This is a genomic window from Streptomyces sp. NPDC057617 (genome assembly GCF_042800555.1).
Taxonomy (GTDB): Bacteria; Actinomycetota; Actinomycetes; order Streptomycetales; family Streptomycetaceae; genus Streptomyces.
Genome location: NZ_JBHVGV010000004.1, coordinates 261,231 through 317,858 on the forward strand (window position 1 = coordinate 261,231; position 56,628 = coordinate 317,858).

Here is a 56,628-nt window from a genome sequence, read left to right on the forward strand (position 1 = left end):
CGCTGACTCTGGGCGGGCAGCCGGTCGCGGCGGGCGATCCCGTACTCGTCGTACTCGCGGCGGGGAGACCCGACCCCCCCCCGTTCGCCACACCCCACCCCCCCCCTTTCCCCCCCTTTTCCCCCCCCCCCCCCCCGGTGCGGTGTTTCGAGAGCGGGCGTTGCGGAGGTTTACAGGAGGTACGGGGTGTACGGGGGGGTACGGGGTACGACGTGCGGGCCGTGACGCGAGGCGGAGGCGCGCCGCCCAACCCTGGCAGCGCGCCGCCACCGTCACGTACGTACAGCTTGGTGCCGATCGGGTCGGCCCCTGGGCCCCGTCCGGCCGGTCTTCGCAGGCGGATAGGGCCTAGTTGCCGTCCGCGGGCGCGCCGGTGCCGCCGGCGTTCGCCGCCGGGGTCTTCTGGCAGCCGGACTGCTTCGCCATCGCCTCGCCGACAGCGCCGGACTGGAGCCGCCGGAGCGCCTGGTCACCGCTCTTGCTGAGCTTGTCCAGCTCGTCCGCGACGTCCTTGAGGCCGTCGGCGAAGTCCGCCTGGTCCTTCGTGTCCAGCTCGTCGACCTTCTTCTGGAGGCTCGCGTACGCCGCGGAGGTGGCGTTGAGTTCCTTGACGGCCTCCTGCTGAGTCTTCTCGCCGTCGGCGACGGGCGGGGCGCCCGCGCTGTTCACGGCGGAACCCAGCGCCTTGTAGGCGCCGGAGATGGACTGGAAGGCCGCGGAGTCGGTCTTCTGGACGTCAGCGGGCTTGGTGCTGTCCGAGGTCGCCTGCTGGATGGAGGTGTTGGCGGCCCCGATCTTGCCCAGCTCGGGCTGAACCTGGTCGCAGACCTTCTTGGCCCAGTCGTTCACCTTGCTCTCACTGTCGTCACTGCAACCGGACAGCGCCATGAGCAGTACCGCACCGCCGGACAGCGCGGCCACAAGCTTCTTGTTCACCGGATGGTCCCTTCCAAGGCTCTCGGCCCCGGAACATACACGCCATGTGGGCGACAACCGCGCCCCGGTCGCCCAGTCTGTGTGCTATTGCAGCCATTTGCACCAAGGGAGAGACACCTCACGCTCACCACGCGTTCCCGGTGGTGCCCACGGGCGGGGGGCGCGTCCCTCCGCGCCGCCCGCCCACTGCCGCTCCGGTACGGTCATGAACCGACCGGTACGGTCACGGGCCCCGGTCGCACCTCCGGCCGGCCATCAGGAAGCCACCGCCGGGTCGGGCGACTTCTCGCTCCCGCCGCCGGATCCCTCTCCGTCGCTGCCGTCCCCGTCGCCCACCGCCACGGAACGCCGCTTGGAGACGTACACGGCCCCGACGATGACGGCGATGGCGAGGACCGCCACCACGGCGCGGATCCCCGCGTTGGCGTCGCTGCCGTAGCTGAACTGCACGACCGCCGGCGCGATGAGCAACGCCACCAGGTTCATCACCTTCAGCAGCGGGTTGATCGCGGGACCCGCGGTGTCCTTGAACGGGTCCCCGACGGTGTCGCCGATCACCGTCGCGGCATGGGCGTCGCTGCCCTTGCCGCCGTAGTGGCCGTCCTCGACGAGTTTCTTGGCGTTGTCCCAGGCGCCGCCCGAGTTGGCCAGGAAGACGGCCATGAGGGTGCCGGTGCCGATCGCGCCGGCCAGGAAGGAGCCGAGCGCCCCGACCCCGAGCGAGAAGCCGACCGCGATCGGGGTGAGGACGGCGAGCAGCCCGGGGGTGGCCAGCTCGCGCAGCGCGTCCTTCGTACAGATGTCGACGACGCGTCCGTACTCCGGTTTCTCGGTGTAGTCCATGATCCCGGGATGCTCGCGGAACTGCCGCCGCACCTCGTACACGACCGAACCGGCCGACCGCGACACCGCGTTGATCGCCAGTCCTGAGAAGAGGAAGACGACCGCGGCGCCGAGGATCAGGCCCACCAGATTGTTGGGCTGGGAGATGTCCAGGCTGAGGGTCAGCCCGCCCGCCGTGGCGCCCACGTCCGCGACGGCCGTGGCGATGGCGTCGCGGTACGAGCCGAAGAGCGCCGCCGCGGCGAGTACGGCCGTGGCGATGGCGATGCCCTTCGTGATCGCTTTCGTGGTGTTGCCGACGGCGTCGAGGTCGGTGAGCACCTGTGCGCCCGCGCCCTCGACATCGCCGGACATCTCGGCGATGCCCTGGGCGTTGTCGGAGACCGGGCCGAAGGTGTCCATGGCGACGATGACGCCGACGGTGGTGAGCAGTCCGGTGCCGGCCAGCGCCACCGCGAAGAGAGCGAGCATGATCGACGTACCGCCGAGCAGGAACGCCCCGTACACCGCGAGACCGATCAGCAGCGCTGTGTAGACGGCGGACTCCAGGCCGATGGCGATCCCCGCGAGCACCACGGTGGCGGGGCCGGTCAGCGAGGACTTGCCGATGTCCCTGACCGGACGCCTGGTGGTCTCGGTGAAATAGCCGGTGAGCTGCTGGATCAGGGCGGCGAGCACGATCCCGATGGCGACCGCGACCAGGGCGAGCACGCGCGGGTCGCCGGAGTGCGCCAGGATCGCCTGGTCGTCCACGCCGTCCAGCCCGGCGTACGAGGACGGCAGGTAGACGAAGACCGCGACGGCCACCAGGGCGAGCGAGATCACCGCGGAGATGAAGAAACCGCGGTTGATGGCGCTCATCCCGCTGCGGTCGGAGCGGCGCGGGGCGACCGCGAAGATGCCGATCATCGCCGTGATCACGCCGATCGCGGGCACGATCAGCGGAAAGGCGAGCCCGAAGTCACCGAACGCCGCCTTGCCGAGGATCAGCGCGGCCACGAGCGTCACGGCGTACGACTCGAAGAGGTCCGCGGCCATGCCCGCGCAGTCCCCGACGTTGTCGCCCACGTTGTCGGCGATGGTCGCGGCATTGCGCGGATCGTCCTCGGGGATGCCCTGCTCGACCTTGCCGACCAGGTCGGCGCCGACATCGGCGGCCTTGGTGAAGATGCCGCCGCCGACTCGCATGAACATGGCGATCAGCGCGGCGCCGAGCCCGAAGCCCTCCAGGACCTTGGGCGCGTCGGCGGCGTAGACGAGGACCACGCAGGAGGCACCGAGCAGGCCGAGGCCCACCGTGAACATGCCGACCACACCGCCCGTACGGAATGCGATCTTCATGGCCTTGTGCGAAACGGCCGTGAGATCTTTTTGCGGCTCGCCCTCCGCCGGGGTCGCCTCGCGCGCGGCGGCGGCGACCCGCACATTGCTGCGTACGGCCAGCCGCATGCCGATGTAACCGGTGGCCGCCGAGAAAAGCGCACCCACCAGGAAGAACAGCGAACGTCCCGCGCGCTGCGACCAGTTGTCGGCCGGAAGCAGCATCAGCAGGAAGAACACCACGACGGCGAAGACGCCGAGGGTGCGCAACTGCCGGGCCAGATAGGCATTTGCGCCTTCCTGTACGGCCGCCGCGATCTCTTTCATCGAATCGGTGCCCTCGCCGGCCGCCAGGACCTGCCGGACCAGTAGCTGGGCGACAAACAGCGCCGCCAGCGCGACCACCGCGATGACGATCACGATGAGCCGGTTGTCGTCCGTGAGTATCGCGGCCGCGAGAGATGTGGGGTGTTCGGACAGTTGTGGATGGAAGTGCCCCGCCATTCGTCCTCCTTGACGCTCAGCGTTCAAGATGGACGGATTGTAGGGAGCGGAACCTGATCAAAACAGAGCACGCCACATGTAATTGACCTTGACTTATCCGTAAGCAAATGATCGCACTGAAAATAAGTAATGGGATAAACACATTGATGAAATGATCGACGATCTTCCGGGAAATAGGAAAGGCCCTGCTCAGCAGGGCCTTTCGAGGCAGGACGGCGGGGCCGTTCGATCAAGACATCGCGGCTCGGAGCACCACGGCTCAGGGCAACGCGACGGCGGCTCAGGGCAACGCGACGGCCGGAGTCGTCGGCCAGCTCATCCGGATGACGCCACCGTCGTCTCCGGAGGTGACTTCCACATCGTCGACGAGCCCGCTGATCACCGCGAGACCCATCTCGTCCTCGCCCTCGGCGTCGCCGTCATGGAGATCACCGGAGGACGCCCCCTCGGGCGTGCCCGAGTCCGCGCCTCCGGCACCGCCACCGGTGCCGGTGACGCCGTCGCCGACCTCGATGGAGAAGTTCTTCTCCTCCTCGGTCAGCACGACCCTCACCGGGGCGGTGATGCCATGGCTGCGGTGCAGCCCGACCGCCCGGCTGCATGCTTCACCGACCGCGAGTCTGACCTCGTCCAGGACTGCTTCGTCGACACCGGCCCGGCGCGCCACGGCGGCCGCCACCAGGCGGGCCGTCCTGACATGTTCGGGCTGGGCGCTGAAACGCAGTTCAACGGTGGCCATGCGATCCCCCTCGAACGTACGAGCGTGCGAACTCACGAGCGAGGGCATCCGGGCGGAACGCCCGGTGCCTCTGCCCTCTTCCGGAAGCTGCGGCCGGCCTCAGTCGGTGGCCGCCACGGCCTCGTCGACCGTGGTGTGGATCGGGAACACCTTGGTGAGACCGGTGATCCGGAAGATCTTGAGAATGCGCTCCTGGTTGCACACGAGACGCAGCGAGCCCTCATGGGCACGCACACGCTTGAGGCCACCCACGAGCACGCCGAGACCGGTCGAGTCCAGGAAGTCCACGCCCTCCATGTCGACAACCAGGTGGTAGCTGCCGTCGTTCACCAACTCGACCAACTGCTCGCGCAGCTTGGGCGCGGTATACACATCAATCTCGCCACCGACCTCGACGACCGTACGGTCGCCACCAGGGCCGGACACATTGCGAGTCGACAGGGACAGGTCCACGGATCCTCCAGCACCTTGCTATCGAGCGGTCGCCCCTCGGGTCTCCCCGACGGAGCCAGGGGACGTATCGCCAGCCGCGATGGCATTCAATCACTTACCGGCAGTCGCGCACGACGCCTTCAGCCCATTGTCCGTCACACCAGTGACACACTCGATCCCGATGGCCAGGAATCTCCACCCCAGTGGGCCCCCAGCGAGCGGGGGCGACCGGCCCTCCCCGGCCACGGTCCTCGACCGGCTCGCCGCGGGGGCGGACCGTGCTACGCGCATCACCCATACGGAGCACCTGCCCCCGCGCCCGGGCCGTCATGCGGTCTGGCCCGACCGCGTCAGACCCGAAGTGATCAACGCCATTCTGCGGGCCGGGATCGACCACCCGTGGGCCCACCAGGCGGCCGCCGCCGAGCACGCCCTGGACGGCGAGTCCGTCGTCATCGCCACCGGCACCGCCTCGGGCAAGTCGCTCGCGTATCTTGCGCCCGTGCTGACCACGCTCCTCGACGGAGCCGAGGCCGCCAACGGCCGGGGCACCACCGCGCTCTATCTCGCCCCGACCAAGGCGCTCGCCGCCGACCAGCGCCGGGCCGTACGGGCGCTCGCGGCCCCGCTCGGCAACCGTGTGCGCCCCGCCGTCTACGACGGCGACACCCCCGTCGAAGAGCGCGAATGGGTCCGCCAGTACGCCAACTACGTGCTCACCAACCCGGACATGCTGCACCGGGGCATACTCCCGTCCCACCCCCGCTGGTCCTCCTTCCTGCGCTCCCTGCGCTATGTCGTCATCGACGAGTGCCACATCTACCGGGGCGTCTTCGGCTCGCATGTGGCCCAGGTGCTGCGCCGGCTCCGCCGCGTATGCGCCCGCTACGGTGCGAATCCGGTCTTCCTGCTCGCCTCGGCCACCGCTGCGGAACCCGCCGTGGCCGCCGGGCGGCTCACCGGCCTCGCCGTACGAGAGGTCGCCGACGACGCCTCGCCACGGGGCGAACTGGTCTTCGCCCTCTGGGAGCCCCCGCTCACCGATCTGCACGGCGAGAAGGGGGCTCCCGTCCGCCGTACCGCCACCGCCGAGACCGCCGACCTCCTCACCGACCTGACCGTCCAGGGCGCCCGTACGGTGGCCTTCGTACGGTCCCGTCGCGGCGCCGAACTCATCGCCGTGATCGCCCAGGAACGCCTCGCCGAGGTGGACCGCTCCCTGGCCCGCCGGGTCGCCGCCTACCGGGGTGGTTATCTGCCCGAGGAGCGCCGCGCCCTGGAGAACGCCCTGCACTCCGGCGAGCTTCTCGGCCTCGCCGCCACCACCGCCCTGGAACTCGGCATCGATGTCTCAGGACTGGACGCCGTCGTCATCGCCGGTTACCCGGGCACCCGCGCCTCGCTGTGGCAGCAGGCGGGCCGAGCCGGTCGGTCCGGCGAAGGGGCGCTGGCCATCCTGGTCGCCCGGGACGACCCGCTGGACACCTTCCTCGTCCACCACCCCGAGGCGCTGTTCCAGCAGCCCGTCGAGTCCACCGTCCTCGACCCCGACAACCCGTATGTGCTCGCCCCCCATCTGTGTGCCGCGGCGGCGGAACTTCCGCTCACCGACGACGATCTGACGCTCTTCGGCCCGGCCGCCCCGGGTCTGCTCCCGCAACTGGAGACCGCGGGCCTGCTGCGCCGCCGCGCCTCGGGCTGGTACTGGACCCGCCGCGAGCGGGCCGCCGACCTCGCCGACATCCGGGGCGAGGGCGGCCGTCCCGTCCAGATCGTCGAGGCGGCGTCCGGCCGGCTGCTGGGCACCGTCGACGAGGCGGCCGCCCACACCTCCGTCCACGACGGCGCCGTCCACCTCCACCAGGGCCGTACGTACCTGGTGAAGCAGCTCGATCTCGCGGACTCGGTCGCCCTGGTCGAGGAGGCCTCCCCGCCGTACTCCACCACCGCCCGCGACACCACCGCCATCTCCGTGCTCGAAACCGACACCGAGGTGCCGTGGGGCGACGGACGCCTCTGCTACGGCTCCGTCGAGGTCACCAATCAGGTCGTCTCCTTCCTGCGCCGCAGGCTCATCACCGGCGAGGTCCTCGGCGAGAGCAAGCTCGATCTCCCGCCACGGACGCTGCGGACCCGGGCCGTGTGGTGGACGGTGACCGAGGACCAGCTCGACCGGGCCCGGGTCAATCCGGAGCAGCTCGGCGGCGCGCTGCACGCCGCCGAACACGCCTCCATCGGGATGCTCCCGCTCTTCGCCACCTGCGACCGCTGGGACATCGGCGGGGTCTCCATACCGCTCCACCCGGACACCCTGCTGCCGACGGTCTTCGTGTACGACGGCCATCCCGGCGGCGCGGGATTCGCGGAACGGGCCTTCCGGACGGCCCGGGAGTGGCTCGCGGCCACCCGCGAGGCCATCGCCTCCTGCGAGTGCGACGCCGGCTGCCCGTCCTGCATCCAGTCCCCCAAGTGCGGCAACGGCAACGACCCCCTCCACAAGCGAGGCGCCGTACGCCTCCTCACAGAACTGCTGAGATCGGCTCCGGACCCGGCCGCCGTGGAAACTCCGGAGGCCGAACCGGTCGGGCCGGTCGTGGAGTAGTGCCGCCGAGTAGCGCCGCGCCGTCATCTCATGGCACGGCCTCCCCGCCTCCGGGCGGCAGCGTCGCCAGCGGCGGGCCGGCGCGGGCCCTGACCGTCGGGGCGTACGGTCCGAAGGCGGCCCGGGCCGTCACATCCGCGATGCCCCCGCTGAGCGCGCACCTCACCACCTCCGCCCCCTGCGCCGACGCCACATCGGCCGCCCTGCGGCAGGCGTCCGCCGGCCCCAGGAGCGCGTGGTCGGCCGCGGCGAGTGCCGCCAGATCGGCCGCCGCTGCCGCCCGGTGCCGGGCGACGACCGCCTGCCCCATGGCGAGCACCGCCGCGAACACCACGCATATCGCTGTGGCCGCCATCGCCACCCACAGACTCGCCGACCCCCGGTCCCTGGTCATGACGCCACCTCCGCCGCTGCCGGGCCTCCCATGCCGTCCCCAGCGGCCTCCACGGCGTCCTCAGCCGACGCGGCGGCCTCGGCCGTGAGCGTCAGGCCCAGCGCGCCCGGCCCCGGCGTCGGAGCCTCCACGCGCGCCCGCCAGAGATCGCCCGTACGCCCCAGCGTGACCTTCGCGCCCTCCGGGGCGGCCGAACGCGCGGCCTCCAGTGCCACGGCCCGTGGCTCGGACCTGGCGGCGGCCCGCGCCGCCGCCCGTGCCGCGTCCACGCACTGGATCTGGGCGGAGGCCGCCATCAGGGCCCAGACGAGGGCCGTCGCGAAGACCACCAGCGCCGGAACCGCCACGGCCGCCTCCGCCGTCACCGACCCTCGCTCGGAACGGACGGCCTCAGATCTGCGCATTGAGGGCCTTCCCGATCACCGACTGCAGCGCGGCCGAGACCGTCGCGCTCGTGACCACCTTGTAGAGCACCGCCGCGAGCGCGCAGGCCGCGATGGTCGCCACGGCGTACTCGGAAGTGGCCATCCCGCTGTCGGTACGGAGCCGACGCGGCCACAGCCACCTCGCCCGCCCCGCACGAACCATCCGTCGCATGGTCAACCACATGTCTGCCTCCCCGTAGGAATCACTGATTGAAAACTGAAGAGAAATCCGGGCCGCAGAGCCGGGCCGAAGAGCTCAGTTGCCCTTCAGCAGCCCGGTCGCGAGACCGATGACAACCGGGGCCACGCCCACCGCCAGAAAGGCGGGCAGGAAGCAGAGCCCCACCGGAGCGGTGATCAGCACCTGGGCCCGCTGGGCCCTGGCCAGGGCGGTACGCGACCGCTCCGCCCTGAGGCCGTCGGCCAGCCGGGACACCGGCTCCGCCGCCGGGGCACCCGTGGCCCCCGCCCGCTCCAGGCAGCGGGCCAGTCCCGCCGCGCCCGGTATTTCACCGAACCGCCCCCACGCCTCGGCGGGTTCACCGCCGAGCCGCAGCTCCGCCGCCGTGCGCGCCAACCGGTCGCCCACAGGTCCGCCCAGCGACTCGCCGACCGCCTCCGCCGCCTCACGCGGCCCCGCTCCGGACGCGACACAGGCGGCCAGCAGATCGGCGGCGAGCGGAAGCTGACGGACCGCCTCATCGGTCCGTGGGCGGTCGTCCGGCTTCCTGTTACGCAGCCATCTCCGCACCCCGTACGCCCCTGCCAGCCCCACCAGCCAGCCGGTCACCCCGCCGACCAGGACCCAGCCGGTGATCACCGCACAGAGCGGTGATCCCCAGCGCCGCGCCCATGCCGCCATCTCCGGTCTGGGCCGCCGCCGTCGGTCCTCGACCGCCAGCAGGGCCATGAGCCGCCCCCGCACCCGCCGTTCGCGCCGTACGGCCGCCACCGCCAGAGCCGCGCACCCGAGGGCGGCGAGCACCGGGAGTGTCCCCCACAGCCTGTGGACGAAGTCCTGGCTCATGGTGCCTCCCCGGCCCGTACGATCCGGCCGGCCCACCACAGGCCCACGCTCTCCAGCGCTCCGCCCACCAGGAGCAGGCCCCAGCCTGCCGGAGTGTGCAGCAGCACCCGGAGCGGATCCGCGCCCAGTGCCGAGCCCAGCAGCAGACCCGCCACCGGAAGCAGCGCGAGCAGGACGACCGTCGACCAGGCGCCCGCCAACTGCGCGCGCAGCGCCTCCCGTTGCTCCCGCTCGGCCCGCAACGCGGCCTCCAGCCGGTCCAGGCCCGCCGCGAGCCCCGCCCCGCCGTCGACGGCCACCCGCCAGCATGCGGCGAGCCCCACAAGGCCGTCCGCGCCCGGCTCACGCGCCGCCTGCCGCAGGGCCCGCGGTACGTCCCCGCCGAAGCGCGCAGCGGCCAGTACGGCGGCCTCCGCGCCCGCCAGCCCGCCCGTGGCCGCCGAGGCGGCCAGCAGGGCCTGTACGGGCTGGAGGCCGGCCCTCAGCTCGCCCGCCGTGGTGCCGCACAGCGCGACGATCCCGTCGGCCCGGCGCTCCCGCCCCCGCTTCCGCTCCCTGGCCCGCAGCCTCCGCCTCACCAGCGGCACCGCCAGCGCGCCCACGATCAGCGGCAGCACCGACTCCCCCAGCACGGCGAGGGCCACCGCCGGCGGCACACAGAGCCACTCCCGGCCCAGCCGTCCCGCCCGTGCACGCGCCGCCGCCGTCCAGCGCCCCCACAAGGGCCCGGCCGGGGCCTCGTCCAGCGCGCCTGCGTCCGCGAACAGCAGCCTCGCCCGGCGCAGCCCGCGCCCGTAGCCAACCGTCAGCCGGAGCACGGCTCCTGCGCACAGCGCCGCCGCGCATACGCAGGCGAGCATCCACAGGCCCGTCACAGCGCGCCCCCGATCAGCTCCCGCAGCCGTGGCCAGCCCCGCTCGTACGCGAACCCCTGGGCTTCCCAGCTCAGTGCGGGCACCGGCACCACCAGCCCGGCGGCGTCCCGCTCCAGCACATGCACCTCGGCGATCCTGCGGTGCCCGTCGCGGTCCCGCACGAGATGGATCACGGCCGAGAGCGCGGCCGCCAACTGGCTGTGCAGCGCCGCCCGGTCAAGGCCCGCGGCCGTCCCCAGGGCCTCCAGCCGGGCGGGAACGTCCGCAGCCGCATTGGCGTGCACAGTCCCGCAGCCGCCCTCGTGGCCGGTGTTCAAAGCGGCCAGCAGTTCGGTGACTTCATGGCCTCTCACCTCGCCGACGACCAACCGGTCGGGCCGCATCCGCAGCGCCTGCCGGACGAGGTCACGCAGTTCGACCAGTCCCGCGCCCTCCTGGTTGGCGGGTCGGCCCTCCAGCCGCACCACATGCGGATGGTCGGGCCTCAACTCGGCCGAATCCTCGGCCAGTACGATCCGCTCCCGCGCTCCGACCAGGCCCAGCAGAGTCGAGAGCAGCGTTGTCTTTCCCGTACCCGTGCCACCGCTGATCAGGAACGACAGCCGGGCCTCGATCAGAGCCCGCAGCACGCGCTCGCCGCCCGGCGGCACCGTCCCCGCCTCGGTCAACTCCCCCAGGGAGAACGCCTTGGGCCGCACCACCCGCAGCGACAGACACGTCGAGCCGACCGCCACGGGCGGCAGCACCGCGTGCATCCTGGTTCCGTCGGGCAGCCGGGCGTCCACCCAGGGTCTGGCGTCGTCCAGCCGGCGCCCCGCCACCGCGGCGAGCCGCTGCGCCAGCCTCCGTACGGAAGTGGCGTCGGCGAACGACACGGCGGTCAGTTCAAGACCGCCGCCCCGGTCCACCCACACCCGGTCGGGCGCGGAGACCAGCACATCGGTCACCGACGGATCGGCGAGCAGCGGCTCCAGCGGCCCGGTACCGACCAGTTCGCACCGCAACTCCTCGGCGGCGCCCAGCACTTCCGTATCGCCCAGCAACCGTCCCTGCGCGCGTAACGCGGCAGCCACCCGTGCCGGCGTCGGATCCGCCCCGCTCTGCGCGAGCCGCTGCCGTACGGCGTCCAGCAGCCCTCCGGAAGCCGTCCCGGCGGTCATGACGCCACGCTCCCGTCCCCGGCCAGCGCGCGCTCCCAGAAGGCCGTACAGAACGCGGCCAGCGGTCCGCGCGCCCGGGACCCCGGCGGCACTCCGCCGTCCTGAGCCTGTGGCAGGCCCGGCTCCAGGGGAACTTCGCCCGCGAGCGGGAGCCGGAGCGCGTCGGCGATCCACTGCTCGTCCAGTCCGGCCGCGTACGGACCACGGACCACCGCCCGAAGGTCCGGGAGCACCATGCTCACCACCGAGGCCACCCGACGGGCCGCCGCGACGGCCCGCAGCTCGGCGGGGACGACCAGCAGCCCGAGATCGAGCTGGGCCAGCGCCTCCGCCACTGCCTCGTCGACACGGCGCGGCAGATCCACGACCACAACCCCGCCGCGTCTGCGGGCGGCGGCGAGCACCGACCGCATCGCCTCCGGCTGGATCACCACCGAGTCTCCCCGGTCCCAGCTCAGCACCCGCAGCGCGTGGAGACGGGGCAGCGACTCCTCCAGCGCCCCGCCCGCGACCCGTCCCTTGGAAGCCGCGAAATCCGGCCAACGTCTGCCTTCCGCCTGCTCCCCGCCGAGCAGCACATCGAGGCCGCCGCCGAGCGGATCGGCGTCGATCAGCATCGTGCGACGCCCGGCCCGCGCCGCCGTGACGGCCAGGGCGCAGGCGAGCGTCGAGGCCCCGGCACCGCCCCGCCCGCCGATGACTCCGACCGTCAGCGCCTGCCTGCCCACTCCCTCGACGGCGTCCGCGATCCGGTCGACCAGCCAGCTCTCCGCGTCGGGGAGCCGCAGCACGCACTCGGCGCCGATCTCCACCGCCCGCCGCCACACATCGGGGTCGTCCTGATCCCGTCCGACGAGCATCACGCCCCGCCTGCGGGTGGCGCCTCGGCAACGTGCCGCCGCATCGTCCCCGACGAGCACCATCGGGGCCTCTTCCCAGATCTCCTTGCGCTCCGGCACCGCGTGGTGCACCTGCGGCTCGGCGCCCGCCGCGGCGCACAGCCGCAGCAGATCGTCGAGCAGCCCCATGTCCTCGGTGACGATCAGCGGTCCCGCCCCGCGTCCTTCGGCCACCTCTGACCGATCGGATGTCATGGATCCAGCCACGATCTCCGCCCCCTATCTATCTCTGTCCCGATCCGGATCTGCGAACGCTCTCTCGCGATCTCGTACTCATCCGGTATCGGTGATTCCGGCTTCCGCGAACTTCGCGACAGGAATCACCGTGCAGCGGAACGGAAAAACGTGTGGATCTTGCTCGAAAACTGTGGACAACTCACCAGTTGTGAATATCCCGCTCGCTCATACCGGTGACTTCCGGAGAGCAGCGCATCGACTACGCACCGTGACGCGTATACATGGAGAGAGGCCGCCGCACACAGCCACCGAGGAGAGGGGGACGGCGTGATGGAGAGCCCAAAACGCGTCCGGACATGCGACGACCCCCGCCGGGGGGGAGAGCGGGGGTCGTCCCCACGGCCGACTCGGGGGGGGGAGGAGCCGGACCGGGTTAGCACGGTCGCGAACGATCCGTGACTTCCATGGTGTACCCGAGAGCCTTCTCAGGCAAACCCACGCGCCCGAGCTTACGCCGAATGGTGGGCGCATATGCTCATGCTCGTGGAAAACCACTCCTTGCCGCGCACAGCAGCCTTCTTTGACCTGGACAAGACGGTCATTGCGAAGTCATCGACGCTGACCTTCAGCAAGTCCTTCTACCAAGGCGGTCTGATCAACCGCCGCGCCGTACTGCGTACCGCATACGCGCAGTTCGTCTTCCTCGCCGGAGGAGCCGATCACGACCAGATGGAGCGGATGCGGGAGTACCTCTCCGCGCTCTGCAAGGGCTGGAACGTCCAGCAGGTCAAAGAGATCGTCGCCGAGACACTGCACGATCTCATCGACCCGATCATCTACGACGAGGCCGCATCCCTCATCGAGGACCACCACACCGCCGGCCGCGACGTGGTGATCGTCTCCACCTCCGGCGCGGAGGTCGTCGAGCCCATCGGCGAGCTGCTCGGAGCAGACCGGGTCGTGGCCACCCGTATGGTCGTCGGCGCCGACGGCTGCTTCACGGGCGAGGTGGAGTACTACGCGTACGGACCCACCAAGGCCGAGGCGATCGAGGCGCTCGCCGAGTCCGAGGGGTACGACCTGTCCCGCTGTTACGCCTACAGCGATTCCTTCACCGACGTACCCATGCTCCAGTCGGTCGGCCACCCGTACGCCGTCAATCCGGACCGCGCGCTCCGCCGTGAGGCGCTGGCGCGAGATTGGCCGATTCTGGTCTTCAACCGGCCCGTTCGGCTCAAGCAGCGACTGCCCGCGTTCTCCATGCCGCCCCGCCCGGCACTGGTCGCGGCAGCAGCCGTGGGCGCCGCCGCGGCGACGGCCGGACTGGTCTGGTACGCGAGCCGACGACGACAGTCCACACCCGTCTGACCGGAAATCGTCACAGCCGACCGAAAGCCGTCAACACATGACCGTTTCGCCCTTATTTGAAGCTAAAAGTAAAGAAGTGCGGGTAAGGGTTCCGCATTACCGCAGGCTGGAGTACAAAGGAGTCAACGGCCCGCGAGACCAAGGACATCCGAGAGGATCACCAGTTAACGCATAAGGCCCCACGGACCGAAGTATGAAAACGGAGTACCCACGCGACGTCGACCCGTCGATTACGGGCCAGCCGCACCAGGCGACGGGCAAAGCACCCGACCTGATGGGCAACTTATCGAGGACGCCTGGTAACTCCGCGGACATGCAGGCGGCGGCGCCAACTGGGTGCCGCCGCAATCCCGTTCGGGCAGGGCCGGTCAGGCCGCACCCCGCTGAAGCGCCTCGCAGACGGCGATCGATTCCCTGACACCCAGCTCCACCGCGCGCCCGCAGTGGGTGATCCACGCCGCCATGCCGCCGGGAGTCCCCGAGAGATAGCCCTCGAAGGCGGCGGCGTACGCCGCGCGCCCCAGCTCCGCGTGGCCGACCTCCGCCGGGCAGACCGACTTGGGGTCGAGACCGCTGCCGACCAGCACGACCCGCTCGGCCGCCCGCGCCACCAGGCCGTTGTACGAGCCGAAGGGACGCAGCGCGAGCAGTTCGCCGTGCACCACCGAGGCCGTCACCAGAGCGGGGGCGGGGCTCGCGGCCACGATCAGCTCCGACAGTCCTTCCAGTCGTCCCGCGACCTCGTCGGCGGCAGGCAGCGGAGCCTCGGTCAGCGGCCCGCCCGTCCCGGGCGCCTCGCTCCCGGGCACCTCGACCACCGGCTCGCCCGCCAGCCGGGGCCGGCCCACCGTACGGTCGGCGACGCCCGCGCCACCCGCGGCCACCAGATGCAGCCGGGCCAGGACACGCAGCGGCGACTGCGCCCAGATGGAAAGGAGTTGACCGGCCTCCACGTTGAGCCGCAGGGCCGCGCCGACCGTACGGGCATCGGCGCCCGAGCCGAAGTCACTGCGCCGGCGCACCTCTTCGAGCGCCCAGTCGGCGCCGGACAGCGCCGCGGAGCCGCGTGCGGCGCGCAGGGCCGCCTCCGAGGTGACTTCATTGCTGCGGCGCCGCATCACGCGGTGGCTGTAGACGCGGTCGACCGCCGCGCGTACGGATTCCACCGCGCCGGGGACCCCCGGGAGGGCGGCCAGCGCGGCCAGGGGATCTTCAGGCCGCGGCGCGAAGGCGTCAGAGGCTGTCGTACTCATAAGTAGGGAGGCTACGCGCCCATGGCGCGCGCCCCACCTTGGAGTGGTCTTCGTCACGCCGAATGGTCACCTTGAGCGAGATCACCACTACCCTATGTGAACATGAAGATCGCTTTCGTGGGCAAGGGCGGCAGCGGCAAGACGACGCTGTCCTCGCTCTTCATCCGCCATCTCACCGCCAACGAGGCCCCCGTCATCGCGGTGGACGCCGATATCAACCAGCATCTCGGGGCCGCGCTCGGCCTCCACGAGACAGAGGCCGCCGCGCTGCCCGCGATGGGGGCGCACCTTCCGCTGATCAAGGAGTATCTGCGCGGCAGCAATCCGCGGATCGCCTCCGCCGAGGCAATGATCAAGACCACACCGCCGGGCGAGGGATCTCGACTGCTGCGGGTGTGCGAGAACAACCCGGTGTACGACGCCTGCGCCCGGCCCGTCCCGCTCGACGGCGGCGAGATCCGGCTGATGGCCACGGGCCCGTTCACGGAGTCCGATCTGGGGGTGGCCTGCTACCACTCCAAGGTCGGCGCGGTGGAGCTGTGCCTCAACCATCTGATCGACGGCCCCGAGGAGTATGTGGTCGTCGATATGACGGCCGGTTCGGACTCGTTCGCCTCCGGGATGTTCACCCGGTTCGACATGACGTTCCTGGTGGCCGAGCCGACCTGCAAGGGGGTGTCCGTCTACCGCCAGTACAAGGAGTACGCGCGGGACTTCGGGGTCTCGCTGGCGGTCGTCGGCAACAAGGTGCAGGGCGAGGACGACCTGGACTTCCTGCGTACGGAGGTGGGTGACGACCTGCTGATCACGGTGGGGCACTCGGACTGGGTCCGGGCGATGGAGAAGCGCAGGCCAGCCCCGTTCGACCTGCTGGAGGCGGACAACCGCTGTGCGCTCCAGACGCTCCAGGACGCGGCGGAGGATTCGTACGAGCGCCGCGACTGGGAGCGGTACACACAGCAGATGGTCCACTTCCACCTCAAGAACGCCAAGAGCTGGGGCAACGCGAAGACGGGTATCGACCTGGCCGCCCAGGTCGACCCCGCCTTCGTGCTCAGCGAGACCCTCGCCGTGCCTCAGCCGTCGTAGTACGGCTCCGGCCGCCGCGGGGAGCGGCCCCGGTCCTTGCGGCCGGGGCCACCGCGGGGAGCGGGCCGTCAGTGCTTCTCGCCGTGGGCGGACGGCTGGGACGACGGACTGGCGCTGCCCTTCGGGCCCGCGGCCGCCGTGGCCAGGAAGGACTCCCACCCGCCCTTGGGGGCCTGGCCGACGCGGAGCGTGCGCAGCTTGGCCAGGTGCGCCGGGTCCTGTACGTCCAGCCAGTCGGCGAGCTGACGGAAGGACACGCACCGTACGTCCTTCTGCACACAGACCTGCTTGATCGTCTGCTCGACGGCGCGCATGTACGTACCGCCGTTCCAGGATTCGAAGTGGTTGCCGATGATCAGCGGGGCCCGGTTGCCCTTGTAGGCGCGGTCGAAGGCCTGGAGCAGGCCGTCCCGCATCTGGTTGCCCCAGTAGGTGTGCTGCGACGGGTCGCCATGGACCGTACCCGACTGGTTCCACATGAAGTTGTAGTCCATCGAGAGGGTCTCGAAGTCGCGGCCCGGTACGGGTACGAGCTGGAGCGGGACGTCCCACATGCCCTCGGTCTTCTTGGGCCAGACCTGGTTGCTGATCCCGCTGGAGTCGTAGCGGAAGCCCATCGTCCGCGCCGCCTTCATCATGTTCTTCTGCCCTTCGAGGCAGGGCGTGCGGCCGCCGACCATCTCCTTGTCGTAGTCGAACGGCAGCGGGGCCTCGGTCTTCAGCCCGGCATTGGTCTTCCAGTTCTTCACAAAGGACATGGCCTGCTTGATCTCGCTCTTCCACTCCTCGACGGACCAGGTGCCGACGCCGCCGTCGTCGCCGCAGAAGTGGCCGTTGAAGTGAGTGCCGATCTCGTTGCCGTCGTTCCAGGCGGCGCGCAGTTCGCGCAGGGTGGCCTTGATCCCCTTGATGTCGTTGAAGCCGATGTCCGAACTGCCGGGCGAGTGCTGGGGCGGCTTGTACTGCTCCGCCTTCTCCTCCGGCAGCAGATAGACGCCGCTCAGGAAGTACGTCATGGTCACGTTGTGCTTCTTGGCCAGCTCGCGGAAGTGGGAGAAGAGCTTCTGGCTGTCCTCGCCGGCGCCGTCCCACGAGAACACCACGAACTGCGGAGGCTTCTCCCCCGGTTCGAGCCGCTCGGGCTTGGCCAGCTTGGGCTGGGCGCCGGTGAACGCGGTCGAGCCGTCACCGATGAGCTTGACGATCGCCTTGGGGGCGCCGGGCCCCTTCTTGGCTGCGGGGGCGCCTTTCCGGGCTTCCTCCGCCTCCGGTCCGGAGCATCCGGCCACGCCCACGACAAACGCCGTGACGGCGGCGCCGAAGGCGGTTCTCCTAGTGGCGGCCAGCATCCGTCCACCCTCTTCCTTCAGGTTTCAGTACCGAAGTGCCGAGCGGCGACTGCCGGCACGGCGCCGAGCGCGGACACCGTCGCATCAAGACCAAAGACATGAAGGAACGACAAGCCGTACAAAATCACTAATCACCCGCACCGGTGAATGATTGCCCTATTTGCGCGGAAAATCCTGCCGTAATCTTTACTCTCCATTACGATCCGTTTACCAAGAGTTGAGCTGCGCATTCCGCTGCTGCACGCCGTGCCTCACGGCCGCGCCCCATGCCCGCGACCGCGCCGCCACCCGGAGGAGACGGAGAACATGTCCAGTTGCGTCAGCACCCGTACCGACCAGGCCTCGCAGACGAGCCGCACCACAGCCAGATCCCGGTTCCGCCGGATCTCACGCTTCGGGAGACCCCACAGCCCGCCTCCGGGCGGGCGCCGCTTCCGGATCGCCGGGGCGGATGTGTCCGCCTCGATCTCCGTCTTTCTGATCGCGCTGCCGCTCTCCCTGGGCATCGCGCTCGCCACCGGCGCGCCGCTCCAGGCGGGTCTGGTCGCCGCCGCGGTCGGCGGGCTGGTCGTCGGCCGGCTGGGCGGCGCACCGCTCCAGGTCAGCGGGCCCGCGGCCGGGCTCACCGTCGTCACGGCCGATCTGATCCAGCGGTACGGCTGGCGCACCACCTGCGCCATCACCATCGGCGCCGGGCTCGCGCAGCTCGTCCTCGCGGCGCTGCGGGTGGCCCGGTCGGCGCTGGCCGTCAGCCCGGCGATCGTGCACGGCATGCTCGCGGGCATCGGCGTCACCATCGCCCTCGCCCAGCTCCATATCGTGCTCGGCGGTTCGCCCCAGAGTTCGGCCGTCGCCAATGTGCTGGGGCTGCCCGCCCAGTTGGCCGATCTGCATCTGGGCGCGGTGTCGGTGAGCGTCCTGACCATCGCGGTGCTGCTCGTGTGGCCGCGGATTCCGGGCCGCGCGGGCCGGATCGTACGGAAGGTTCCGGCCGCGCTCGCCACAGTGGCCGTGGCGACGACCGTGGCCGCCCTGGCCGGGATCAGTCTGGAGCGCGTCGATCTGCCCTCCTGGCGGAGCCATGCCATGCCCGAACTGCCCGAGGGGCCGGTGCTGGGGCTGCTCGCCGCCGTACTCACCGTCACGATCGTCGGAAGCGTGGAGTCGCTGCTCTCCGCGGTCGCCGTGGACAAGCTGGTGGCCCGCCGCAAGGAGCCGCGCGTTCAGATCCCGTCGGCCCGTCTTGACCGGGAGCTGGCCGGGCAGGGCGCGGGCAATGTCGTATCGGGCGCGCTCGGCGGACTGCCCATCACCGGTGTCGCCGTGCGCAGCGCCGCCAATGTGGCAGCCGGGGGCGTCAGCAGGAATTCGACCATGCTGCACGGCCTGTGGATCGCGGTCGCGGCCCTGCTGCTGGTGCCCGTACTCGATCTGATCCCGCTGGCGGCCCTGGCGGCGCTGGTGATGTTCGTCGGAATCCAGATGGTGAACCTCACGCATATGCGGAACGTGCGGCGGAACCGCGAACTGCTGGTGTACGTGGCGACGCTGGCCGCGGTCGTGTTCACCGGTGTGCTGGAAGGCGTGGTCATCGGGATCGCGGTGGCGGTCGCGCTGTCACTGCACCGCCTGACCAGGACGCGGATCACCACGGAGGAGCGCAGCGGTGTGCACCGTATCCAGGCGCGCGGGCAGTTGACGTTCCTCGCCGTGCCGAGGCTCAGCCGGATGCTGCAACAGGTGCCGGACGGCGCGGACTGTGTCGTCGAGCTGGACGGGTCCTTCATGGACCACGCCGCGCATGAGGCGCTGTACGACTGGCGGGCCGCGCATATCGCGCGGGGCGGTACGGCCGAGTTCACCGGCAGCGCGGGGGCGCGGCTGGAGCCCGCCGCCGAGTTCCATGCCTGCTGCCGGCCGTGGACGTCCTGGCGCAACCACCATTGCGGCCGGCATCCCACAGAGGAGCAAGCAGTGGCGGAGCAGACGGCCGCCGCGAGAGACAAGGAGCCCGCCTACGCCGGCGCGGGGGCGGCGGAGACGGAGCGCCCGGCCGACGGCCGGACCGGCGGTGGAGCTTCGGCCGACTTCTGGCCGCGCCGCGACCAGCCCGACGGCGCCAAGACGGACGCCACCGAGGTCAATGGCTCTGTCGACGGCGCTCGGTCCGGCGATCAGTGGGACGAGACCCACCGGTCCGGCCGGGCCCAGTCGGACGGGCAGGAGGGAGCTGAGGGCCTTGGTCGTACTCCGGGCATCCGTCAACTGGCCAGCGGGCTCAGCTCGTTCCAGCGCAATACGGCCCCCCTGATGCGCGACGAGCTGGCGCGGCTGGCGCGGGAGGGCCAGCACCCGTCGCAGCTCTTCCTCACCTGCGCCGACTCCCGGCTGGTCACCAGCATGATCACATCAAGCGGCCCTGGCGACCTCTTCACCGTACGGAACGTCGGCAATCTGGTGCCGCTGCCCGGGACGGACGGCGGGGGTACGGACGATTCGGTGGCGGCGGCGATCGAGTACGCGGTCGATGTCCTGCGGGTGGAGTCCATCACCATCTGCGGGCACTCGGGGTGCGGGGCGATGCAGGCCCTGCTCAACGCGCCCGACCACGCGGACGACGAGCCTCCGACACCCCTGCGGCGCTGGCTGCGCCATGGACTGCCCAGTCTGGAGCGGATGAGAAGCCCGCAGCACGCCTGGGCCCGGATCGCCGGACGGCTGCCGGCCGACGCGGTCGAGCAGCTCTGTCTCACCAATGTGGTCCAGCAGTTGGAGCATCTGCGGGCCCAGGAATCGGTGGCCCGGAGGCTGGCCGAGGGCACCTTGGAGCTGCATGGGATGTACTTCCATGTCGGCGAGGCCCAGGCCTATCTCCTGGCCGACGGCACCGGGGCCGGACTCGGCGGCGGAGCCGGCGAAGAGGTGTTCAACCGGGTGACCCCGACCACGCTGGAGGAGTCGCGCGCCTGAACCCGGCCCCTGCCCCATCCGTGAGAGTGTGTGGCCCCCCTTCCTCATTTGCCCCGGGAGGGAGGGCCGCCCACCACCGTACGGAACGCCGCAGCGGGGCAGACGCCACATAGGTCTAAACCAATTTCCGGAACACCCTTGTCACCCGGGCATCCGCCTGATGAGCTAGGCCCGGGACACATAGGACGCCCTGGGAAAGGGAGATGTCGTGAGCAACGAAAGCCTGGCCAATCTGCTCAAGGAGGAGCGGCGGTTCGCGCCGCCGGCCGAGCTGGCCGCGCACGCCAATGTGACGGCGGAGGCGTACGAGCGGGCCGAGGCGGACAGGCTTGGCTTCTGGGCCGAGCAGGCGAGGCGGCTCACCTGGGTCACCGAGCCGACCGAGACGCTGGACTGGTCGAACCCACCGTTCGCGAAGTGGTTCGCGGACGGCGAGCTGAATGTCGCGTACAACTGCGTCGACCGCCATGTGGAGGCCGGCCACGGCGACCGGGTCGCGATCCATTTCGAGGGCGAGCCGGGCGACAGCCGCGCGATCACCTACGCGGAGCTGAAGGACGAGGTGTCCCGCGCCGCCAACGCGCTCACCGAGCTGGGGGTGCGGAAGGGCGACCGGGTCGCGGTCTATCTGCCGATGATCCCCGAGGCCGCCGTCGCGATGCTGGCCTGCGCGCGGATCGGAGCCGCGCACTCCGTGGTCTTCGGCGGCTTCTCCGCCGAAGCGGTCGCCTCCCGTATCCAGGACGCCGACGCCAAGCTGGTGATCACCGCCGACGGCGGCTACCGCCGGGGCAAGCCGAGCGCGCTCAAGCCCGCCATCGACGAGGCCGTGACCAGGTGTCCGCAGGTCGAGCATGTGCTGGTGGTACGGCGTACGGGCCAGGACACCGCCTTTGACGACAGCCGCGACGTGTGGTGGCACGACATTGTGGGCCGCCAGTCCGCGGAGCACACCCCGGAGGCGTTCGGCGCGGAGCACCCGCTGTTCATCCTCTACACCTCGGGTACGACGGGAAAGCCGAAGGGCATCCTGCACACCTCGGGCGGCTATCTCACCCAGGCGTCCTACACCCACCACGCCGTCTTCGACCTCAAGCCCGAGTCGGACGTGTACTGGTGCACCGCCGACATCGGCTGGGTGACCGGCCACTCGTACATCGTCTACGGACCGCTCGCCAACGGCGCCACCCAGGTCATGTACGAGGGCACGCCCGACACCCCGCACCAGGGCCGCTTCTGGGAGATCATCCAGAAGTACGGGGTCACAATCCTCTACACGGCGCCGACGGCGATCCGTACGTTCATGAAGTGGGGCGACGACATCCCCGCCAAGTTCGATCTGACCTCGTTGCGCGTCCTGGGTTCGGTCGGCGAGCCGATCAACCCCGAGGCCTGGATCTGGTACCGGGAGAACATCGGCGCGGGCAAGACCCCGATCGTGGACACCTGGTGGCAGACCGAGACCGGCGCCATGATGATCTCCCCGCTCCCCGGGGTCACCGAGACCAAGCCCGGTTCGGCGCAGCGGGCCCTTCCCGGTATCTCCGCGACCGTCGTCGACGACGAGGCCAATGAGGTGCCCGACGGAGGCGGCGGCTATCTGGTCCTGACCGAGCCGTGGCCCTCCATGCTCCGTACGATCTGGGGCGACGACCAGCGGTTCATCGACACCTACTGGTCGCGCTTCGAGGGCAAGTACTTCGCCGGGGACGGCGCCAAGAAGGACGACGACGGCGACATCTGGCTGCTGGGCCGGGTCGATGACGTCATGCTGGTCTCCGGCCACAACATCTCCACCACCGAGGTCGAGTCCGCGCTGGTCTCCCACCCCAAGGTCGCCGAGGCCGCCGTGGTCGGCGCGGCCGACGAGACCACCGGTCAGGCCATCGTGGCGTTCGTCATTCTGCGCGGCAGCGCGACCGTCGACGACGGTCTGGTCGCCGAACTGCGCAACCATGTCAGCACCACGCTCGGCCCGATCGCCAAGCCGAAGCGGATCCTTCCGGTCGCGGAGCTGCCCAAGACCCGCTCCGGCAAGATCATGCGACGGCTGCTGCGCGATATCGCCGAGAACCGTCAGCTCGGGGATGTCACCACGCTCACCGACTCCTCCGTCATGGAGCTGATCCAGCGGCAGTTGCCCACCGCGGCAAGCGAGGACTGAGCGGCAGCGGTACGAAGTACGGGGCGTCCGGCACGATGAATGTGCCGGGCGCCCCGCTCTGTTCCGTACCGCTCCGCGTGAAGCTGTTCGGTACCGCTCCGTATGAAGATCATCCGGTACATCACCCGTGCACCCCGGGTAAGGTGGGCAGCGCGTCAACGACACAATAAAATTCTGGGTGCGCCGGGAAGTCTGGTCGGCATGTGATCCGTCATGTCCGCCGATCGCACAGAACCGACCCGGAGGTCGAGACCCGTGTCAGCGCCCACGCCCCCCGCCCGCAAGTTCCTCGGACGTCTGTCGCTGCCCGAGCGGAACTATCTCGCGGACGCGCTGCGCGCCGAGACCGTCGGCGGCGTGATTCTGCTGGTCGCCGCCATCGTCGCTCTCATCTGGGCGAACACCCCACTGAGCGACAGCTATGTATCCGTGAGCGCGTTCCACTTCGGGCCCAGCGCGCTCGGCCTCGACCTCTCCGTACAGCACTGGGCCGCGGACGGCCTGCTCGCCGTCTTCTTCTTCGTCGCCGGCATCGAGCTGAAACGCGAGCTGGTCGCGGGCGAACTGCGCGATCCCAAGGCCGCCGTGCTCCCCGTGATAGCGGCGCTCTCCGGCATGGCCGTACCCGCGCTGGTGTACGTACTGGTCAACGTGGTCGGCGGCGGAAACCTGGACGGCTGGGCCGTGCCCGTGGCCACCGATATCGCCTTCGCGCTGGCCGTTCTCGCGGTCATCGGCACCTCGCTCCCGTCCGCGCTGCGCGCCTTCCTCCTCACCCTCGCGGTCGTCGACGACCTCTTCGCGATCCTGATCATCGCGGTCTTCTTCACCAGCGATCTGAACTTCGCGGCGCTCGGCGGCGCCGTCGCCGGCCTCGCCGTCTTCTGGCTGCTGCTGAGAAAGGGGGTGCGCGGCTGGTACGTGTATGTCCCGCTGGCGCTGGTCATCTGGGGCCTGATGTACAACAGCGGCGTCCACGCCACCATCGCGGGCGTCGCGATGGGCCTGATGCTGCGCTGCCACCGGAGGGAGGACGAGGAGCAGTCGCCCGGCGAGCGGATCGAGCATCTCGTACGACCGGTCTCGGCAGGTCTGGCCGTACCGCTGTTCGCTCTCTTCTCTGCGGGCGTCCCGCTCTCCGGAGGCGCGTTCGGCAGAGTCTTCACCCAGCCGGAGACTCTCGGCGTCGTCCTGGGACTGGTCGTCGGCAAGGCGGTCGGGATCTTCGGGGGCACCTGGCTGGCCGCCCGTTTCACCAGGGCCGAGCTGAACGACGACCTGGCCTGGCCCGATGTCTTCGCCCTCGCCTCGCTCGCCGGGATCGGTTTCACGGTCTCGCTGCTCATCGGCGAGCTGGCCTTCGCCACCGATCCGGTCCTCACCAGCGAGGTGAAGACGGCCGTCCTGACCGGTTCGCTGATCGCCGCCGTCATATCCGGTGCTCTGCTCAAGATGCGGGTCCGCACCTACCGTGTGCTGTGCGAGGAGGAGGAACGGGACGAGGACCTCGACGGCATACCCGACGTCTACGAGCAGGACGATCCGGCGTACCACCTGCGCATGGCGGCGCTGTACGAGGCGAAGGCCGCGGAACATCGCAGGCTGGCGGAACACGCGGGGGCGGCGCGCGGCAAGGGCAACAGTCCGGCATGATCGGACATCGGATCCGTAGCACAGAAGCGAAAAGAGGGAGTCACGATGAGCGACCCCGGCAAGCATGTCGCCGACGCTGTCCCGACCGGCACAGTGGTCGAGCCCGTCGGCACCGACCGCAGTATCGGTCAGTTGGTCGCGTCCGCGACCGCCGAGATGTCCGCGCTGGTGCACGATGAGATCGCCCTGGCCAAGGCCGAGATCCGACAGGACGTCAGGCGGGGCGCGATGGGCGGCGCCGCGATCAGCATCGCGGGCGTCTTCGCGCTGTTCTCGCTGCCGGTGCTGAGCTTCGCCGCCGCGTACGGGATCCACAATCTGGGGCTCGGGCTCGCCTGGTCGTTCCTGATCGTCGGCGCAGCGTTTCTGGTGCTCGCCGCGCTGGCCGCCGGGCTCGCCCTGCTGAAGTTCAAGAAGGTCAAGCCGCCGGAGAAGACCATCGCCTCGGCGAAGGAGACGGCCGCGGTGCTGCAGAACGTCAAGCCCCACCCCCGCGAGGTGGGGAAGCGCGTCACGTCTGTGGCACGCTCGTCTGCATGACCGCCGCTGATTCGCCGGCCTCTGCCGTCCGTCTTCCTGGTCCCTGGACACATAGAGATGTGGCGGCCAATGGTGCCCGCTTCCATATCGCCGAGGTGGGAGAGGGGCCGCTGGTCCTGCTGCTGCATGGTTTTCCACAGTTCTGGTGGACCTGGCGGCATCAGCTCACGGCGCTCGCGGACGCCGGCTACCGGGCGGTGGCCATGGATCTGCGCGGGGTGGGCGGCAGCGACCGTACGCCCAGGGGGTACGACCCCGCCAATCTGGCGCTCGACATCACCGGGGTGGTGCGCTCCCTCGGTGAGCCCGACGCCGCGCTCGTCGGGCATGACCTGGGCGGCTATCTCGCCTGGACCGCGGCCGTGATGCGGCCCAAGCTGGTGCGCAGGCTGGCGGTCTCCTCGATGCCCCATCCGCGGCGATGGCGCTCGGCGATGCTGTCCGACTTCTCGCAGAGCCGGGCCGGTTCCTATATCTGGGGCTTCCAGCGGCCGTGGCTGCCGGAGCGTCAGCTCGTCGCGGACGACGCGGCGCTGGTGGGGCGGCTGATCCGGGAGTGGTCCGGACCCGGGCTGCCGGACGACGAGGCGATCGAGATCTACCGGCGGGCGATGACGATCCCGTCGACGGCGCATTGCTCGATCGAGCCGTACCGGTGGATGGTGCGGTCGATGGCGCGGCCCGACGGCATCCAGTTCAACCGGCGGATGAAGCGCGCGGTACGGGTGCCCACGCTCCAGTTGCACGGGTCGCTGGACCCGGCGATGCGGACGCGCAGCACGGCGGGATCGGCCGAGTATGTGGAAGCGCCCTACCGGTGGCGGCTGTTCGACGGTCTGGGGCACTTCCCGCACGAGGAGGATCCGGCGGCGTTCTCCTCGGAGCTCATCAACTGGCTCCAGGACCCCGAACCGGATCGCTGACGATCCGGATCACCGACCACCGGATCACGGACCATCCGGATCGCTGACCATATAACCCGAATCACCGACCATCACCCGGACCGGTGATCCGAACGACTGATCAGCGGGGCCGCACGGCGGCGCCCCTGGGCCGTTATGGTCACCCGCTGAACGCTTGTCCTACGAACAGCCAATTGCCTCGCGCATAGGCCAATTGGCCCTCTCCCGTACGGTTACCGACCATGGGGCCCGGGCAGACGTCGGGGTATGGGCTGGACGCACGACTACGGTGACGCAGCACGCAACCGCCGCTCGGCCGCTGGGCCGATCCCCCACAAGAGGGGCGGCGCGGAAGGTCAGGGCCACGATCCGAGGCTCGGCATTTCCCTGATTCTCCGCCGGAGGGCGCGCTGGGTCTCGGCCCGACTCCGCCACCAGCGCAGCTAGAGCGCGCACTGGTCGGTGTCGACCTGCTGGTTGGCGGTCCTGCCGAGCGTGATGTCGTCGCGGATCTCATCGGCCGTCAGGGCATAGCCGGTCTGCGGGTCGTCGAGCGACCTGGCGAAGATCACTCCGTACACCTTGCCCTCCGGGGTGAGCAGCGGACCGCCGGAGTTGCCCTGGCGTACGGTCGCGAACAGCGAGTAGACATCGCGCCGCACCTCGCCGCGCCGGTAGATGTCCGGGCCGTTGGCGTTGATACGGGCGCGGACGCGCGCGGAGCGTACGTCGTAGGCGCCGTTCTCCGGGAAGCCCGCGACGATCGCGCCATCGCCGGTCACCGCGTCCGAGTCGGTGAACTGGAGGGGCGTGGCCGGCAGGTTCGGCACGTCCAGTACGGCGATGTCGCGCCGCCAGTCGTAGAGGACGACCTTGGCGTCGTACAGCTTGCCCTCGCCGCCTATCTGGACGGTGGGCTCCTCGACGCCCCCGACCACATGCGCGTTGGTCATGACCCGGCGGTCGGCGAAGACGAAGCCGGAGCCTTCGAGGACCTTGCCGCAACTCGGCGCCGTACCGACGACCTTGACTATCGAACGCTGGGCGCGGGCCGCGACCGGGCTGCCCGCGAGCGCCGGGTCCGGGGGCCGGACCTCGGTGATGGGCTCATTGTCGAACGGGCTGAAGACCTGCGGGAAACCGTTCTGCGCGAGGACGGACGAGAAGTCCGTGAACCAGGTCGACGCCTGCGCGGGCACCACCCGGGAGACCCCGAGCAGCACCTTGGAGCTGCGGACCTCCTTGCCGAGCGTCGGCAGTGACGTGCCCGCGAGGGCCGAGCCGATCAGCCAGGCGACCAGCAGCATGGCCACGACATTGACCAGCGCCCCGCCGGTGGCGTCCAGGGCGCGGGCGGGCGACCAAGTGATGTGCCTGCGCAGCTTGTTGCCGAGGTGGGTGGTGAAGGCCTGGCCCACTGAGGCGCAGACGATCACTATGACCACCGCCACCACGGCGGCCGTGGTGGAGACCTCGGAGTCGGCGGTGAGCCTGGCCCAGACCACGGGCAGCAGATAGACCGCGACAAGGCCGCCGCCGAGAAAGCCGATCACGGACAAGATGCCCACGACAAACCCTTGGCGGTATCCGACGACCGCGAACCATACGGCGGCGAGCAGCAGCAGGATGTCCAGCACGTTCACCGTCAATTGCCTCGCTAGCCTCGCGGATACGTCTCGGTCGCCCGGCCAGGCCGGCGGTACGGGCCGCCGCCCGGCCGGTGGTGGTACGGCCCCCAGTCCCCGTCCGGTCGGCGGCAGGGCCCGGCAGGCCGTGGCGGAAGCCGCCACGGTCACAGGGCCCGGAAAGGGTCACCGCCCCCGGAAGGGCACAGCATGAGGGCCAGACTGTCATGTGTGCCAGTCGAGCGGGACCTGCTTCGAGCGGTCCCACGGCCGCTCCCATCCCGCGAAATGCAGAATCCGGTCGATCACTCCGGCCGTAAAGCCCCATACCAGGGCAGAAGCCACCAGGAAGGCCGGGCCCTGATGCCCACTGGGGTGGCGTGCGATCGCACGGTTGGCCGGGTCCGTGAGATCCGCCACGGGCACGGTGAAGACCCGGGCGGTCTCCGCGGGGTCGACCACACCGACGGGGGTGGGGCTGCGCCACCAGCCGAGGACCGGTGTCACGACGAAGCCGCTCACCGGGATGTAGAGCCTCGGCAGCACGCCGAAGAGCTGGACGCCCGACGGATCGAGACCGGTCTCCTCCTCGGCCTCGCGCAGCGCCGCCCGCAGCGGCCCGGTCGTGGCGGGATCCCCGTCCTCGGGATCGAGGGAGCCGCCCGGGAACGAGGGCTGGCCCGGATGCGAGCGCAGACTGGTCGACCGCTCCATCAGCAGCAGCTCCGGGCCCCGGGGGCCGTCGCCGAAGAGTATGAGCACGGCGGACTGACGCCCGCGTCCGCTCGCCGGCGGCAGAAAGCGGCTGAGCTGCTCGGGCGCCACGGTCTGCGCGGCGCGCTCGACGGGGGCCAGCCAGTCCGGCAGCCCGTCGGCGGTCACGGCGATCCCGGCCGTCGGATCGCCGTAGGTCTCATCAGCTCGTGCATCGGCTCGTGTCATAGGCACCCCTGTCGCTCAACGCCTTCCACCGGCCGGATCGTTCCGCCCGGGCGGCCTCGTACCGTAGTCCCCCGCCCGTACGCCGCACCGCCCGAGCGGCGCATACCGGACACCGGCCGCCCGGGGCCGCGGATGCCGCCCGTCATGGCCCGTATCGCAGGTGCGGTACGTAACGCAAGTGCGGTACGTATCGCAGGCGCGGTACGTACCGAACCCGTGGCACGTAACGCAGGCGTGGCCCGTGACGCGGTTCTCATACGGCACCCATCGGCGCGGCCGCCTTGCCCGGGTAGTCGGGGGGCGGGTTCAGCCGCTGGCCCGGATAACCGCCCATCTCGTACTTGAGCAGCTTCTTCGCCTTCTCCGGATCCGTCTCGCCCTCGCCGTACGACGGGCAGAGATGCGCGATCGGACAGGCACCGCAGGCCGGCTTGCGGGAGTGGCAGATACGGCGGCCGTGGAAGATCACCCGGTGCGAGAGCATGGTCCACTCGCTCTTGGGGAAGATGGCCGCGATCTCCGCCTCGACCTTCTCCGGGTCCTCCTGCTCGGTCCACTTCCAGCGGCGGACCAGCCGGCCGAAGTGCGTGTCGACGGTGAGACCGGGGACACCGAAGGCATTGCCCAGGACCACATTCGCCGTCTTGCGGCCCACGCCGGGGAGCGAGACGAGATCGGCCAGCCGGCCCGGGACCTCGCCGTCGAAGCGGTCGCGCAGCGCCGTGGACAGCCCTATCAGGGACTTCGACTTGGCCCGGAAGAAGCCCGTGGGCCGGATGATCTCCTCCAGCTCCTCCGGCACGGCCGCGGCCATGTCCTCGGGCGTCGGGTACTTCGCGAAGACCGCGGGCGTGGTCTGGTTGACCCGGAGGTCGGTCGTCTGCGCGGACAGGACCGTGGCCACCAGCAGCTCGAACGGGTTCCGGAAGTCCAGCTCGGGATGGGCGTACGGATAGACCTCGGCCAGCTCGCGGTTTATCCGGCGGGCACGGCGGACCATGGCCAGTCGCGACTCGGGCTTGGCGCCCGCATCCTTGGCGCCCGCGCCCTTATCGCCCGCATCCTTGGCACCCTTGGCGCTTGCGCTCCTGGCACCCGCGCCCTTGGCACCCGTAGACCTGGCGCCCGCGCCTTTGGCACCCGCAGCCGATCCCTTCGCGGCCTTCGTGCCCTGTGCGGACTCCTTCGCGGAACCCTTGGCGGGCTCCTTCACCGAGCCTTCCGTGGACCCTTTTGCGGCTTTCTTCGGTTTCGCCGAGGGCTGTTCGCCCACAGCGGAATTTGGCTCCGCTGACACTCTTCCAGCCCCCTTGGCCTGCGCTGTCATCGGCGGATTCGACACTCGGCCAGCCTAAAGCCCCGCACTGACATCCGCCCCGGCCATGGCCGATCACCACCCGAATCGGCACAGCGGGCACCTGAACGCACGTACGTGCGTCAAACTTGTGACTGATCACATGGTTTCGGACAAGCGGAATCCGACGGAGGGCCGAACGGCCCAGGGATGCCAAGCCACCCGAGAAGAAGCGGCACGTACGGCATCATGGGGACGACGGTTCCCGCGCAGGTGGGGACCACAGTTCCCTGAGCAGGTCGACAAGGAGAGAACACGTGGACGACGTTCTGCGGCGTGCCCCGCTCTTCGCGGCGCTCGATGACGAGCAGGCGGCGGAGCTGCGCGCCTCGATGAGTGAAGCGACGCTCGCGCGTGGTGACGCGCTCTTCCACGAGGGCGATCCCGGCGACCGGCTGTACGTGGTCACGGAGGGCAAGGTCAAGCTCCACCGCACCTCCCCCGACGGCCGCGAGAACATGCTGGCCGTGCTCGGCCCCGGCGAGCTGATCGGTGAGCTGTCCCTCTTCGACCCGGGCCCGCGCACCGCCACCGCGACCGCGCTCACCGAGGTCAAGCTGCTGGGCCTCGGCCACGGCGATCTCCAGCCCTGGCTGAACGCGCGCCCGGAGGTGGCCACGGCCCTGCTCCGCGCCGTCGCCCGGCGGCTGCGCAAGACCAATGACCAGATGTCCGACCTGGTCTTCTCCGATGTCCCGGGCCGGGTGGCCCGTGCGCTCCTCGACCTGTCGCGCCGCTTCGGTGTGCAGTCGGAGGAGGGCATCCATGTCGTCCACGACCTGACGCAGGAAGAGCTGGCCCAGCTCGTCGGCGCCTCCCGCGAGACGGTCAACAAGGCGCTCGCCGACTTCGCGCAGCGGGGGTGGCTGCGGCTTGAGGCGCGCGCGGTGATCCTCCTGGATGTGGAGCGACTGGCGAAGCGCTCGCGCTGAGCAGCCGGGTAACGGATTTTTGCTCGGAAGGGTCTCCTCCGGTCCGGAGGAGACCCTTCGGCTTTACGGCCGAGCCCGCTCGTACCCCTGGCGGACGCTAGATGAGCCCGTGCTCGCGCAAGTACTCCAGCTGCGCCCGTACGGAGAGTTCGGCGGCCGGCCAGAGCGAGCGGTCCACGGCCGCGTACACATGGGCGACCACTTCGGCGGGCGTACGGTAGCCGTTCTCGACGGCCGTCTCGATCTGGGCGAGCCGGTTGGCCCGGTGGGCAAGGTAGAACTCGACCGCGCCCTGGGCATCGTCCAGTACGGGCCCGTGCCCCGGCAGCACCGTACGGACCCCGTCGTCGACCGTCAGCGAGCGCAGCCGGCGCAGCGAGTCGAGATAGTCGCCGAGCCTGCCGTCCGGGTGCGCGACGAGCGTCGTACCGCGGCCGAGGACGGTGTCGCCGGTCAGCACCGCGCGGTCGGCGGGCAGATGGAAGCAGAGCGAGTCGGCGGTGTGGCCGGGGGTGGGGACGACCCGTAGCTCAAGACCGCCGGTGGTGACGACGTCCCCGGCCGCCAGCCCCTCGTCCCCCAGCCGCAGCGCCGGGTCCAGGGCCCGTACATGGGTACGCGTCAGGGCGGCGAAGCGCGCCGCGCCGGCCGCGTGGTCCGGGTGGCCATGGGTGAGCAGGGTCAGCGTGATCCGCTTGCCGGCGTTCTCGGCGGCGGCGATGACCGCCTTGAGATGTACGTCGTCGAGCGGGCCCGGGTCGATGACGACGGCCCGCTCGGAGTCCGGCTCCGAGACGATCCAGGTGTTGGTGCCGTCCAGGGTCATCGGGGAGGCGTTCGGGGCGAGGACATTGACGGCGCGCGCGGTCGCCGGGCCGGACAGCACCCCGCCGCGCGGCTGGCCGGGGAGTGCGGCGGCGTCGGTCATCGGGGGCCTCCGGTCGGGGTGTGGCCGCTGATCGGGTCCTGCGCGTCCGGGTCGGTGGCGGCGGGGATGACGCCATCGGGGGATGCGGCGCCATCGGTGGACATGGCGTCACCGGCGGACGCTGAGCCATCGGTGGTTACGTGGCCATGGCCGTCGGTGGCTATGGCGTCGGAGGGTACGGCGTCGGAGGCGCCTCCGGCATCCGGCCCGGGCTCTCGCTTCGGCTTTGGCTCCTGCCCCGGCTCCGGCTCATGTCCCGACTGCGGCTCCGGTCCCGGCTCCCGCTTCGGCTCCGGCCCCAGTCCCGGTCCCTGCACCGGCTCCGAAACAGGCGCGGCAGATCCAGCAGGCCCGGCAGGCCCCGCCGGGTCCACGCGCTTCGTGAACTCGTCGTGTCCCGGCCAGCTCAGTACCAGCTCCTCGCCCTCCAGCCGGGCCGTCGCCAGTACGGGCGCCATGTCCCGGCCCTCGGCCCCGGCGAGCGCCTCTGCGGCCGTACCGTACGACTGGAGCTGACGCAGCATCGCGACCGTCGGCGGCATCATCAGCAGCTCGCCGCTGTCGTACGCCCGTGTCGCCTCGGCGGGCCGGATCCACACCGTACGGTCGGCCTCCGTGGAGGCGTTCCTCGTACGCTGCCCGGCCGGGAGTACGGCCACGAAGAACCAGGTGTCGTAGCGGCGCGGTTCGAATTCCGGCGTGATCCAGCGGGCCCACGCGCCCAGCAGATCGCTGCGCAGCACCAGCCCGCGCCGGTCCAGGAACTCCGCGAAGGACAGTTCGTGGGCGGCCACGGCGGCCCGGTCGGCCTCCCAGTCGTCGCCGGTGGTGTCGCGTACGACCGTCTCTGCGGACTCGCCCGCGAGGAGGACTCCGGCCTCCTCGTAGGTCTCCCGTACCGCCGCGCACACGATGGCCTGTGCGGAGGCCGCGTCGACGCCGAGCCGACGCGCCCATACGTCACGGGCGGGCCCCGCCCACCGTACGACCCGGTCGTCGTCCCTGGGATCGACTCCGCCGCCCGGGTACGCGTACGCGCCCGCGGCGAAGGCCATGGAGGCGCGGCGACGGAGCATGTGCACGTAGGGCCCGGGGCCGCCGGGACCCGTATCCGTACCCGTTTCCGTACGCGTACCCGTACCCGTATCCGTACTCGTGGAGCCGGGCGGTCCGTCGCGCAGGAGCATCACCGTCGCGGCCCGCCGGGGTTCCGCCGGGGTGATCTCACCGGCGGCGAGGGCGCGGATCCGCTTCGGCCATTCGGGCGGGTACCACTGACCATTCGGCATGGCCGGATGCTATGCGCTGGCGCGGTGAGGTTCGAGGGGAACCCAAGCGCAGTGGGGCAACTCATGCTCGGTGGGGCACGCGTGCTCAGGACGTGAGGCACTCGTGCCCAGCAGATCCGCGCGCCTCAGCCACTTCAGGGGAGACGACCGTCTCAGAACGAGACGACCGCCCCAGCAGACACGGCTGCCCGGCACGCGTCGTACTCCTCGCGCACCGGGCAGGACCGCCGTCAAGCAAGCGCCCGAGCGGGCTCAGTCCTCCGGGATCAGTTCGACCTGGATCTCGACCTCGACCGGAGCGTCCAGCGGCAGCACCGCCACGCCCACGGCGCTACGCGCGTGCACACCACGCTCGCCCAGGACCTGCCCGAGCAGTTCGCTCGCGCCGTTGAGGACGGCCGGCTGCCCGGTGAAGCCGGGGGCCGAGGCGACAAAGCCCAGGACCTTGACCACGCGGGCGATACGGTCCAGGTCGCCGATGACCGACTTGACCGCGGCGAGCGCGTTGAGGGCGCAGGTACGGGCGAGTTCCGCGGCCTCTTCCGGACTGACCTCGGCGCCCACCTTGCCGGTGACCGGAAGCTTGCCCTCCACCATCGGGAGCTGCCCCGAGGTGTAGACGTACGTACCCGTCCTGACCGCGGGCTGATAGGCGGCCAGCGGCGGTACGACCTCGGGCAGCTTGAGGCCCAGTCCGGCGAGGGCAGCCTCGACGGCCCCGGCCCCGGCTACCGCTCCGGCTCCGCTCACGCTGTCTTCTCCCGCTTCAGATAGGCCACGAGCTGCTCGGGGTTGTTCGGCCCGGGAACGACCTGGACGAGCTCCCAGCCGTCCTCGCCCCAGGTGTCCAGAATCTGCTTGGTCGCGTGCACGAGAAGGGGCACGGTCGCGTATTCCCACTTGGTCATGCGCCCGACTGTAGCCGCCCCGCGCGGCCGCCTCGTGCGTAGCCCGCGGCCCCACTGGTTAGGCTCGAATACGTGAGCAGGCTCCAGGTCGTCAGCGGCAAGGGCGGTACCGGTAAGACGACGGTCGCCGCCGCCCTCGCGCTCGCCCTCGCGACCGAGGGCAAGCGCACCCTCCTGGTCGAGGTCGAGGGCAGACAGGGGATCGCGCAGCTCTTCGAGACGGAGGCCCTTCCGTACGAGGAGCGGAAGATCGCCGTCGCCTCGGGCGGCGGCGAGGTGTACGCGCTGGCCATCGACGCCGAGCGCGCGCTTCTCGACTATCTCCAGATGTTCTACAAGCTCGGCAGCGCGGGCCGGGCGCTGAAGAAGATCGGCGCGATCGACTTCGCCACGACGATCGCGCCCGGCGTCAGGGACGTACTGCTGACCGGGAAGGCATGCGAGGCGGTACGGCGGAGGGACCGGCAGGGACGTTTCACTTACGACTACGTGGTGATGGACGCGCCACCGACCGGTCGTATCACCCGTTTTCTGAATGTGAACGACGAGGTGGCGGGGCTGGCGAAGATCGGCCCCATACACAATCAGGCGCAGGCGGTGATGCGGGTCCTGAAGTCACCGGAGACGGCGGTGCATCTCGTCACGCTGCTGGAGGAGATGCCGGTCCAGGAGACCGCGGACGGCATCACCGAGCTGAGGGGCGCGGAGCTGCCCGTCGGCAAGGTGATCGTGAACATGGTGCGCCCGCATCTCCTCGACGAGGCCGCCGTACGGGCCGCGGCCGGCGACCGTCGCAAGGAGGTCGCGAAAGCCCTCGCGGCGGCCGGGCTGAGCGCGCCGACCAGGCTGGTCGGGCCGCTGCTCGAACAGGCCGCGGAGCATGCGCAGCGGGTGGAGCTGGAGCGCGAGCAGCGGGGCGTACTGGCGAAGCTCGGGGTGCCGGCGTACGAACTGCCGCTGATCGGGGAGGGGATGGACCTCGCGGGTCTGTACCGGCTGGCGGCGGAGCTGCGGAGCCTGGGGAAGGCCTTCTCGTGAGCCGGGGGTCCTGGTGCGGCCGCGGTTCCGGTGCCTGTGCCGGTGCCGCGTGTGCCGGTTCCGACGCCTGTGCCGGTTCCACCTGTGCCTGTGGCGGTGACGGTGCCGGCGGCGCTGCCCGTAACGGCCGTACGAGAGGTCTGCTCCGCTCGTCACGGTCACGCCGATCCCGTTGCTCCCGACCACGTACGTCCCGCTCCAGCCTCCGTACGTCCCGCTCCCGCACGATGTTTCACGTACCGCTGTCGCACTACGTACCGCTGTCGCACCACGTACCCCTCGCCCACCTGCCCCTGGACCCGAAGGACCGGGAGGTCCTCGCATGACGCTGCACCCGGCTGCCGCCCCGCTCGCCATCGATCCGCTCCTCGACGACCCGGCCACCCGCATCATCGTGTGCTGCGGCTCCGGCGGTGTCGGCAAGACGACGACCGCGGCGGCTCTGGGCGTACGGGCGGCGGAGCGCGGCCGCAAAGCGGTCGTACTGACCATCGATCCGGCCCGCCGGCTGGCGCAGTCGATGGGGATCGACTCGCTCGACAACACCCCGCGGCAGGTGAAGGGCGTCGAGGGGCCCGGCGAACTGCACGCCATGATGCTCGACATGAAGCGGACCTTCGACGAGATCGTCGAGGCGCACGCCGACGGGGACCGGGCCCGGGCGATTCTGGAGAACCCCTTCTACCAGTCCCTGTCGGCCGGTTTCGCGGGCACGCAGGAGTACATGGCGATGGAGAAGCTGGGGCAGTTGCGGGCCCGTGAGGAGTGGGACCTGATCATCGTCGACACGCCGCCGTCGCGCTCGGCGCTGGACTTCCTGGACGCGCCGAAGCGGCTCGGGTCCTTTCTCGACGGGAAGTTCATCCGGCTGCTGATGGCGCCCGCGAAGATGGGCGGGCGGGCCGGGATGAAGTTCCTGAATGTCGGTATGTCGATGATGACGGGGACGCTCGGCAAGCTGCTGGGCGGTCAGTTCCTGCGCGATGTCCAGACGTTCGTGACGGCCATGGACACGATGTTCGGCGGCTTCCGTATGCGCGCGGACGCCACGTACCGGCTGCTCCAGGCGCCGGGCACGGCCTTTCTGGTGGTCGCGGCTCCGGAGCGGGACGCGCTGCGCGAGGCCGCCTACTTCGTGGAGCGGCTGGCGGCCGAGGAGATGCCCCTGGCCGGGCTGGTCCTCAACCGGGTCCATGGCAGCGGCGCCGCCCGGCTGTCGGCCGAGCGGGCGCGGGCCGCGGCAGAAAATCTTGAAGACGGCCGCATTGTGGATCAGGAGGCTGGGAAGGCTGTTGAGCGTGGCGGTGCTGCCCCGGACGGCTCTTCTCCCGAAGCCCCCGGGACGTACGAGGCCACGGAAGCCGCCGCAGCCGCAGATCCCCCCGCCGCAGGACCTCCCGAAGAACATGCTTCGCCCGACCCCGCCGCGCCCGCGTCGAATCCCACGTTCGCGCAGGCTTCTGACGCACGCTCTGTCACAACTGTGGAACAACTGACCGCGGGTCTGCTGCGCCTGCACGCCGAGCGCATGCAGGTCCTCGCGCGCGAGCAGCGGACTCGTGACCGCTTCACCGCACTGCATCCCGAGGTGGCGGTGGCCGAAGTGGCCGCCCTGCCGGGCGATGTTCACGACCTCGCAGGGCTCAGGGCCATCGGCGAACGTCTCGCGGACGGTCGGGCTACGACCTGAACGGCGAGACGTCGTAGGGGCGGCGCGGCTGATCGAGCCGCGACAGCCTTGGACGTGCTTGTGCGTGCATACCGTGCGTCTGCGTACGAATCTTGTGGAGCCTGGAGCCGAATGACGAACCGTCTCGCGCTCAGCTACGGAGAACCGTTTCGGCCGTTCGGTCCGACTTCGGCCGTACGGTTCGACCGCACCCCTCACCACCACGCCACCGGACCGCACTCGCCCCACCCGCCGGCGTGTTGACCTCGTGTTGGCCTGCTGACCTGCGGGTCGGCATCATCCGGTCGGCCCGGCCGCCGTTCGGCGGCTACCCGACCGCGGCGTACGTCTCGTACGTCTCGTCATCCTCCAAGCCCACGGGCAGCAGGCCCGCGCTGCGTTCGTACTCCGTGCGCGCGGTCTCAAGCAGCCGTCGCCACGAGGTGACGGTCGGGCGCCTGCGCAGCAGTGCGCGGCGCTCCCGCTCGGTCATTCCGCCCCACACGCCGAATTCGACGCGATTGTCCAGCGCGTCGGCCAGGCATTCCGTACGCACCGGGCATCCGGTGCACACCGCCTTGGCCCTGTTCTGCGCCGCACCCTGCACAAACAGTTCATCTGGATCGGTAGTGCGGCAAGCTGCCTGCGCACTCCAGTCGGTTACCCAGCCCATGCTGGCGCCGTCCTCTCCCGAATTGAGGCTCCCCCACGGCGGCAGCGGCATATTCACCGCTGCCAGTTGAGGACGTTACGGAAGGCGGGCACAGCGCAACACCCCCCTCGGGCCCAATCTTGAATGGCCCGAACGGACTATGCGTACGCGGCAGATCACCCAGGGGAGTGACCCCGGGGCATAACCGGCTTATCCGACACGGCCGGACATTTCACTTGAGTCACAACGGGCACCCGGCGACGGGCCGGGGCGTACCGGACATCGCTTCCCGCGTTTCGGGTTCACCGGAAGTTCATGTCGGAGGCTTGATGCGCAACCACTCTGCTGTGACAGTTGAGAACAGCTTAGGCCAGAGCCTTGACGCGTGTCCGGCGAATGAGAACGTAGGCTGCCCTCATGCCAAAGAAGCGCTCGGGCGGGGGTCTGACCGGGACCCAGCAGGCCGCCAAATTCCTCGGTGTCAGCGTGCTCGCGGGAGCGGTCCTGGCAGGAATCGCTCTGCCGGCCTTCGGCGCGCTGGGGCTCGCAGCCAAGGGAACCGTCGAGGGATTCGACGAGATTCCCGCCAACCTCAAGACTCCGCCGCTGAGCCAGCGGACCACGATTCTGGACTCGCAGGGCGGCCGTATCGCCACGGTCTATTCGCGCGACCGTACTGTCGTACCGCTCAAGGACATCTCTCCGTACATGCAGAAGGCGATCGTCGCGATCGAGGACTCGCGCTTCTACGAACACGGGGCCGTCGACCTCAAGGGCGTGCTGCGCGCGGTCAACCGCAACGCCCAGTCGGGCGGCGTCTCCGAGGGCGCCTCCACCCTGACCCAGCAGTACGTGAAGAACGTCTTCGTCGAAGAGGCGGGCGATGACCCGGAGAAGGTCGCCGCGGCCACCCAGCAGACCCTGGGCCGCAAGATCCAGGAGCTGAAGTACGCGATCCAGGTCGAGGAGGAGCTGGGCAAGAAGAAGATCCTGGAGAACTATCTGAACATCACCTTCTTCGGGCAGCAGGCGTACGGCGTCGAGGCCGCCGCCCAGCGCTACTTCTCCAAGTCCGCCAAGGATCTGAAGCTGGAGGAGGCGGCGCTGCTCGCGGGCATCGTCCAGTCGCCGAGCCGGTACGACCCGGTGAACGACGAGGAGGAGGCCACCAAGCGGCGCAACACCGTGCTCCAGCGGATGGCCGACGTCCGCGACATCTCGCAGGCGGAGGCCGACCGCGCCAAGGCCACGCCGATCAAGCTCAATGTGAGCCGCCCCAAGAACGGCTGCATCACGGCGGTCAGCGGAGCGGGCTTCTTCTGTGACTACGTACGCTCGGTCTTCCTCACCGATCCGGTCTTCGGCAAGGACCGCGAGGAGCGCGCCAAGGTGTGGAACCAGGGCGGGCTGACGATCCGTACGACCCTGGACCCGCAGGCGCAGAACTCGGCGCAGAACTCGATCAAGGACCATGTCTTCCAGAGCGACGCGGTCGCGACGGCGCTGACCATCGTCGAGCCGGGGACCGGCAAGATCATGGCGATGGGCCAGTCTAGGCCGTACGGCTTCGGGAAGAACGAGACGCAGATCAATCTGTCCGTCGACCAGAAGATGGGCGGCGGCGCGGGCTACCAGCCGGGGTCGACCTTCAAGCCGATCGTCGCGGCGGCCGCGCTGGAGCGGGGCATTCCGGCGACGCAGACGTACCCGGCCCCGTACAAGATGACGTACCCGACGCCGGTGCAGACCTGCGACGGCCCCTGGACCGACCGGGACGTGCCGGTCGAGAACGAGAACGAGTCCGAGGTCGGGCCGTACGGGATGAAGGAAGCGACCGCCAAGTCGGTCAACACGTACTACGTCGAGCTGATCAGCCAGATCGGCGTCTGCCCGGTGACCGAGCTGGCTGACAAGATGGGCGTCAAGCGGGCCGACGGGAAGAAGATCCAGCAGGTCCCCTCGATCACGCTGGGCACGCAGGAGGTCTCGCCGCTGACGATGGCCTCGGCGTACGCCACCTTCGCCAGCCGGGGCATGTACTGCACGCCCATCGCCATCGAGTCGATCACCGGCCCCAACAAGAAGCCGATGCCGGTGCCGAAGTCGAAGTGCGAGCGCGCGATGTCCGAGACGACCGCGGACACCGTCAACACGCTGCTGAAGGGCGTGGTGGAGGACGGTACGGGTACGGAGGCGGGCCTCGGCAGCCGGCCGAGCGCGGGCAAGACCGGTACGACGGACTTCCGCTACGCGGCCTGGTTCGTGGGGTACACGCCCAACATGTCGGGCGCGGTATGGGTCGGGGACCCACGGCACTCGAAGAAGATGGTCGACATCACCATCGGCGGCGAGTGGCACGAGAAGGTCTTCGGTGGCGAGGTTCCGGGGCCGATCTGGAAGGACGCCATGTCGGGCGCGCTGGACGGGCGGCCGGCTCTCGGCTTCACCGAGGTCAATATCCCGGACGCGCCGAAGGGCCGCGACGAGGACCCGAACAAGCCGGGCAACGACAACGCGGGTCAGGACAACGGCGGCCAGGACGGCGGGCCCGGGGGCAACAACGCGGGCCAGGACCCGATCTTCCCCGGGGGTCCGCAGCCGGGGCTGATCGGCGGCGGTGGCCGCGACGGCGGCGGTAATGGGAACGGCGGCAACGGGAGCGGCGGCCAGGACGGCGGCGGCAACTTCCCGTAGGCGAGCCGGCTTTTCAGCAGAGCGAGGCGCCCGGTCGGTGAGAGATCACGGACCGGGCGCTTCTGTGTGGGCGGGGGATGTGTGGGGGCGGGACGTGTGGGCGGCACATGTGGGCCCAGTACATGCCGGTGTAGGGGCACGGCATGTGCGGACGGGACATGTGGGCGCGGCACGTGTGGGCGCGGGACATGTGCTCTGGGCACGTGTGCGCGAGGTACACGTGGGCACGGCACGTGTGCGCGCCGTACATGCCGGTGTGCTGGCGTGTGTGCGGGCGGCGGGCTCGTACGTACGACTCGTACGTGCCGCTCGTACGGCCGTACCGCGGTATGACCGTACGACGGTCGTACGTACAGCTCATCCGGCATACGGCCGGTCGGCCGGGCCCGGCGGGTGCCAGCCGGACCCGGGGGCTGCTGCCGGACCGGAGGGCTAGCCAGGCCCGGGGGGGCCACCCGGGCCCGGGGGCGCCCGCCGGACCGGGTCAGGCGAGGGAGCGCTTGACCAGGGCGGCGACGCGGCCGCCCTCGGCGCGGCCTGCGACCTTCGGGTTCACGATCTTCATCACGGCACCCATCGCGCGCGGCCCCTCGGCGCCCGCCGCCTTCGCCTCCTCGACGGCCTGGGTGACGATGGCGCTCAGCTCCTCGTCGCTGAGCGGCGCGGGCAGATACGTGTCGAGCAGCGCGCCCTCCGCCCGCTCCCGCTCGGCCTGCTCCGTACGCCCCCCCTGGGCGAAGGCCTCCGCCGCCTCACGGCGCTTCTTCGCCTCCTTGGCGATCACCTTCTGCACCTCGTCGTCGGAGAGCTCGCGCGCCTTCGTGCCCGAGACCTCCTCCTTGGTGATCGCGGAGAGCGTCAGCCGGAGCGTGGCGGAGCGCAGCTCGTCGCGGGCCCTGATGGCCTCGGTGAGGTCTTCCTTCAGCTTGGACTTAAGGCTGGTCATGGGGGCAAGTGTGGCAGGTGCACCGTCGTACCGGCCCACGGATTACGCGCCGGTACGGTGTCTGCGACGATGGGCACATGCTTGCACGCTACGGAGTACCCCTGGGAATCGCGGCAGTCGGCGCGGCCGGCATCGCCTACGCCGCCGGCTTCGAAGCCCGTTCGTTCCGGCTGCGGCGGATCTCCGTACCGGTGCTGCCGCGCGGGATGCGCGATCTCCGGGTGCTCCAGGTGTCGGACATCCACATGGTGAGCGGCCAGCGCAAGAAGAAGCGCTGGCTCCAGTCGCTGGCGGGGCTGCGCCCCGACTTCATCGTGAACACGGGCGACAACCTGTCCGACCCGGAGGGCGTACCGGAGGTGCTGGACGCACTGGGGCCGCTGATGGAGTTCCCGGGTGTCTATGTCTTCGGCTCGAACGACTACTACGGCCCGAAGCTGCGCAATCCCGCCCGCTACCTGTTCGAGAAGGCCCAGGGGCGGCACGGCCTGAACGGCAACGCTCCGGCCGTCTCCGCGGTGCACAACCCGTGGGAACCGATGCGCGACGCCTTCGACGCGGCGGGCTGGGTGGGCCTCAACAACACGCGCGGCCGGCTCAAGATCGACGGCCAGGAGATCGCCTTCACGGGCGTCGACGACCCGCACATCAAGCGGGACAGGTACGAGCGGGTGGCCGGCGGCCCCGACCCGGACGCGGACCTCTCGATCGGCGTGGTGCACGCCCCGTACCTGCGCTCCCTGGACGCCTTCACCGCCGACGGCTACCCCCTGATCCTGGCGGGCCACACCCACGGCGGACAGCTCTGCATCCCCTTCTACGGAGCGCTGGTCACCAACTGCGACCTGGACACGGACCGCGTCAAGGGCCTCTCCACCCACCACTCCGCGGGCCGCACCTCGTACCTCCACGTCTCCGCGGGCTGCGGCACCAACCGCTACACCCCCCTCCGCTTCGCCTGCCCCCCCGAAGCCACCCTCCTCACCCTCACCAGCCGCCGCCCCTGACCCCCCGCAGCCACCCCAAAACCGGATTTCGTCTCCGGCCAGCGGTGGGCTAAAGTAATCGATGTCGCCGCCACACGAGCGACATCGGGGTGTAGCGCAGCTTGGCAGCGCGCTTCGTTCGGGACGAAGAGGTCGTGGGTTCAAATCCCGCCACCCCGACAGCCGAAACACCAGCTCAGGGGCCGGATCCGCACTGCGGATCCGGTCCCTGAGTGGTTTGTGGGGTCGTCCTGCGAGCCGTTTGGGAGTCGAGTGCCCGGGCGGCGCCCGCGCGTAGGTCTTGTTGGACGGAGCGGCAGCTCCGGCCGTGTCGGGGGCTGGGCCGTTCAGACGGTCCGGCGGGTTGCTCGCGCGGTCTCGCGGCGGCCCGACGGGGAGGCCGGGCTGTGTCGCATGCGCAGGGCGCCGTCGTGGAGGTGGATGGTGCGGGTGGCGAGGCGGGTGAGGGCCGGGCGGTGGGTGGTCATGACCGCTGTCCGGTTCTCGACCAGGCGGCCGAGCGCGCGGACGACAAGTTCTTCGGCGGCGTTGTCCAGTCCCGTGGTGGGTTCGTCGAGCAGCACAACGGGGGCGTCGGCAAGCAGGGCGCGGGCGATGCCGACGCGCTGGCGCTGGCCGCCGGACAGTCCGGCGCCTCGGTCCGCGAGCCGGGTGCCCAGGCCATCGGGCAGGCGTTCGGTGAACTCGGTGACCAGGGCTGCCTCCGCCGCCCGCGCGATCTCGTGCGGGCCGGCGTCGGGGCGGGCGTAGCTGATGTTGTCGGCGATGGTGCCGGAGAACAGGAACGTGTCCTGCAGCACGACCGCGATCTGGCGGTGCAGCCAGATGGCGGGGAGGTCGGTGAGGGGAAGTCCGTCGAGGAGCAGGTGGCCGCGGGTGGGCGGGTAGAGCCCGGCGATGAGGGAGAGCACGGTGGATTTGCCGGAGCCGTTGGGTCCGAGCAGCACGAGGTGTTCGCCGGGGTGGACGGTGAGGTCGAAGTGGTTCAGGACGGGGCCGCGGCCGTAGTCGAGGGTGATGTCGCGCAGGTCGATCCGGCCGGTGGCGCGGTCGGGCAGGCGCCGGTGTGGTGTCGGGGGCGGCGATGGCTGGTCGAGGATGGCGGCGACGCGTTCCGCGGAGGCCGCGCCCTGGGGGAAGGTGATCGAGAGGCGGGACATCGATCGCATGGGCTTGATCATGTCTTTGAGGTAGCTGGTCACCACGACCAGCAGACCGACGGTCCACCAGTGGTTCACAACACCGAGGCCGCCCGTCCACAGCAGTGCCGCGGTGGCCACCGCTGCGGCGGCTTCGAGCAGTGGAGTGAATCGGGCCCGCAGTTCGACGCTGCGCAGGCCGGCGTCGAGGGTGGTGCTGTTGCCGGCGGCGAAATGCGTGTCGTGCAGATCCTGGCGGCCGAAGGCATGGATGGTACGGATGCCTTGAAGGGATTCGGTGACGAAGGCGGCGAGGTGTCCTTCGGCGGCGCGCTGCCGCCGTTCCGTCTGGCGGGTCAACCGGGTGTAGCGGGCGGCCGTGAAAAGTATCAGCGGGGCGCCTCCGATCGCTATCAGCCCCAGGCGCCAGTCGACGGAGAGGATGACGGTGGCGTAGCCCGCGAAGGCCAGCAGTCCGGGCAGAAGTGTGGAGAACAGGTCGACCAGAGCGTCCTGGATCCGGCTGGTGTCGACCGCGACGCGGCTGGTCAGTTCCCCGGCGGCCTGCCGGTCGTGGTAGCTCATGGGGAGCCGTTGCATGTGGGCGAAGACGTCCGTGCGGATCTCCGCGGTGATGCGCTCTCCGGCGCTGTTCATCACACGGTCACCGAGGTAGTCGAAGGTCCCCGAGGCGAGAGTGATCAGCAGCAGCGCGACGGCGGCTACGGTGAGCATGGCCAGCGGGGACTCGCCCACGATGCCCGTGAGCCAGACCAGTGGGCCGCTTGTCCGGCCCTTGAGCACGTTGTCGATGACCAGCGCCAGCGGCCAGGGTGCCGCCAGGTCGGCGATCAGTTCTCCGATGCGCAGTCCCACGCCGAGCACGAGTGTGCCCAGGTGCGGGCGGCCGTACGAACGGAATCGCCACAGGTGTCGCATCATTCCCACATCGGCGCGGCGGCTCTTCATCTGCCCACCTCCCCGGTCAGGTCCGCGCGGGCGGCGTCTTTGAGGGCTGTGTTGCTCGCGCCGGGGCGTATGCCGTGCTCGGCCATGGCGGTCAGCACCACCGGCGCGAGTCCGGGGTCGGCACGCGTGATCGCGGACAGCAGCCGGGAGAACTGGCGGCGCTCGTTCAAGGCGTCCTTGGTCAGGGCGTCCTTGGCCAAGGCCTCGTTGGCCAGGGCGTCCTCGGTCAAGGCCTCCTTGGCCAAGGCGTCTTCGGTCGAGGCGTCCTCGGTCAGCCGGGCGGGGTCTGCTCCGGTCGACTCCATGCCGCGCAGCAGCGCCGCATCGAAGCGCGCCGCGTCGGCACCCGTGGCGATGACCCGCTCACGAGCGGACCAGCATGCCGATGCCCACACGGTTCCGTCGGCGTGCGGGTCCTGGTCCCGCCCGCCCAAGAAGTGCGCCATTGTCCACCGGGGCTGCAGTTTGCGGCGCCGCGGGTCCCACTCGGCGATGGCCCCGCGGTGCCAGCCGTAGATGTCCGGGGTGCCCAGCAGGATGGCCGTGAGGACATCTGCCGTGCCCTCGTCCAGGGCGATCTTCAGGTTCGTCTGCTGCTCCGGAGGACGCAGCCGGTTGAGCCGGAAGTCCGCGGTGTGCCGGCACACATGATGGCCGACCTCGTGACAGATGATCGCGGCGTTGTGTGCGGGGGCATGGAAATACCGGCTGCCGTCCGGCGCCGGAACAAATCCGGCGCCGCCCCCCAGATGGACCTCACCCGTACAGCTGAGATCGGCGGGCTCGTCCGTGAGTGACGCCCTGGGAAGCCGGTAATGCCCTCCGTGCCAGCGGCGGGGCTGGTTGTGCATCCCGATTCTGACCAGCAGGTGCGGGAGAGGGTGGCCGAGCAGGGCTGAAGCGAACCGCAGGGCACGCTGGACGTGGAAGGCCGTGTTGGTCACTCCGAATGCCCGGGCCTGCCGGTCTGCGGCGTCGTCAGCCAGGGGGCCGCCACCGGCCGCGGGGTCGAACATCAACGTGGAGCCGTCGAACAGCCGCCCGCCGCGCTCGTCACGGACCGTGGCCTCGGGCAGCACCACTTCGGCCGGCCGCAGATCGAGGACGTCCAGGGCGGCTTCGCGCAACTGCCCGGGCCGGGTACGCCCGTCAGGTACGTAGACGATCGCCGGGATCACGGGGCATCAACCCCGGGCAGCGACGTCGGCGAAGGGTCCCGCCGTGGTGGCGGTCTGCCGGACCGGTGCACGCACCAGGTCCACTGCCGCGCCGTTTGCCAGCTGTGGCGGGGACAGGACCGGCAGTCCCGTGGCCGCGTGTGCTTCCTGGGAGGCAAGGGGGCTGGCGGTCACCAGGCCACTGATCATGCGTACCGGGACCCCCAGTCCCTGCAGGATCGTCACCCCGGCCACCGCGTCCAGCGCGTTGGCCGCCGCCAGTACGACACCGTGGGCGAATCCGGGCAGGCACTCGGCAAGCGCCCGTGTCTCGGACTGCAGGAGCCCGTCGGCTATCTCCAGTACGACCGCGTCCGCGCCGTCGTCGACCAGGGCATCGCGGATGGCGATCATCGTGGACTGCAGCCGCTCGACCGGATAACCGAACGTGGAGGACATGCCGAAGTCGAGGAATTCGGCTACGGCGCTGGCGCCCGCGTCGATGTACATCCAGCGGTCCTTGCCGCTGCCGGAACCGGTGACCTTGCCCGCACCGGCAGCCAGTCCGGCTCGCGTCCAGCCGCACACCAAGGCCGACGCCGTCGTGGTCTTGCCCGCGTTCATCGACGAGCCGAGCACAACCAGAGTGCCCCACTCCGGCGCCATGTGCGGCGACGGCGTCCGCGCATAGTGTTCCAGCGACAGTGGCATCCCGGACCGGTCGTTCAGCGTGCCGATCACCTTCAACTCGGTCGGTGGCAGCCGTCGCGCATGCGCCGAGGCGACCGTTCCCACAAGGCCGCCCGCCGTCAGCAGATGGACGTTGGACCCGGTCGGCAGGTAACCCTCGTAGAAGTCCGTGGCATACCGGTTGCCGTACGCACCCACGACGATGTCGCCCGAGTAGAGACGGACGCGCCGACCGTGGACATCCTCCAGATGGTCAAGCTCGCCGAGGCGGGCCACGGTGGCAACCACGAGATCCCCGAGCTGCGGTTCGCGAACCGACCCACCGGGCACAGTCGCGTCCCGGTCGTTGATTCTGCGCGTCACATAGCCCCACTTGGCCCCGGCAAAGTCTCTCATCGCGGATCCCTCACGGTGCGGGTCGGGCCCTTGCCGGTGCCCGAACGAGTGGTCGTCCCTTCGATCGCTCCCACCCATGATCGGTGCTCCCGCGATCGATCGCATTGTGGTGGCCGCTCTGGCGGTGACCGATGAGGCGAAGGTCCGGGGCCAGAGCGGGAGTCCGCGGGTCCCAAAATTCTCGGCGGGTACGGTGGTCAAGGCGCTGCCGCGGGCCTACCGGGAGAGCTACGAGTTCGAGCAGACTCCCGCCGGGGCCGGATTCGTGTACGACACACCCATAGAGACCGAAGACTTGAGGGACCGAAAACTTGCACTGTCTGACGACGGTCCGTCAGCCTTTGCGGGTAAGTCCCGCCATCAGCGGACGCGGAACTATAAGTACAGCAGCAAGGCACGGCAACCGCGGCGACTAGCAGTGACCGTCAACAACCCTGCACGGCCTCCGACGTGCGTAGATGCCCTCAGCGACCGCTGTGCCCGTGACTCGGGACGAAGAGGTCATGGGTTCAAATCCCGCTACCCCGACCGTGAAGTATCAGGTCAGAGGGCCTGATCCGCAGTGCGGGTCGGGCCTCACCCGGCCGCCGACCCGTCGGCCCTGATCGGCGTCCCTGATGCCGGCCCCGGCCCCAGTCACCTGGCGGCCAGGGTGGCACCCGTACCGTCCGGTGACGGTACGGTCGGCCGGTTGTGGATGCCGGACAGGTCGTGTGCGGTCACGCTGTTGCGGTCGTGGACGCTGCGGCCGAGGGCGAATTGCGGCCAGATCCCGGCGGCCTGGTGACGGCTGCGTTCGCTCCACTCCCTGGCCGGACCGCTCCTGGTCTTGTAGTAGTTGAGCGCGTAGCCGCCGGAATGGACCCTCAGCAGGCAGAACCCGCCGGGATACTCCTTCACCGCGCTGACCTCCTGAAGTGTCACGCCGGGCGTCTGCGGCACGACGGTCCGCTTGTTGCGGTGGGTGTGGCCCGCGTGGTGCAGGAAGACCCCGGGCGCCGAGGCGTACCCGTCCAGGATCGACCGGGCCTGTCGCCTGTCCAGGCGCTGGCCGCTGGTAACCGGGAAGGGCGAGTGCGGTACGGCCAGCGGATGGTGGCCGAACACCACCGTGGGCTGGTCCTTGTGCTGCTTCAGGCCGGCCCGGAACCAGGACAGTTGTTCTTCCGAGAGCCCGCCGGCGCCGCCGCCGTTTCCCGGCTTGTCGTAGGTGTCCAGGCCGACGATGCGCAGACCGTGCAGGTCCCGGGAGAAGTACGTGGGCCCGTCGCCCTCGAAGAAGCCGTCTCGGAAGCAGTCGCGCGCCCTGGGGCGGTCGTGGTTCCCGCGGGCGACGAAGTAGTCCTCGCCGTAGGTGCCGAATCCGTCGAGGATCTCCTTCGCCCTGCCCAGGTCAACCGATCCGCCCTCGGCGGAGATGTCCCCCGCGGCCAGCAGATAGTCCGCCCCGCGCCGAGCCGCGTCCTCCACCAGGGCCCGGCTCATCACCTCCGGGTACGGCGCGAGCCCCGGGCTCTGCGCGATGCCACGCAGCAGCGGGATGCCGGCGATCCGCCCGGCAGTGGTCTCACCGAGGTGGAGGTCGTTGCACAGCGCGATCGAGAACAGGTAACGCCCTGGCGGCGGTTGGGGTGTGGTGAAGGAGTAGGGCCCTGCCGAGCCAAGCCCGTACGAAGAGGTGCCCACCGCGTTGCCCGAGACGAGGTGCAGAGGGGTGGGCGTGGCTGCCCTGCCCCGGGAGCGGGCACGGTAGTAGTACGTCTGGCCCGGTTCGAGGCCGGTCAGTTCCACATAGTGGTACGCACTGAGGCCGTCCTCCACCGCACTGCGGTCCAGCCGGGCGGGATGCGTGCCGTAGACGACCTCTCCTTCGGTGGCGGCGGGAAGCATGCGGCCGAGGCCGTCGTCGGTTCCGGGGACGCCGGTGTACCAGGTGACGACGGCCCGGTCCTCGGTAAGCGTGACCAACTCCAGGTTGACGGCCGACACGGCGTCGGGGCCGCGGTGACGGCCGGACCCCGTACAGCGCCGGGAGTCGAGGGCGGCCACCCGCGACGCGGAGGCGATGACCGCGGCCCAATGGAGGAGTTCCTGGCGGGTGGAGCGACAGCAGCGCATGTCCGGGCAGTGCCCGTGGGCCATGAACGCCCGAGAAGCTTCCGTCGGCACCGTCACGTATGCGGAGTGACATCTCCCTCCGGCCACCGCCCCGCCGGCCGGTTGTCGGCCGTACGACGCCGGTCGGCCGTACGACTCCGGAACGTCCCGAGCCCCGGGGCGTGTAGTACGAGCCGCTCCGCTGCCTCGGCGAGAGGCAGCCTGGGCTCCCGTGCGGGTTGCCGCAGGCTGCGGTGGCTGGGGTTGTTGATCTGAAGCTTGTCGGGCGGCGGCAGTACGAGCGTCGCTGCCGCGAGTTGCGCGGCCCGCTGGCGTAGGCCCCCACGCTGGGGCGGGACAATACCGCGCTCACCTGGCCCACCGCCGCCTGGTGCCACGAGGACGGGACGCTGCTGGTGAGCACTCGTCCCGGCGCCCGGGCGATGGTTCATGGACTGGTACTACCTGCGGCTTTTCATCACGGTGACGCCGGTCGAGGTGAGCGTACGGGCGCCGCCGGCCGAGCTGGTCTCGTCCGACAGGCCCACCGCGGCAGCGCCGGGCGATCTGCCTCGTACCGATCGTGCTCGTACCGACCCGCTCGGCGCCGGGCAGCGCCAGCCTGCTGGTCCACCGGCACGACGACCGGCTGTCCGACATGCACAACGCACTCGTCCGCGGCGAGGTCAAGGCCGACGGCGACCACTGGGTGCTCGTACCCACCTCAGTCGTCGAACCCATGGGCTCCGGCCGGCCCCGGGCGGCGTCGGCAGTGCGGTTGCCTCTCTCGCCCTGTCGGTGTCGGTGGGGGCTGGGAGTGTGGGGGTGGGGCGTTGGCGGTCGGGGCGCACCGCACTCGTGCAGGTTCCTCAAGGCGCCCGGGGCAGCCGCTATGTTGTCGTAACAGAAATTGTTCCCTTCACAATCTCAAAGGATTTGATGTCATGGGACAGCTCGACAGCAAGGTGGCCCTCGTCACCGGCGGAACGACCGGGATCGGCCGTGGGATCGCGGAGCGGCTGGCCGCCGAGGGGGCGACGGTGTACGTCACCGGGCGGCGGAAGTCCGAGCTGGACGAGGCCGTGGAGGTCATCAACGGGCGGGCGACCGGTGAGCGGGCCATCGGCGTGCAGAGCGATGTGTCGAATCTCGACGACCTCGACCAGTTGTACGAAATGATCGGGACCCGCAGCGGACGGCTGGACGTCCTTGTCGCCAACGCCGGCGGCGGCACCCTCGCGCGGCTCGGGGAGATCACCGAGGAGGAGTACGACCGTACCTTCGACATCAACGTCAAAGGGCTCCTCTTCACCGCTCAGAAGGCGCTCCCCCTGCTCCCCGACGGTGCCTCGATCATCGTCCTCTCCTCGATCAACGCCTCGCTCGGCCTTGAGAACATGAGCGTCTACAGCGCCACCAAGGCCGCCATCCGCAACCTCGCCCGCACCTGGGCCGCCGAACTCGCCGGGCGCGGCATCCGCGTCAACGCCATCAGCCCCGGCCCCATCGAGACGCCCGGGATCTTCAGGATGGCCGGTGACGAGCCGCAGGCCGCGAAGGAGTTGAAGGACAGCCTTACGGCGCGGATCCCGCTCGGCCGGATGGGCCGGACGGACGAGGTGGCCGCCGCGGCCCTCTTCCTCGCCTCCGACGAGAGTTCCTTCACCACCGGGGCCGAACTGTTCGTCGACGGCGGCTACGCGCAGGTCTGATCACGCCACCGCTGCGGGGCTGCCGGTGTCGTCACGGGGCCCTCGGCGTCACATCTTTGGAGCGAGCAGGTCCAGCGCCTCCTCCCAGCGGAAGTCCGCCGCCGCGTCGGCGGCGCGGTCGGGCTGGTGGGGGGTGTGCGTACCGATCAGGACGTTCATCTCGCGCAGCCGGTCCAGGCTCTGCCGGTACGCGGGGTGGGCGGCCTGGGCCGCGTTCAGATAAGGCAGTACGGCGGTGGGGACGCCCATTCCGTACGCCTCGCACAGGATGCCCACGGCCAGGGTGTCGGAGATGCCCGCCGCCCATTTGTTGATCGTATTGAACGTCGCCGGGGCCACCGCTATCGCGTCCGGCGGCGGGAGGGGGCGCGGCTCGCCGGGGGTGCGCCAGGCCGAGCGGATCGGATAACCGGTTCGGGCGATGATCGCATCGGTGTCGATGAACCTCAGGGCGTGCGGGGTGGCGATCACACCCACATCCCAGTGCCGCTCCTGTGCCGCGGCGACAAGGGTGGTGACGTCCGCGGCGATCCCGGCCGCGCAGACGACGACGTACAGAAACGGGTTCCTGTGCTCATCGCCTGGTCGGTCAGTCGGCTGATCCGACCGTCGGTCAGTCGGCCGGTCGCTCGGCTGATCCCTGAACTGATCCGTCATTGCCCGCTCCCTTGCCCGCTCCCTTGTTGAATCGCGGCCCCCTCGACCGCCGCCCCCTCGACCGCAACGATGTCTCCCGGCCGGAGCCGCTCGTACAGCCACTCGGCGTCGGACGAGCGCAGGCCGATCCAGCCGTGGGTGGTGTCCTGCCGGCCGGGGGCGTTCTCGTTGTACGTCATGGCGACGATGTAATTCGTACGGTTGTCGGGGGTGCGCAGTTCGATGACCCATGGCAGCCTGACCTCGTACTCGCTCCCCAAGCCCGCGTCCGCGCCCACACCCTCGGTGGGCATGAGCTTGGTGCGGTGCTTGGCGGTGACGGTCATCCGGCCCGTGGGCGTGGGGGCCTTGAGCATGCCAGAGGAGATGGGCAGCTCGCGGCCCGCGACGGTCAGCAGCCGACGCGAGAGATCGGCTGTGCCCGCGGGAGGTGCCGAGGCGTTGTGGCTCGCCGCCGGGGTTGCCCGCTCGGCGGGACCGCCCTGACCGACACCGAGGCCGACGGTCAGAGCCACGACAACGGCTCCCGCGGCGACAGCCCCGCCCGCCAGTGCCGCGCCTCGCCTCCGGCCGCGTCGTACGGCGGCACGGCGCCTGATCTCCGCACCCGGAAGACGCGGAGGACTCTCGTGCGACTGGGCCAGTTCGCGCAGCGCGCCGGTGAGTTGGGCACGGGAATGCGCGTCGGCTCCCGCTTCCGCGCCGAGGCCGGTGCGGTCGGCAGGGTCACTGCGGTGAGTAAGGCCGTCGGGGGCGGTGAGGTCATCGGACACGGCCGTCCTCCTTCTCACCCTGTTCATCGGCGTCGCCCACGGAGAGATGCCGGGCGAGCGCCGCCCGGCCGCGCGCCAGACGGGCCTTGACGGTTCCGACAGGGGCGCCGGTTTCGGAGGCTACCTGCTCCACGCTCAGGTCGCACAGATGGTGCAGGACGACCGCCGTCCGCTGCGCCTCGGGCAACTGCCGCAGCGCCGCGACCAGCGCCGTACGTTCGGGGTCCGGGCCGGGGGTGTGTTCGGGGGCGGGGGTACGGCGTACCAGCTCCAGCCAGCGGCGCGCCCGGCGCCACCGGCTCACGGCGAGCCGCATCGCCACCGTACGGATCCAGGCCTCGGGAGCCTCGTCGGCCAGGAAGCTCTGCCGCCGGTCCCAGGCCCGTACGAATGCCTCCTGGACGACGTCCTGCGCTTCGCCGTGGTCCCCGGTCAGGGCGTACAACTGGCCCGTCAGCCGAGGGAACGCGGACGCGTAGAAGGCGTCGAACTCGTCCTCGGTCATGCCCCCGTCGGCCCCCTCCCCGTACCGACCGCACCGAACTTCTCGGTTTCTTGTGCAACCCGTTCGGCTCCGTGGTGCGTACAGGTCGCGTACATCGAAACACAAGAGGGGGAATCCCATGATCTCGGGAGTCAGGGCCGGTCGTCCGGCACGTAGCAGTGGTCGTTCGGCCCGCGTCCGGAGCGCGGCGGCCGTCTGCGCGGCAGCAGCCGCACTCACGCTCGCACTCGCGGGCTGCTCGGCCCAGGCAGGCACGGGCGGTACGGACGGTACGAGCGGCAGCGCCGGTGATACGAAAGGGAAAGCCGATCAGAAGCAGCCCGCCGCCGCGGACGCCGCCGCCCGGCACGCGAGCCCCAAAGCGAAGCCCACTTCAGCGACGCCCTCGGCGACTCCAGAGCCCGCGGCGCTCAAGAACGTACGGATCAATGTCACCGACGGACAGACCGTGGGCGTCGGCATGCCCATATCGATCACATTCGACCATCCCGTTCCGGCCGCAGAACGGGCCGCTGTGGAGCGGCTGTTGACGGTCTCGACCTCGACGGGCGTCACCGGCTCCTGGAGCTGGATCAAGGACCGCAATCTGCTCGACGGACAGCGGATCGACTACCGGCCGCGCCAGTTCTGGACGCCAGGCACAAAAGTGACCGTACGGGCCGGCTCCGGCGTTACCCGTAACTTCGCGGTCGGCCGCTCGTTGGTCGCGACCGTCGATGTACGCACCCACACCATGACCGTCGAGAAGGACGGCACCACCCGGCAGGTCCCGATCACCGCGGGCGCCCCGGGCATGGACACCTGGAACGGCACCATGGTCGTCTCCGACAAGCAGCGCCGGGTGCTGATGGACTCCCGTACGGTCGGCTTCGGCGACGCGTACAAGGGCTACTACTCGTACGCCGTCCACCTCACCGCCTCCGGCACCTATCTGCACCAGAACCCCAAGGCGGACACCTACGCGGGCCGGCGGAACGTCACGCACGGCTGCGTCGGCCTCGCGACGGACGGCACAGCCAGGCGCTTCTACGAGGAGGTCATCCCGGGGGACGTGGTGCGGGTGACCGGTTCAACGGAGACGGTGGCGGCGGGCAACGGTTACGGGGACTGGAACCTGGATTGGGAGGAGTGGCGGGCGGGCAGCGCACTACGCTGAGTCCGGTCGCGGTCACGACGGGATGCGGATTCGCGTACGGACCGGTAACCGCAACCGGTATCTGCAACCCGGTATCCGCATACGTCAAAGGTTGCGCACGCATTAAAGTTATCTGTATGGGCATGCGCATGGGCGATCACGATCACAGCAGAACGAAAAGCAGGCCGGAGCGCGGAACGGAGTGGGAGACCGCGGTCCTCGACGGAGGGCCGGCGGACGGGGTACGCATGCGGGTCGTCGGCCGGCCCTCGGTGGTACAGGTGACGTACCCCTGCGAGGTGGAGGGTCCCGCAGGCGGGGCGCAGGTGGAGGCGCTGTACGTGTACCGGCGCGATCCGCGCGTACAGGCGGAGCCACTGCGGTACGGGTTCGACCAGGCGAGCCCCTGAGGGGTACGGGAACGGAGTCCCCGGGGCGAGACGTACGGGCATGAGGGCCGGGGCCGGACCGCGCAAGCAGCACTTCCGGTCGGCAGCGGGAGCCGGGCCCAGTCGGCAGCAGGCAGCGCTTCCGGTCAGCTGCGGGAGCCGGGCGCGGCCCGGCCTCCGCTGCCGCCCCGGCTCCCGCTCAGGCAGGGCGGGCCGGCGGGCGTGCGGCACGGTCGGTCAACTGCCCCAGCATCAGCCGGACTACGGTCACGACGTCGGGATCGTCGACGAAGTACACCTGTCTGCGCCCCTCGCGACGCGACCGTACGAGCCCGGCCAGCTTCAGCTTCGTCAGATGCTGGCTCACGGCCGGGAGCGCGCCGCCGACCCGCTCGGCGAGTCCGGTGACATCGCTCTCGCCCTGGGCCAGCGCCCAGACGATATGCAGCCGCGCGGGCGATGCCAGCAGTCCGAACGCGGCGGCGGCCTCGGCGAGCACCTCGGCGGGCGGGTCTCCGGAGCCGGGGTGCCTGGAGCCGGGGCCTCCGGAGCCGGGGTTCGCGGAGCCGCCGACGTCTGCCGCCACGATCGCTCTCCCGTCCCGCAGGGTCCTTCGACCCGAACCCGCCCGAACCAGAACCCGACGGCTCAGTCTAGGCGCGGGGGGCCAGTCACCCCACGGGCTCACGGCCGCGCAGGCGGATCGTTCCGCTCGACGATCGTGCCGGTCACGACACGGCCGCCGGACGCGGTGGTCCCCGGCCCCGTCTCCGTACCCGGCCCCGCGGCCGCCCCCGCTCCCTCGCCCTCCTTCTCCTTCTTCAGCGCCTTCGTCTCGCTCTTGAGGATCCGCGCGGCCTTTCCGGCCGAACGGGCCAGCTCAGGAAGCTTCTTGGCGCCGAGGAGCACCACAACGACAATGAGGATCAGGGCAAGTTCGCTCAAGCCGAACATCGGATCTGCTCTCTCCCGGGACGGACGGGACCGGTGTGTGGCCGGTACGGGACCGATGCGGACGCATCGATATCTACAGGGCTGTAGAAGTATCCCGTACCGTATGACCGGCCAACAAGCCCACACTCAACAAGCCCACCATGAACTGCGCGGAACTACGCGGGGACTCCGAGTGCCCTCTTGGAGGAGCGGTAGCGCGTCATCAGGACCGGGCGGATCCAGCGCATCGGCGCGGGGAAGTTGCTCACCAGAGGCGCGTAACCGGGGACCGCCTGGGGATCCTCCATCAGCCCGAACACCAGGTGCGGACCCGTGTGCGGCGCTCCGCCGATGATCGCCTTGCGCAATCGCGTCAGCTCGGCTTCCGGCACCTGCGGGATCAGCCCCTGCAGAACCGCTTCCTCTTGGTCGAAGTGCCTGTTCAGCACGGCCTGGACCCGCTGCGCCGACGGCAGTCCCGAGAGCGCCGCCTGACCCACGACCACCAGGGCCGCGTCCGGCTCGCCCGTCACATGCTGGGCGGCGAGCGTGTCGACCGTCCTGGCGAGCGTCTGCAGTTCGGCGTCGAGCGCCTCATGCGCGACGGCCAGTTCGTCGATCCGCAGTGCCTCCAGCGGAACGAGATCACGCAGGGCCGGCCAGAAGAGTACGTCCTCGCTCGCGTGATGCCGGCGGATGGACGCGATCAGCCAGCGAGCGGTGTTGACGAGCACCTTGACGTCGACGGGCTCACCGCCGGCGAGACGCCCGAAGGATTCGGACACGAGGGCGGTGCCCCGGCGCAGGATCGTGTGGACGGCGAGGAGTTCGTCGTACAGGCACGACCGATCAGCACAGAGCCTGGGTGGAGCGGCCATCGTCTTTCCTGTCCCATATGGGGAAGTAACGTAATGGATCATCACATCACACTTACTTGAAATGACTACCCATACAATGTAAAAATCGTATACATAAGGTCCCATTTCTCCTCTACCCGGCGGGCACCGCCCCACACTTCGGCGTCATGAATGCGTCAGCAGCGCGTTAATGGGACGTCAAGGGGCGAGCCGCGCCGGAGTTGTCCACAGGCTGGGAGTTGTCCACAGGCTGAGGGGGACGCCGACAGGATGTCAGGGATCCGGCGCAGAATGGGGGCATGAATCAGATCGCCGGTTCGATGCCGGAGTGGGAGAAGCGCTTCCGGGCGCCGCGGGTTTCGCTGCCCGACTGGGCGGAGGACGCGCCGGACCGAGCGCTGTTCGTGTCCAATGCGACGGGGACGTATGAGCTGTACGCGTGGGATCGCGCGACCGGTGCGCAGCGTCAGGTGACGGACCGGCCGAACGGGACGACGGACGGGGTGCTGTCGCTCGACGGTGAGTGGATCTGGTGGTTCTCGGACACGGACGGGGACGAGTTCGGGGTCTGGATGCGCCAGCCGTTCATCCCCCGGCAGGAGGGTGCGGCCGTCGGCGGGGGCGGCCAGGACGGAGCGGGGGGTGCGGAGCCGGAGAGCGCCGTGGGCGCCACGCTCGACGAGCCGGCCGCGCCGGGGCTCGGTCCTTCCTATCCGGCCGGGCTCGCGCTGGGCCGGGACGGCACGGCGGTCGTCGGGCGGTCGACCGACGAGGACGGCTCGACGCTCCATGTCGTACGGCCCGGGGAGGAGCCCGTTGAGATCTACCGGCACCGGGAGTCGGCCGGGGTGGGGGATCTGTCGTACGACGGGACGCTGCTGGCGATCGAGCACACCGAGCACGGGGACGCGATGCACTCGGCGCTGCGGGTGCTGCGGCTGGACGGCTCGGTGGTGGCGGATCTGGACGACACCGAGGGGGGTACGCGCGAGCTGGGGCTCGAAGTGCTGGGCTTCGCGCCGGTGGCCGGGGACAGCCGGCTGCTCGTCGGCCATCAGCGCAGGGGCCGTTGGGAGCCGATCGTCTGGGATCCGCTGACCGGCGAGGAGACCGATCTGGCGATCGAGCTGCCCGGGGACATCAGCGCCGAGTGGTATCCGGACGGCTCGGAGCTGCTGATCGTGCACAGCTTCGAGGGCCGCAGCGAGCTGTGGCGGTACGACTTCGCGAAGAGCGCGCTGATCCAGGTGGAGACCCCGCCGGGGACGGTGTCGGGGGCGACGGCCCGACCGGACCGGAGCGTGGAGTATCTCTGGTCGTCCGCGGCCCTGCCCCCGCGGGTACGGTCCACGGCGGGCGGGGTCGTGCTGGACCCGCCGGGGATGGCGGCGCCCGCGTCGGTGCCGGTGGAGGACGCATGGGTCGAGGGGCCCGGCGGCAGGATCCACGCGCTGGTGCAGCGGCCCGCGGGCGACGGTCCGTTCGCGACGGTCTTCGAGATCCACGGCGGTCCGACCTGGCACGACAGCGACGCGTTCGCCGCGGGGCCGGCCGCCTGGGTCGACCACGGCTTCGCGGTCGTACGGGTCAACTACCGCGGATCCACGGGATACG

Annotated in this window: 49 protein-coding genes, 1 tRNA gene and 1 pseudogene (1 of these 51 cut by a window edge); 19 read left to right on the plus strand and 32 right to left on the minus strand. The window is 70.3% G+C overall.

What is annotated here, in order from left to right; genetic code table 11:
* Positions 1-348: 348 nt before the first annotated feature.
* The 4 genes from ACFU9P_RS12760 to ACFU9P_RS12775 form a co-directional block, all read right to left on the minus strand.
* Positions 349-936: a small secreted protein gene (locus ACFU9P_RS12760; RefSeq protein WP_376383911.1), complete on the minus strand. Its 588-nt coding sequence runs from the start codon at positions 934-936 to the stop codon at positions 349-351.
* A 255-nt stretch (positions 937-1,191) separates the two neighbouring features.
* On the minus strand, positions 1,192-3,603 hold the full coding sequence (locus tag ACFU9P_RS12765) for a sodium-translocating pyrophosphatase (RefSeq protein WP_384079500.1): 2,412 nt from the start codon (positions 3,601-3,603) through the stop codon (positions 1,192-1,194).
* 280 nt (positions 3,604-3,883) lie between these two features.
* Positions 3,884-4,342 carry an ATP-binding protein gene (locus tag ACFU9P_RS12770; protein ID WP_376373360.1) on the minus strand — a complete coding sequence of 153 codons (459 nt, stop codon included), beginning with the start codon at positions 4,340-4,342 and terminating at the stop codon, positions 3,884-3,886.
* Positions 4,343-4,441: 99 nt separating this feature from the next.
* Positions 4,442-4,795 carry an STAS domain-containing protein gene (locus tag ACFU9P_RS12775; protein WP_003967428.1) on the minus strand — a complete coding sequence of 118 codons (354 nt, stop codon included), beginning with the start codon at positions 4,793-4,795 and terminating at the stop codon, positions 4,442-4,444.
* Between the two features lie 79 nt (positions 4,796-4,874).
* Here ACFU9P_RS12775 and ACFU9P_RS12780 point away from each other — a divergent pair, with 79 nt between their 5' ends.
* Entirely contained in the window at positions 4,875-7,376 is a 2,502-nt protein-coding gene (locus ACFU9P_RS12780; protein ID WP_384079503.1) for a DEAD/DEAH box helicase, read from the plus strand.
* Positions 7,377-7,404: 28 nt separating this feature from the next.
* On the opposite strand, the gene ACFU9P_RS12785 is transcribed toward ACFU9P_RS12780, so the two are convergent.
* From ACFU9P_RS12785 to ssd, 7 genes are all read right to left on the minus strand, one after another.
* Positions 7,405-7,770, minus strand: a complete 366-nt coding sequence (locus ACFU9P_RS12785; RefSeq protein ID WP_384079506.1) for an Rv3654c family TadE-like protein — start codon at positions 7,768-7,770, stop codon at positions 7,405-7,407.
* The gene (locus ACFU9P_RS12790; protein ID WP_384079509.1) at positions 7,767-8,174 is read right to left on the minus strand and encodes a TadE family type IV pilus minor pilin; all 408 of its coding nucleotides are present in this window, start codon (positions 8,172-8,174) and stop codon (positions 7,767-7,769) included. Before ACFU9P_RS12790 ends, ACFU9P_RS12785 begins: the two co-directional genes overlap by 4 nt.
* Positions 8,161-8,358 (minus strand): DUF4244 domain-containing protein, encoded by a 198-nt coding sequence (locus ACFU9P_RS12795; RefSeq protein WP_376373372.1) that lies wholly within the window; start codon positions 8,356-8,358, stop codon positions 8,161-8,163. The genes ACFU9P_RS12790 and ACFU9P_RS12795 overlap by 14 nt, the downstream gene beginning before the upstream one ends.
* Positions 8,359-8,451: 93 nt before the next feature.
* Positions 8,452-9,222 carry a type II secretion system F family protein gene (locus tag ACFU9P_RS12800; RefSeq protein WP_376373375.1) on the minus strand — a complete coding sequence of 257 codons (771 nt, stop codon included), beginning with the start codon at positions 9,220-9,222 and terminating at the stop codon, positions 8,452-8,454.
* Positions 9,219-10,082 carry a type II secretion system F family protein gene (locus ACFU9P_RS12805; protein ID WP_376373837.1) on the minus strand — a complete coding sequence of 288 codons (864 nt, stop codon included), beginning with the start codon at positions 10,080-10,082 and terminating at the stop codon, positions 9,219-9,221. Before ACFU9P_RS12805 ends, ACFU9P_RS12800 begins: the two co-directional genes overlap by 4 nt.
* 11 nt (positions 10,083-10,093) lie before the next feature.
* Positions 10,094-11,257, minus strand: a complete 1,164-nt coding sequence (locus tag ACFU9P_RS12810; RefSeq protein WP_376373378.1) for a TadA family conjugal transfer-associated ATPase — start codon at positions 11,255-11,257, stop codon at positions 10,094-10,096.
* Entirely contained in the window at positions 11,254-12,351 is a 1,098-nt protein-coding gene (gene ssd / locus ACFU9P_RS12815; protein WP_376373381.1) for a septum site-determining protein Ssd, read from the minus strand. Before ssd ends, ACFU9P_RS12810 begins: the two co-directional genes overlap by 4 nt.
* A 513-nt stretch (positions 12,352-12,864) precedes the next feature.
* Between ssd and ACFU9P_RS12820 the strand changes: the two genes are divergently transcribed.
* A complete protein-coding gene (locus ACFU9P_RS12820) occupies positions 12,865-13,701 on the plus strand; it encodes an HAD family hydrolase (protein WP_376373384.1) in 837 nt (278 codons plus the stop codon).
* A 368-nt stretch (positions 13,702-14,069) separates the two neighbouring features.
* Here the strand turns inward: ACFU9P_RS12820 and ACFU9P_RS12825 are convergent, their stop codons facing one another.
* Positions 14,070-14,954: an oxidoreductase gene (locus tag ACFU9P_RS12825; RefSeq protein WP_384079520.1), complete on the minus strand. Its 885-nt coding sequence runs from the start codon at positions 14,952-14,954 to the stop codon at positions 14,070-14,072.
* A gap of 102 nt (positions 14,955-15,056) precedes the next feature.
* Here ACFU9P_RS12825 and ACFU9P_RS12830 point away from each other — a divergent pair, with 102 nt between their 5' ends.
* The gene (locus ACFU9P_RS12830) at positions 15,057-16,043 is read left to right on the plus strand and encodes an ATP-binding protein (protein ID WP_384079523.1); all 987 of its coding nucleotides are present in this window, start codon (positions 15,057-15,059) and stop codon (positions 16,041-16,043) included.
* A gap of 68 nt (positions 16,044-16,111) precedes the next feature.
* On the opposite strand, the gene ACFU9P_RS12835 is transcribed toward ACFU9P_RS12830, so the two are convergent.
* Positions 16,112-17,392, minus strand: coding sequence for a hypothetical protein (locus ACFU9P_RS12835; RefSeq protein ID WP_384079526.1), 1,281 nt, complete (start codon positions 17,390-17,392; stop codon positions 16,112-16,114).
* A 306-nt stretch (positions 17,393-17,698) separates the two neighbouring features.
* Here ACFU9P_RS12835 and ACFU9P_RS12840 point away from each other — a divergent pair, with 306 nt between their 5' ends.
* The 6 genes from ACFU9P_RS12840 to ACFU9P_RS12865 all read left to right on the plus strand — a co-directional run bounded on the left by ACFU9P_RS12840 (position 17,699) and on the right by ACFU9P_RS12865 (position 26,068).
* Positions 17,699-20,362, plus strand: a complete 2,664-nt coding sequence (locus ACFU9P_RS12840; RefSeq protein WP_384079529.1) for a bifunctional SulP family inorganic anion transporter/carbonic anhydrase — start codon at positions 17,699-17,701, stop codon at positions 20,360-20,362.
* Positions 20,363-20,570: 208 nt separating this feature from the next.
* Positions 20,571-22,526: an acetate--CoA ligase gene (gene acs / locus ACFU9P_RS12845; RefSeq protein ID WP_384079532.1), complete on the plus strand. Its 1,956-nt coding sequence runs from the start codon at positions 20,571-20,573 to the stop codon at positions 22,524-22,526.
* Between the two features lie 255 nt (positions 22,527-22,781).
* Positions 22,782-24,179 (plus strand): Na+/H+ antiporter NhaA, encoded by a 1,398-nt coding sequence (gene nhaA, locus ACFU9P_RS12850; protein ID WP_384079535.1) that lies wholly within the window; start codon positions 22,782-22,784, stop codon positions 24,177-24,179.
* A gap of 45 nt (positions 24,180-24,224) precedes the next feature.
* Positions 24,225-24,719, plus strand: coding sequence for a phage holin family protein (locus tag ACFU9P_RS12855; RefSeq protein WP_384079539.1), 495 nt, complete (start codon positions 24,225-24,227; stop codon positions 24,717-24,719).
* Entirely contained in the window at positions 24,716-25,642 is a 927-nt protein-coding gene (locus ACFU9P_RS12860; protein WP_376373405.1) for an alpha/beta fold hydrolase, read from the plus strand. The genes ACFU9P_RS12855 and ACFU9P_RS12860 overlap by 4 nt, the downstream gene beginning before the upstream one ends.
* A 246-nt stretch (positions 25,643-25,888) precedes the next feature.
* Positions 25,889-26,068, plus strand: coding sequence for a hypothetical protein (locus tag ACFU9P_RS12865; protein WP_079023004.1), 180 nt, complete (start codon positions 25,889-25,891; stop codon positions 26,066-26,068).
* On the opposite strand, the gene ACFU9P_RS12870 is transcribed toward ACFU9P_RS12865, so the two are convergent.
* The 3 genes from ACFU9P_RS12870 to nth form a co-directional block, all read right to left on the minus strand.
* A complete protein-coding gene (locus ACFU9P_RS12870) occupies positions 26,065-27,264 on the minus strand; it encodes a MarP family serine protease (protein WP_376373409.1) in 1,200 nt (399 codons plus the stop codon). The two genes, ACFU9P_RS12865 and ACFU9P_RS12870, sit on opposite strands and share 4 nt — an antisense overlap.
* 207 nt (positions 27,265-27,471) lie before the next feature.
* Positions 27,472-28,188, minus strand: coding sequence for an NUDIX hydrolase (locus tag ACFU9P_RS12875; protein WP_384079545.1), 717 nt, complete (start codon positions 28,186-28,188; stop codon positions 27,472-27,474).
* Positions 28,189-28,441: 253 nt separating this feature from the next.
* Complete coding sequence (nth, locus tag ACFU9P_RS12880; RefSeq protein ID WP_384079548.1) at positions 28,442-29,401, minus strand: endonuclease III; 960 nt, start codon at positions 29,399-29,401, stop codon at positions 28,442-28,444.
* 398 nt (positions 29,402-29,799) lie between these two features.
* On the opposite strand from nth, the gene ACFU9P_RS12885 reads away from it, so the two are divergent.
* Positions 29,800-30,474: a Crp/Fnr family transcriptional regulator gene (locus ACFU9P_RS12885; RefSeq protein ID WP_015034542.1), complete on the plus strand. Its 675-nt coding sequence runs from the start codon at positions 29,800-29,802 to the stop codon at positions 30,472-30,474.
* A gap of 97 nt (positions 30,475-30,571) precedes the next feature.
* Here ACFU9P_RS12885 and ACFU9P_RS12890 read toward each other — a convergent pair whose 3' ends face one another.
* The 4 genes and pseudogenes from ACFU9P_RS12890 to ACFU9P_RS12905 all read right to left on the minus strand — a co-directional run bounded on the left by ACFU9P_RS12890 (position 30,572) and on the right by ACFU9P_RS12905 (position 33,599).
* Positions 30,572-31,402, minus strand: coding sequence for an MBL fold metallo-hydrolase (locus tag ACFU9P_RS12890; protein ID WP_384079551.1), 831 nt, complete (start codon positions 31,400-31,402; stop codon positions 30,572-30,574).
* 332 nt (positions 31,403-31,734) lie between these two features.
* A pseudogene (locus tag ACFU9P_RS12895) lies at positions 31,735-32,691 on the minus strand (hypothetical protein); the annotation flags it as partial.
* A 252-nt stretch (positions 32,692-32,943) separates the two neighbouring features.
* Positions 32,944-33,441: a RidA family protein gene (locus ACFU9P_RS12900; protein WP_384079554.1), complete on the minus strand. Its 498-nt coding sequence runs from the start codon at positions 33,439-33,441 to the stop codon at positions 32,944-32,946.
* Positions 33,438-33,599 carry a DUF4177 domain-containing protein gene (locus tag ACFU9P_RS12905; RefSeq protein WP_093601778.1) on the minus strand — a complete coding sequence of 54 codons (162 nt, stop codon included), beginning with the start codon at positions 33,597-33,599 and terminating at the stop codon, positions 33,438-33,440. Before ACFU9P_RS12905 ends, ACFU9P_RS12900 begins: the two co-directional genes overlap by 4 nt.
* Positions 33,600-33,671: 72 nt before the next feature.
* Here ACFU9P_RS12905 and ACFU9P_RS12910 point away from each other — a divergent pair, with 72 nt between their 5' ends.
* Both ACFU9P_RS12910 and ACFU9P_RS12915 read left to right on the plus strand, forming a co-directional pair.
* Positions 33,672-34,637 carry an ArsA family ATPase gene (locus ACFU9P_RS12910; protein WP_376373424.1) on the plus strand — a complete coding sequence of 322 codons (966 nt, stop codon included), beginning with the start codon at positions 33,672-33,674 and terminating at the stop codon, positions 34,635-34,637.
* 322 nt (positions 34,638-34,959) lie between these two features.
* Positions 34,960-36,327: an ArsA family ATPase gene (locus tag ACFU9P_RS12915; protein WP_376373427.1), complete on the plus strand. Its 1,368-nt coding sequence runs from the start codon at positions 34,960-34,962 to the stop codon at positions 36,325-36,327.
* Positions 36,328-36,634: 307 nt separating this feature from the next.
* On the opposite strand, the gene ACFU9P_RS12920 is transcribed toward ACFU9P_RS12915, so the two are convergent.
* A complete protein-coding gene (locus ACFU9P_RS12920) occupies positions 36,635-36,979 on the minus strand; it encodes a WhiB family transcriptional regulator (RefSeq protein WP_030353248.1) in 345 nt (114 codons plus the stop codon).
* 396 nt (positions 36,980-37,375) lie between these two features.
* Here ACFU9P_RS12920 and ACFU9P_RS12925 point away from each other — a divergent pair, with 396 nt between their 5' ends.
* Positions 37,376-39,652, plus strand: a complete 2,277-nt coding sequence (locus ACFU9P_RS12925) for a transglycosylase domain-containing protein (protein ID WP_376373430.1) — start codon at positions 37,376-37,378, stop codon at positions 39,650-39,652.
* Positions 39,653-40,136: 484 nt separating this feature from the next.
* Here ACFU9P_RS12925 and ACFU9P_RS12930 read toward each other — a convergent pair whose 3' ends face one another.
* Positions 40,137-40,598, minus strand: coding sequence for a GatB/YqeY domain-containing protein (locus ACFU9P_RS12930; protein WP_376373433.1), 462 nt, complete (start codon positions 40,596-40,598; stop codon positions 40,137-40,139).
* A gap of 77 nt (positions 40,599-40,675) precedes the next feature.
* Between ACFU9P_RS12930 and ACFU9P_RS12935 the strand changes: the two genes are divergently transcribed.
* Positions 40,676-41,605 carry a metallophosphoesterase gene (locus ACFU9P_RS12935; RefSeq protein WP_384079561.1) on the plus strand — a complete coding sequence of 310 codons (930 nt, stop codon included), beginning with the start codon at positions 40,676-40,678 and terminating at the stop codon, positions 41,603-41,605.
* A gap of 85 nt (positions 41,606-41,690) precedes the next feature.
* Positions 41,691-41,764, plus strand: a tRNA-Pro gene (locus tag ACFU9P_RS12940).
* Positions 41,765-41,931: 167 nt separating this feature from the next.
* Here ACFU9P_RS12940 and ACFU9P_RS12945 read toward each other — a convergent pair.
* The 4 genes from ACFU9P_RS12945 to ACFU9P_RS12960 all read right to left on the minus strand — a co-directional run bounded on the left by ACFU9P_RS12945 (position 41,932) and on the right by ACFU9P_RS12960 (position 48,074).
* On the minus strand, positions 41,932-43,713 hold the full coding sequence (locus ACFU9P_RS12945; RefSeq protein ID WP_384079564.1) for an ABC transporter ATP-binding protein: 1,782 nt from the start codon (positions 43,711-43,713) through the stop codon (positions 41,932-41,934).
* A complete protein-coding gene (locus tag ACFU9P_RS12950) occupies positions 43,710-44,891 on the minus strand; it encodes a hypothetical protein (RefSeq protein ID WP_384079567.1) in 1,182 nt (393 codons plus the stop codon). Before ACFU9P_RS12950 ends, ACFU9P_RS12945 begins: the two co-directional genes overlap by 4 nt.
* A gap of 6 nt (positions 44,892-44,897) precedes the next feature.
* A complete protein-coding gene (locus tag ACFU9P_RS12955) occupies positions 44,898-45,956 on the minus strand; it encodes a DUF1611 domain-containing protein (protein WP_384079570.1) in 1,059 nt (352 codons plus the stop codon).
* Between the two features lie 636 nt (positions 45,957-46,592).
* Positions 46,593-48,074: a metallophosphoesterase gene (locus ACFU9P_RS12960; protein WP_384079573.1), complete on the minus strand. Its 1,482-nt coding sequence runs from the start codon at positions 48,072-48,074 to the stop codon at positions 46,593-46,595.
* A 923-nt stretch (positions 48,075-48,997) separates the two neighbouring features.
* On the opposite strand from ACFU9P_RS12960, the gene ACFU9P_RS12965 reads away from it, so the two are divergent.
* Positions 48,998-49,765, plus strand: a complete 768-nt coding sequence (locus tag ACFU9P_RS12965; RefSeq protein ID WP_376373550.1) for an SDR family NAD(P)-dependent oxidoreductase — start codon at positions 48,998-49,000, stop codon at positions 49,763-49,765.
* Positions 49,766-49,813: 48 nt separating this feature from the next.
* Here the strand turns inward: ACFU9P_RS12965 and ACFU9P_RS12970 are convergent, their stop codons facing one another.
* The 3 genes from ACFU9P_RS12970 to ACFU9P_RS12980 are packed head-to-tail and all read right to left on the minus strand — an operon-like array spanning position 49,814 to position 51,700.
* Positions 49,814-50,422 (minus strand): flavoprotein, encoded by a 609-nt coding sequence (locus ACFU9P_RS12970; protein WP_384079576.1) that lies wholly within the window; start codon positions 50,420-50,422, stop codon positions 49,814-49,816.
* Positions 50,419-51,195, minus strand: coding sequence for a L,D-transpeptidase (locus ACFU9P_RS12975; RefSeq protein ID WP_384079579.1), 777 nt, complete (start codon positions 51,193-51,195; stop codon positions 50,419-50,421). The genes ACFU9P_RS12970 and ACFU9P_RS12975 overlap by 4 nt, the downstream gene beginning before the upstream one ends.
* Positions 51,185-51,700: a SigE family RNA polymerase sigma factor gene (locus ACFU9P_RS12980; protein ID WP_376373558.1), complete on the minus strand. Its 516-nt coding sequence runs from the start codon at positions 51,698-51,700 to the stop codon at positions 51,185-51,187. Before ACFU9P_RS12980 ends, ACFU9P_RS12975 begins: the two co-directional genes overlap by 11 nt.
* Before the next feature lie 118 nt (positions 51,701-51,818).
* Here ACFU9P_RS12980 and ACFU9P_RS12985 point away from each other — a divergent pair, with 118 nt between their 5' ends.
* Both ACFU9P_RS12985 and ACFU9P_RS12990 read left to right on the plus strand, forming a co-directional pair.
* On the plus strand, positions 51,819-52,856 hold the full coding sequence (locus ACFU9P_RS12985) for a L,D-transpeptidase (RefSeq protein ID WP_384079583.1): 1,038 nt from the start codon (positions 51,819-51,821) through the stop codon (positions 52,854-52,856).
* A 128-nt stretch (positions 52,857-52,984) separates the two neighbouring features.
* Positions 52,985-53,245: a hypothetical protein gene (locus ACFU9P_RS12990; protein ID WP_376373848.1), complete on the plus strand. Its 261-nt coding sequence runs from the start codon at positions 52,985-52,987 to the stop codon at positions 53,243-53,245.
* Positions 53,246-53,423: 178 nt separating this feature from the next.
* On the opposite strand, the gene ACFU9P_RS12995 is transcribed toward ACFU9P_RS12990, so the two are convergent.
* The 3 genes from ACFU9P_RS12995 to ACFU9P_RS13005 all read right to left on the minus strand — a co-directional run bounded on the left by ACFU9P_RS12995 (position 53,424) and on the right by ACFU9P_RS13005 (position 55,035).
* Positions 53,424-53,723: an ArsR/SmtB family transcription factor gene (locus tag ACFU9P_RS12995; protein ID WP_384080043.1), complete on the minus strand. Its 300-nt coding sequence runs from the start codon at positions 53,721-53,723 to the stop codon at positions 53,424-53,426.
* A 185-nt stretch (positions 53,724-53,908) separates the two neighbouring features.
* Positions 53,909-54,178, minus strand: a complete 270-nt coding sequence (locus tag ACFU9P_RS13000; protein WP_384079586.1) for a twin-arginine translocase TatA/TatE family subunit — start codon at positions 54,176-54,178, stop codon at positions 53,909-53,911.
* Positions 54,179-54,333: 155 nt separating this feature from the next.
* A complete protein-coding gene (locus tag ACFU9P_RS13005; RefSeq protein WP_376373566.1) occupies positions 54,334-55,035 on the minus strand; it encodes a hemerythrin domain-containing protein in 702 nt (233 codons plus the stop codon).
* A 299-nt stretch (positions 55,036-55,334) separates the two neighbouring features.
* Here ACFU9P_RS13005 and ACFU9P_RS13010 point away from each other — a divergent pair, with 299 nt between their 5' ends.
* Positions 55,335-56,628 carry the 5' portion of a prolyl oligopeptidase family serine peptidase gene (locus ACFU9P_RS13010; RefSeq protein WP_384080046.1) on the plus strand. Its footprint extends 548 nt past the window's final position, so 1,294 of the gene's 1,842 nt are visible here — the first part of the coding sequence; the start codon lies at positions 55,335-55,337; its stop codon lies beyond the right edge, outside the window.

Coding starts and splice junctions, on each gene's coding strand:
- ACFU9P_RS12765 (WP_384079500.1), bottom strand. CDS start 3,603: ATGGCGGGGCACTTCCATCCACAACTGTCCGAACACCCCACATCTCTC.
- ACFU9P_RS12770 (WP_376373360.1), bottom strand. CDS start 4,342: ATGGCCACCGTTGAACTGCGTTTCAGCGCCCAGCCCGAACATGTCAGG.
- ACFU9P_RS12780 (WP_384079503.1), top strand. CDS start 4,875: ATGGCATTCAATCACTTACCGGCAGTCGCGCACGACGCCTTCAGCCCA.
- ACFU9P_RS12785 (WP_384079506.1), bottom strand. CDS start 7,770: ATGACCAGGGACCGGGGGTCGGCGAGTCTGTGGGTGGCGATGGCGGCC.
- ACFU9P_RS12790 (WP_384079509.1), bottom strand. CDS start 8,174: ATGCGCAGATCTGAGGCCGTCCGTTCCGAGCGAGGGTCGGTGACGGCG.
- ACFU9P_RS12795 (WP_376373372.1), bottom strand. CDS start 8,358: ATGGTTCGTGCGGGGCGGGCGAGGTGGCTGTGGCCGCGTCGGCTCCGT.
- ACFU9P_RS12800 (WP_376373375.1), bottom strand. CDS start 9,222: ATGAGCCAGGACTTCGTCCACAGGCTGTGGGGGACACTCCCGGTGCTC.
- ACFU9P_RS12805 (WP_376373837.1), bottom strand. CDS start 10,082: ATGCTCGCCTGCGTATGCGCGGCGGCGCTGTGCGCAGGAGCCGTGCTC.
- ACFU9P_RS12810 (WP_376373378.1), bottom strand. CDS start 11,257: ATGACCGCCGGGACGGCTTCCGGAGGGCTGCTGGACGCCGTACGGCAG.
- ssd (WP_376373381.1), bottom strand. CDS start 12,351: ATGACATCCGATCGGTCAGAGGTGGCCGAAGGACGCGGGGCGGGACCG.
- ACFU9P_RS12820 (WP_376373384.1), top strand. CDS start 12,865: ATGCTCATGCTCGTGGAAAACCACTCCTTGCCGCGCACAGCAGCCTTC.
- ACFU9P_RS12825 (WP_384079520.1), bottom strand. CDS start 14,954: ATGAGTACGACAGCCTCTGACGCCTTCGCGCCGCGGCCTGAAGATCCC.
- ACFU9P_RS12830 (WP_384079523.1), top strand. CDS start 15,057: ATGAAGATCGCTTTCGTGGGCAAGGGCGGCAGCGGCAAGACGACGCTG.
- ACFU9P_RS12835 (WP_384079526.1), bottom strand. CDS start 17,392: ATGCTGGCCGCCACTAGGAGAACCGCCTTCGGCGCCGCCGTCACGGCG.
- ACFU9P_RS12840 (WP_384079529.1), top strand. CDS start 17,699: ATGTCCAGTTGCGTCAGCACCCGTACCGACCAGGCCTCGCAGACGAGC.
- ACFU9P_RS12855 (WP_384079539.1), top strand. CDS start 24,225: ATGAGCGACCCCGGCAAGCATGTCGCCGACGCTGTCCCGACCGGCACA.
- ACFU9P_RS12860 (WP_376373405.1), top strand. CDS start 24,716: ATGACCGCCGCTGATTCGCCGGCCTCTGCCGTCCGTCTTCCTGGTCCC.
- ACFU9P_RS12865 (WP_079023004.1), top strand. CDS start 25,889: ATGGGCTGGACGCACGACTACGGTGACGCAGCACGCAACCGCCGCTCG.
- ACFU9P_RS12875 (WP_384079545.1), bottom strand. CDS start 28,188: ATGACACGAGCCGATGCACGAGCTGATGAGACCTACGGCGATCCGACG.
- ACFU9P_RS12890 (WP_384079551.1), bottom strand. CDS start 31,402: ATGACCGACGCCGCCGCACTCCCCGGCCAGCCGCGCGGCGGGGTGCTG.
- ACFU9P_RS12905 (WP_093601778.1), bottom strand. CDS start 33,599: ATGACCAAGTGGGAATACGCGACCGTGCCCCTTCTCGTGCACGCGACC.
- ACFU9P_RS12915 (WP_376373427.1), top strand. CDS start 34,960: ATGACGCTGCACCCGGCTGCCGCCCCGCTCGCCATCGATCCGCTCCTC.
- ACFU9P_RS12920 (WP_030353248.1), bottom strand. CDS start 36,979: ATGGGCTGGGTAACCGACTGGAGTGCGCAGGCAGCTTGCCGCACTACC.
- ACFU9P_RS12925 (WP_376373430.1), top strand. CDS start 37,376: ATGCCAAAGAAGCGCTCGGGCGGGGGTCTGACCGGGACCCAGCAGGCC.
- ACFU9P_RS12930 (WP_376373433.1), bottom strand. CDS start 40,598: ATGACCAGCCTTAAGTCCAAGCTGAAGGAAGACCTCACCGAGGCCATC.
- ACFU9P_RS12935 (WP_384079561.1), top strand. CDS start 40,676: ATGCTTGCACGCTACGGAGTACCCCTGGGAATCGCGGCAGTCGGCGCG.
- ACFU9P_RS12945 (WP_384079564.1), bottom strand. CDS start 43,713: ATGAAGAGCCGCCGCGCCGATGTGGGAATGATGCGACACCTGTGGCGA.
- ACFU9P_RS12955 (WP_384079570.1), bottom strand. CDS start 45,956: ATGAGAGACTTTGCCGGGGCCAAGTGGGGCTATGTGACGCGCAGAATC.
- ACFU9P_RS12960 (WP_384079573.1), bottom strand. CDS start 48,074: ATGCGCTGCTGTCGCTCCACCCGCCAGGAACTCCTCCATTGGGCCGCG.
- ACFU9P_RS12965 (WP_376373550.1), top strand. CDS start 48,998: ATGGGACAGCTCGACAGCAAGGTGGCCCTCGTCACCGGCGGAACGACC.
- ACFU9P_RS12970 (WP_384079576.1), bottom strand. CDS start 50,422: ATGACGGATCAGTTCAGGGATCAGCCGAGCGACCGGCCGACTGACCGA.
- ACFU9P_RS12980 (WP_376373558.1), bottom strand. CDS start 51,700: ATGACCGAGGACGAGTTCGACGCCTTCTACGCGTCCGCGTTCCCTCGG.
- ACFU9P_RS12985 (WP_384079583.1), top strand. CDS start 51,819: ATGATCTCGGGAGTCAGGGCCGGTCGTCCGGCACGTAGCAGTGGTCGT.
- ACFU9P_RS12990 (WP_376373848.1), top strand. CDS start 52,985: ATGGGCGATCACGATCACAGCAGAACGAAAAGCAGGCCGGAGCGCGGA.
- ACFU9P_RS13000 (WP_384079586.1), bottom strand. CDS start 54,178: ATGTTCGGCTTGAGCGAACTTGCCCTGATCCTCATTGTCGTTGTGGTG.
- ACFU9P_RS13005 (WP_376373566.1), bottom strand. CDS start 55,035: ATGGCCGCTCCACCCAGGCTCTGTGCTGATCGGTCGTGCCTGTACGAC.